Raw genomic sequence first — 57087 nt, forward strand, 5'->3', positions numbered from 1 at the left:
GGGGCGTGGTGCGTGCGATCGCAAGGCGCCGAGAGGCCCTCGTAGCGGAGCTACTAGGGCCTCTCGGCAACGCCGCGAGCGTGCGTGCCACGCCCCGCGAGCCCAGATCACAACCCCACACAGGCCCTAGGCGTACGTCCTGATGTCGCCGATCAGCGAGAACCCGAGCCCGTAGGCGCTCATCCCGCGTCCGTACGCGCCCAGATGGACCTCACCCGCCGCCGAGCCCGCCAGCACCCAGCCGAACTCGGACTCGCGGTAGTGGAACGGGGTCGGCACCCCGTCGACGGGCAGCGAGAGCGCCGACCAGGCCGACCCGGTCAGATCGTCGGCCAGCTCGAAGGCTGCCTCCGTCTGCTGCTCCAGCCAGTCGTCGCGCAGCGCGTGGTCCAGCAGCGCGGGCCAGGTGGCGGCGAGCAGGCCGGACCCGGCCAGCCAGGCCGCCGAGGAGGCCGTGGTGGCGTCGAGCTGCCCCGTACCGTCGTCGGCCCGGTGGACCGGCCCGGCTCCCACCGTGACGACGACCGCGAACCGTCCCTTGTCCTCGGCCGACGCGTCCGGTCTTATCGACGGCGCCTCGCCGTGGCCCGTCGCACCGTGCCGCACCACGCCGTCGGAGGTGGCGCCGACCTGCATGAGCCAGCGTGGTCCGGTGAACGCCTCGTCCAGTCCGTACCAGGCGAAGGGCGCGCGCAGATAGCCGTCGACCGTGCGGAGCGCCGCGGAACCTCCTTCGGCGTTCGCCGGCCCGGCCGCGTCCCGCGCACCTTCCCGACTCGTCGTCTCCACTGCCGGCGCCTCCTCGATCTCGTACGTCCGCAGCGGCTCGCCCCCTACGGGCGCCTCACTGCCGGACAGATGGAGGATAGCCACCCGGTACCGGCTCGTAGGGATTGGTCGTGCTCAGGTGGCGTCTGCGTCGAAGGGCGGACGTTCGACCGGATCGGGCTTTTCGCGCTTCTTCAACAGGTCGGGAGTGGCCGTGGAGCCCGTCGTGACGGCCCCGTTCGAAGCGGCGGGGGTGAGGGACTTGACAGCGGGATCCGGTGTGTCCGACACGGCGGATCCACTCTCATGGCCCTTGACCGCGTCAACCACGTCGTTCATCTCCTTGCGGAGATCGAAGCTGCTGCGGATCTCCTTCAGCCCCAGGTCGTCGTTCTCCATGAGCTGCTTGCGGACGAACGTCTTGGGGTTGAGGTCCTCGAACTCGAAGTCCTTGAACTCGGGACCCAGCTCCGAGCGGATGTCCTGCTTGGCGTTCTCGGAGAACTCCCGGATCTTCCGTATGAACCGGGAGACGTCCTGGATGACCTTGGGGAGCTTGTCGGGTCCGAAGACGAGCACGGCGATCACCACGATCGTGACCACCTCAAGGGCGCCAATGTCACTGAACACTCTGCTGCTCCTCGTGTTCTCCAGGCCCGAGGGTCGGGAGGCGGATCGGGGTCCGGGCCGCTCCACGGTACCTTCCGGACCTGTGCGGACGGTACCTTCCTGCTGTGGTCAGCTGCCGTCCGCGGAGCCCAGTGCCATCTTCATCGTCCGCTCCTTGCCCTCGCGCAGCAGAGTCAGCTCCAGCTGGTCGCCGGGGCGGTGCGCGCGGATCTTGACGATCAGCTCCTCGCCGCTGTGCACCCGCTGCCCGTTCACCCGCGTGATGATGTCCCCCGGCCGGATGCCCGCCTTGGCGCCGGGGCCGCCGGCGGTGACGGCCGGGCCGCCGTCCGCGGCCTTGGCGCCGACCTTGGCGCCGTCGCCCGCGTACTGCATGTCGAGGCTGACCCCGATCACGGGGTGGGTCGCCCTGCCGGTGTTGATCAGCTCCTCGGCGACGCGCTTGGCCTGGTTGATCGGTATGGCGAAGCCCAGGCCGATCGATCCCGACTGGCCGCCGGCCGGGCCGGATCCGCTGTCGGCGGCGCGGATGGCACTGTTGATCCCGATGACCCGGGCCCGGCCGTCGACCAGCGGGCCGCCCGAGTTGCCGGGGTTGATCGGGGCGTCGGTCTGGAGCGCGTCCACATAGCTGATGTCGCTGCCGTCGCCCTTCTCGCCGCCCGCGGTGATGGGGCGCTCCTTGGCGCTGATGATCCCCGACGTGACCGTGTTGGAGAGGTCGAAGGGCGCGCCGATGGCCACGACCGGGTCGCCGACGCGGACGTTGTCGGAGTTGCCCAGCGGGAGCGGCTTGAGTCCGGAGACCCCGGTGACCTTGACGACGGCGAGGTCGTATCCGGTGTCCTTGCCGACGAGCTTGGCGCTGGCGGTCTGGCCGCCGCTGAACGTGACCGATATCTCGCCGGACGATCCCGCGGGCTGGACGACGTGGTTGTTCGTCAGGATGTGGCCGCGCTGGTCGAGGACGAAGCCGGTGCCGGTGCCCTGCTCGCTGCCGCCGCGGACGTGCAGCGTGACGACGCCGGGCAGCGCGCTGGCGGCGATGCCCGCGACGCTCTCGGGGGCGCGGTCGGCGCTCTCGGGTCCTGCCTGCGGGAGTTCGACCGTGGTGAAGCCGCCGTTGCGCTCGACGTACGCGCCGACGACCCCGCCGAGCACACACCCGGCGAAGGCGAGCAGTACGAGCGCGGCGGTGCCCGCGCGCCGCCGCCGGCCGCCGGGCTCGCGGTACTGCTCCCCGTACTGGGTGAGCGGCTGGCTCGGCACCGGGCTGTTCCAGGGGTCGTACTGGAACGACCGGGCGAACGGATCCTGCCCGGGGGGCGGGGGCGGCGGCGCCGGGTGGGCGTACGGGACGTGCGGGGCCGGTGCGCCCTGGGCTCCGTGCGGCGTCCCGTACGCCGGCGGCAGCGCGGTGCCATGCGCCGGGGTGGGCAGCTGCACGGGCGGCGCGAGCGCCCAGGGGCCGGGGCCGCCGTAGGGCGGGGTGCTGTACTCGTCGGGCTCGTGCAGCGGCCGGGGCCGCTCCGGCGGCGCGGCGGCGTCCGGAACGGAGGCACCGGGCTCGGCGGCGGGATTGGTCACCGCGCCAGGCTCGGCGGCGGGACCCGTGTCCGGTCGCGGTCCGTCGCCGTCGGCGGCGGCACGGTCCGACGGGCTGTCAGCCGCGGCGGGCACGGCATCGGCCGGCACGGCGTCCGTGGATACGGCGTCGGCGGACGCTGAGCCCCCGGGCTCAGCGGCGGCGAGTGGCGGCGCCGTCGCCCCGCCGTCGCGCGCCGGCGGCACCTCGGGCTCGGCCGGTGTGCCCTCTACCGCCTTGGGACGGCTCCACCAGCTCGCCTTCGGTCCGCTGGGCTTCCCGTCGTCCATGTTCTCCCCGCACTGCCGTTCCGCGCCGTCAAGGGGCAATCCCCGCAAGGGATTCAACCAGGTTTACGCGAATCCCCGCAGGGAGCGGGTTCAGCGGTTGGCCGAAAGGGGCGCGGTGGGCAGCGTCGGGGCCGCGAGCCGGGTGGGCCGGGGCGTGGTCGTCGGGCCCACCTCGCCGGTGCCGTCGATCTGGAGGGCCGAGCCCGTGGGCCGTATCCACAGCGCCGCCGAGGAACCGCCCGTCTCGCCCGGCACGTACACCTGCTCGGAGAGCGTCTCCACCCCGGTCGTGCCGGGGGGCGCGGCCGGGGTGGCCCGGGAGACGGGCTGCGGGGCCGTACCGCTCCCGCTTCCGCTTCCGCCGCCCTGGCGCCGGGGGCTCTCGCCGCCGACGGGTGCCGGGGACGTGGTGCCGGGGGCCCGCATGGGGGTCACACTGTTGCCCGCGCCGCGCGGCAGTACATCGGCGGCGGTGCCCAGCGGCAGTGTCCCGCCGAGGGCCATCGCGGCGAAGGACACCGCGCTGGCGGCGGCGAAGGCGAAGCGCCGGCCGCGCCACGGCGAGCGCTCGGCGTCCTGGCGTCCGACCTCGTGGATACGGAACCCGGAGCCGCCGGGCAGCGCCACGGCGTGCGCGCCCGCCGGGGCGTAGCCGAAGCCGTCCGTCCGTACCCCGAAGACGCCCTCACCGAAGCGTCCCCCGTCGAACAGCCCTTTTCCGTTGTCGTCGTCTCCGGCCCCGGGGCCCTGCCCCGGCAGCCCGTGCAGCCGGGCCAGCAGGCCGGCGGACGGCAGCGGCGGGGCGGTCTGCGCGAAGACGCTCTTGAGTCTGCGCTGCGCGTCGGCCTCCGCCTTGCATTTGGCACAGGTGGCGAGATGGGCCAGCACGCGCTCGCGCGCGTCATGGTCCAGCTCTCCGTCCACCAGCGCCGCGAGTCGGTCCCCCAGATGCTGCTCGGCGGGACTCTGGCTGGCACCGCTCACGCCGGTCCGCCCTCTCCCGCCAGAAGAGGACCGGTCGCGCCGGGACCGGCCACGCCCGCGAACGCGCGCTGCTCCGCCCTGGCCTCGGGGGAACGGTGCTTCAGCGCCTTGCGCAGATGCGAGCGGCCACGGTGGATCCTGCTGCGTACGGTGCCGAGCTTCACGCCGAGCGTGGCCGCGATCTCCTCGTACGAGAGCCCCTCGATGTCGCAGAGCACCACCGCCGCCCGGAATTCGGGCGCGAGGGTGTCCAGCGCCTGCTGGACGTCCGCGTCGAAGTGCGTGTCGTGGAAGACCTGCTGGGGCGACGGCTCGCGGCTCGGCAGCCGCTCCGCGGCGTCGTCGCCGAGCGCGTCGAACCGGATCCGCTGCTTGCGGCGGACCATGTCGAGGAAGAGATTGGTGGTGATGCGGTGCAGCCAGCCCTCGAAGGTGCCGGGGGTGTAGGTCGACAGCGAGCGGAAGACCCGGACGAACACTTCCTGGGTCAGGTCCTCGGCGTCGTGCTGATTGCCCGTGAGGCGGTAGGCGAGGCGGTAGACGCGTCCGCTGTGGGTGCTGACGATCTCCTCCCAGCTGGGAGGCGTCCACGCCTGCGATTCCGCATCCGATGCGAAGGTCGCGGTCACTGCGGAGTCGTTGGAGCGAGAACGGTCAGCAGACTTGGTCACGGATTTCGGCTCACCGGCCGACCTGAGAAGACGCCTGAGCACTCCTCCCCGGTCCACAGGCGCAGCCGCACCTCCCCTATCGGCTCTGGTGGTGTCCAGTGGAGCCCCTACCATAGCCACTCCGCCCGTTAGCTCCGGATAAGAATCTTTACGCGAATTTGGGTCCGGCCCCCGCCCCTGGCGACGGCCTTGATCCCGGATTCCCCGCTGTGCTTCCCGCTCTTCTCAACGCCCGGTCCCATCTGCGGGTTCCCGGGTGCAGCGGATACAGTCACCGTTGCGCCGCCAACGGGACAAGGAGAGGGTCATTACCGCCAACCGGCAGACGAGCTGGGCGTTCGCCGACGCCTTTGTCGCCGAGGACGAAGCACTGCACTGGGCCCGGGACCGGGCCCGCGAGTCAGGGCTCCGCTCGGTGTCACCAGGCACTGGCGCCGCGCTGCGTCTGCTCGCTGCCACGCTGGACGCGAAGTCCGTGGCGGAGATCGGGACGGGCACCGGTGTCTCGGGGACGTATCTGCTCCAGGGCATGCGGCCTGACGGCGTGCTGACCACGGTCGACACCGAACCGGACCGCCAGCAGTTCGCCCGGCAGGCGTTCCGCGCCGCCGGATTCGCCGGGAACCGCGCGCGGTTCATCCCCGGCGGCGCGCTGGACGTGCTGCCGCGGCTCGCGGACGGCGGGTACGACCTCGTGTTCTGCGACGGGGACCGGCTGGAGTCGCTGGAGTACCTCGCCGAATCGCTTCGGCTGCTGCGGCCCGGCGGACTCGTCTGCTTCGAGGGGGTCTTCTCCAACGGCCGGACGGTCGACTCGGGGGCGCAGCCCGCGGAGGTGCTGCGGGTGCGCGAGCTGCTGCGTGCCGTACGGGAGAGCCAGGATCTTCAGTCCACGCTGCTGCCGGTGGGCGACGGGCTGCTCTGCGCCGTACGCCGCTGAGGCCGCCGGCACCGCCCCACGAACGGGCCGCGCGAACGCCCCACGCACGGAAACAGACCTCTGCCCCGGCACGGACGGATCCGTAGCCGGGGCAGAGGTCTGTCTGTCGCGGTGCCCTGGAGGGGCACCAGGGGCGATCGATACGCCCCGAAGACCCGCTAAACCGTTCCGCTCAGCCGACGACCTTCTTCAGCGCGTCGCCGAGCGCCTCCGCCTCGTCCGGAGTCAGCTCGACGACAAGCCGACCGCCGCCTTCGAGCGGAACGCGCATGACGATGCCCCGCCCCTCCTTGGTCACCTCGAGCGGGCCGTCGCCCGTTCGCGGCTTCATGGCCGCCATGCTCGTTCCCCTTCCTGAAACCAGCTCATCGCAGCCGGCGGCCCCATAACAGGCGCTGTGTCACCGGCATCGAACACATTGCTTCCAGCTCATTATCCCGCATGGCGGGACCCGATGACCAACATCGGTTCGCATCGCTTACGCAACGCGCTCTCGCAAAACCACTCAATTCGGCGATCCGACTGCGATACTTCGCCGCCGCGCGCTCCGCCGGCACCCCACTTTCTTAGACGCAGGTCACATGCCCGTGGCCGAAGATCTCCGCCATGCTGGGGCCGGACAGGACCTGCCCGAGCCGCGAAGGGACCCGATCATGGCCGACACCGTGCTCTACGACGTGAGTGACGGACTCGCGACGATCACGATCAACCGCCCCGATGCCATGAACGCGATGAACACGGCGGCCAAGACCGCCCTGCGGGACGCGCTGACCACCGCGGGCGCCGACTCCGCCGTACGGGGTGTTCTGCTCACCGCGGCCGGGGACCGGGCCTTCTGCGTCGGCCAGGACCTCAAGGAGCACACGGCGCTGCTCGAAGCGGACCGGCGGGACGGCTCGGGGGCGACGATGAGCACCGTGCGCGAGCACTACAACCCGATCCTGCGGGCGATCACCGAAATGCCCAAGCCGGTGGTGGCCGGGGTCAACGGCGTCGCGGCGGGCGCGGGCATGGGCTTCGCGCTGGCGGCCGACTACCGGGTCGTGGCGGACACCGCCGCGTTCAACACGTCCTTCGCCGGGGTCGCCCTCACGGCGGACTCCGGGGTCTCCTGGACGCTGCCCCGCCTCGTCGGCCACGGCCGCGCCACCGATCTGCTGCTCTTCCCGCGCTCGGTGCCGGCGGCCGAGGCGTACGCCTGGGGCATGGCCGACAGGCTGGTCCCGGCGGCGGACCTGGCGGCCGAGGCGTACGCCGTGGCCCGCGCGCTCGCCTCGGGGCCCACGGCGGCCTACGCGGCGATCAAGGAGTCCCTGGCGTACGGGGCCGACCACTCACTGGCCGAGACGCTGGCGAAGGAGGACGAGCTCCAGACCCGGGCCGGCGCGTCCGAGGACCACGTCATCGCCGTGCGGTCGTTCCTGGCGAAGGAGAAACCGCGCTACGTGGGCCGCTAGTGCCGTGACCGGCAATGTTTGCCCCGAAAGGAGCGTCGTCCGGTGCGTGCGATCGCAAGGCGGCCGGGAGTCCTGGTAGCGGAGCTACCTGGGCTTTTGGCCAACGCGGCGAGCGTGCGTGCTGGGCGGCGCGACGGGGCAAAGCTTGCCGGGAGGGGCGCTGGAGCGTCAGACGGGGCGCAGGGCCCCGGTCCGGGCCGCGCAGTCGGCCAGGTGGTCGTTGACCAGGCCGCACGCCTGCATCAGGGCGTACGCCGTCGTCGGGCCCACGAACCGTACGCCGCGCTTCTTGAGCGCCTTCGACAGGGCCTTGGACCCGTCGGTGACCGCCGGTACGTCGGCGGTCGTACGGGGCGCGGGGAGCGGCGTGTCCGGGGCGTGGGACCAGATCAGCTCGTCCAGTTCACCGGCGGACCAGTCCGCGAGGAGCCGGGCGTTGGCGAGGGTCGCGTCGACCTTGGCGCGGTTGCGGATGATGCCCGGGTCGGCGAGCAGCCGCTCGCGGTCCGCGTCGGTGAACTCCGCCACGGCCGCGATCCGGAACGACGCGAAGGCCGTACGGAAGGTCTCGCGCCGGCGCAGGATCGTGATCCAGGACAGCCCGGACTGGAAGGCCTCCAGGCAGAGCCGTTCGAAGAGGGCGTCGTCGCCGTGGACCGGCCGGCCCCACTCCTCGTCGTGGTACGCGAGGTAGTCCTCGGTCGACAGGCCCCACGGGCAGCGCGGCCGTCCGTCGGGGCCGGCCACGGCCGCGCCGTCGCTCATCGGCCGCTCTCCTCTCCGGGCTTCTTGAACAGGTCGGGCGAGGAGACGGCCGTGGCCTGCGCCCCCGCCAGCTCCGCCGACAGCTCGGCGATCCGCGCGTCCCGCTCGGCCAGCTCCGCGCCGAGCCGGCCGAGGACCTCGTCGACGTCCGCCATCCGGTAGCCGCGCACGGCGACCGGCAGCCGCAGCGCCTCGATGTCCGCGCGGCCGACCGGCCGCGTCACGGGCAGCGGATCCACCAGCCGCTCCGGCGGCACATCCGTCAGGACCTCGCTGTCGCCGCCGCCGACGACCGCGAGCGTGACCGCGGCGACGACGATGACCATCGCGATGAGCAAGAACAAGAACACGAGCTTCTCCCCGGGCAGGCAACGTCCGATCAGGAAACGGAAACGTCCGGTGCCGATCGTGCCACGATCCACCGGCGAGGGGCGCGGCCCCGGTCCCCCGACCCGTTCAACTAAGGTCGTGGCCATGGATCAGGGGATGGACGGGACGCTGCGGCTCGGGCGCCGGGAATTCGACGCGCACGAGCCGGTGATCATGGCGATCGTCAACCGGACCCCGGACTCCTTCTACGACCGGGGTGCCACCTTCCGCGACGAGCCCGCGCTCGAACGCGTCGAGTGCGCGGTGGCCGAGGGCGCCGCCATCATCGACATCGGCGGGGTGAAGGCCGGGCCCGGCGAGGAGGTCACCGCCGCGGAGGAGGCCCGCCGTACGGTCGGCTTCGTGGCGGAGGTACGGCGGCGCCACCCGGATGTGGTGATCAGCGTCGACACCTGGCGGCACGATGTGGGCGAGGCGGTCTGCGAGGCCGGCGCCGACCTGCTGAACGACGCGTGGGGCGGGGTGGACCCGAAGCTCGCCGAGGTCGCCGCGCGGTACGGCGCGGGGCTGGTCTGCACGCACGCGGGCGGCGCCGAGCCCAGGACCCGGCCGCACCGGGTCGCGTACGACGATGTGATGGCCGACATCCTGGGGGTGACCCTCGCGCTGGCCGAGCGCGCGGTCGCGCTGGGGGTGCGGCGGGACGGGATCATGATCGACCCCGGCCACGACTTCGGGAAGAACACCCGGCACTCGCTGGAGGCGACGCGCCGGCTGGGCGAGATGGCGGAGACTGGCTGGCCGGTGCTGGTCTCCCTCTCCAACAAGGACTTCGTCGGCGAGACGCTGGACAGGCCCGTCAAGGAGCGGCTGATCGGCACGCTCGCGACGACCGCGGTGTCGGCGTGGCTCGGGGCCCGTGTCTACCGCGTCCACGAGGTCGCGGAGACCCGGCAGGTGCTCGACATGGTGGCGTCGATCGCGGGACACCGCCCCCCGGCGGTCGCCAGCCGCGGCCTGGCCTGACCGGGCACCGGGCCCGACCGGCGGCGGGTTCGTCCCCCTGCCGTCGGCCCGGCCCCCGGGCCATCGCTACCGCTACCGCTACCGCTACCGGATCACCGGATCCGGATCAGTGGCCGGTCTCCTTCGTGACCAGTCCGACCGCCTCCTCCACGTCGTCCGTGACGTGGAAGAGCATCAGATCCTTCTCCGACGCCTTGCCCTGCGCCACGACCGTGTTCCGCAGCCAGTCGACCAGCCCGCCCCAGTACTCCGTACCGAACAGGACGATCGGGAAGCGTGTGACCTTGCGCGTCTGGACCAGCGTGAGCGCCTCGAACAGCTCGTCCAGTGTGCCGAGACCGCCCGGCAGCACCACGAAGCCCTGCGCGTACTTGACGAACATCGTCTTCCGGACGAAGAAGTAACGGAAGTTGACCCCGATGTCGACGTGCGCGTTGAGCCCCTGCTCGAAGGGCAGCTCGATACCGAGGCCGACGGAGATGCCCGAGGCCTCCCGCGCGCCCTTGTTCGCCGCCTCCATCGCGCCGGGACCGCCGCCGGTGATCACCGCGAACCCGGCGTCCACCAGCGCGCCGCCGAGCCGGACGCCCGCCTCGTACTCCGGCGTGCCGGCCGCCGTGCGCGCGGAGCCGAAGACGGCGATGGCGGGCGGCAGTTCGGCGAGCGCGCCGAAGCCCTCCACGAACTCCGACTGGATGCGCATCACCCGCCAGGGGTCGGTGTGCACCCACGCCGAGTCACCCTCGGTGTCCAGCAGCCGCTGATCGGTCGTACCGGGCTGGATCTGCTCCCGTCGGCGGATCACCGGACCGAGCCGCTGTTCCTCCGGCCCCCGCGTTCCGTCGGGCATGCCCATGAGCCGCTCCTTCCGCTGCTGTGCGTCGTTCTGGGCAAGAGTAGATCGACACGCGTGACAAACGGCGAAATTCCGGCAGTCGATCAGGCAGCGACCGCGCTCCGGACAGCGGCCGGGGAGAACGGTCGTTACGCGACCGGTCCGGTGAGCCAGCCGCGCAGCCGCTCCTCGCAGTGGGTGATCCGCTCGACGGCCACCCGCTCGTCCCGCTTGTGCGCGAGCAGCGGGTCACCGGGCCCGTAGTTGACGGCGGGCACCCCGAGGCCGCCGAAGCGCGCGACATCGGTCCAGCCGAACTTGGGCCGCGCGGTCCCGCCCACGGCCGCCATGAACGCGGCTGCGGCCGGGTGCGAGAGTCCGGGCAGGGCGGCGCCGGAGTGGTCGTCCACGGTGAACGCGGAGACTCCGCAGTCCGCGAAGACCTCGTGGACATGGGCGAGGGCCTCCGCCTCGCTGCGGTCCGGGGCGTACCGGTAGTTCACGACGACGGTGCAGGCGTCGGGGATGACGTTGTTGGCGACGCCCCCCTCGATCCGTACGGCGTTGAGGCCCTCGCGGTACTCCAGACCGTCGATGACCGGCCGGCGCGGCTCGTACGCGGCGAGCCGGGCCAGGATCGGCGCGGCGGCGTGGATGGCGTTGGAGCCCATCCAGCCGCGCGCGGAGTGGGCGCGCTCACCCTCGGTGTGCAGGAAGACCCGCAGCGTGCCCTGGCAGCCGCCCTCGACCTCGCCCTCGGTCCCTTCGAGCAGGATGGCGAAGTCGCCCGCCAGCCAGTCGGGATGGGCCTCGGCGACATGGCCGAGGCCGTTGAGGTGCGCGGCGACCTCCTCGTTATCGTAGAAGACGAAGGTGAGATCGCGGTTGGGCTCGGGGACCGTCGCCGCGATCCGCAGCTGTACGGCGACCCCGGACTTCATGTCGCTGGTGCCGCAGCCCCACAGCATCCCGTCGTCGTCCAGCCGTGAGGGGACGTTGTCGGCGATCGGGACGGTGTCGATGTGCCCGGCGAGGATGACCCGCTCGCCGCGCCCCAGCCGGGTACGGGCCACCACGTTGTTGCCGTACCGGTCGACGGTGAGGTGCGGCAGGGCGCGCAGCGCCTGTTCGACGGCGTCGGCGAGCGGCTTCTCCGTGCCGCTGACGGACGGGAAGTCGACGAGGCGCGCGGTGAGCGTGGGACCGTCGAGTGTGAGGTCGAGCACCGTCTCGGGCAGGGTCTCGGGCGTGGTGCGGTTCATGCTCCGACCCTAATACGGTACGGAGGGACCGGCCGGAGCGGCCGGTCCGCGGCCGGGTCGCCGCCCGGTCGCCGCCGGGTCATGAGGGGCCTCGGACTCCAGTACGGTGGGCGCGTGCCCGAGACCGTCTCCCCCTCCCGTCGCGGACGCCCCTTGCGTTTCGTCGCCGCGTTCACCGTGCTGCTAGCCCTCGCCGGATATGTGGTGGTGCAGTACATGTCCAGCCGCAGCAGCGGCCCGCGGTGCGTGGTGCGGGCCACGGCTCCGGACTCCTCGAACGCGTCGGACTCCTCGGACGACAGCAGTCCCTCGTACTCGATGACGCCCGCGATGGCCGTCAACGCGGCGACGATCTCGGCCGTCGGCACCAGCCGCGGGCTGCCCGAACGCGCCGTCACCATCGCGCTGGCCACCGCGCTCCAGGAGTCGGCGCTGCGCAACCTCGACCACGGGGACCGCGATTCGCTCGGGCTCTTCCAGCAGCGTCCGTCGAAGGGCTGGGGCACCGAGGCGCAGATCCAGGATCCGGTCTACTCGGCGGGCCAGTTCTACGACCATCTCGTCAAGGTGCCCGGCTACTCACGGCTGCCGCTCACCGAGGCGGCGCAGCGCGTCCAGCGCAGCGGCTTCCCGCAGGCGTACGCGAAGCACGAGCCGGACGCCGCGCTGCTGGCCGCCGCCTTCACCGGCAGGGCCGCCGCGTCGCTGACCTGCACGGCGCCGGCCGGCGGGGTGGTGGGCGATCCGAAGAAGGTACGGACGGAGCTGGTACGGGACTTCGGCTCCGGCGTGCTGCCGGGCACGACCGGCAAGGGCGGCGCGAGCGACGCCGAGACCCCGGCGGAGGCCGGGAACGCCTCGGAGGATTCCGCGAAGGCCGCCGAGGACGCCAAGACCACGGAGGCCGACGAGCTGACCGTGCCGGTGTCGGCCGGGAGCACGGCCGCCGGCCGGCGCGGCAACTCCGCTGAACGGCGAGCCTCGTCGCAGCGCGGCTGGGAGCTGGCGCACTGGGCGGTGGCCCGCTCCACGTCCCTGGGCATCACCGAGGTCGGGTACGCGGGCCGGGTGTGGAGCGCGAAGGACGCGGCCAAGGGCTGGCGTACGACGGACGATTCGGCCGTCGCGAACGCGAGCGAGGTCCGGATCCGCACCGCGCGGTAGTACGGCCTGTCACCCGGACGGGCGAGTCCGCCACCCCTGGCCCCCGTCCCGGGAAGGCCCGCCGAACGTCGGTCGAACATCCTGCACAGGGCCTGGATCAACGCTTCGCCGCCCGCGCGACACCGGGAGCGTTTGCCCGCTTTTATCCATAACAGATCATGCGACACGTTACGGATTCTTTACCCGCGCCCACCGCATCCTCGGGCGCCCTTCGAGGAGTTGTCACCACGTCCGATCGACGGACGCACGACACACCGTCACCTCCCCGAAGGAGCATCATGTCCGCGAACCTCCCCCTCGCCCGCCGCATCGCCCGTACCGCGCTGATCGTCGCGGCGGGCGCGGCCCCGGTGATCGGTGCGGCCGGCTCCGCGAGCGCGGCGGCCCTGCCGGGGGCACCCGACCTGGGCTCGGTGAGCGCGCTGGACGGCGCCGCCGTGGGCGGCACCCTCGACGGCGGCGCCCAGAAGGCCACCAAGACGGTCGGCGACGCGGGCGGCGCCGCCGTCAAGAAGGGCGTCCCGGCGGCGGGCAAGGTCGTCGGCAAGGCCGCCAAGACCGCCACCCCGGCCGTGCAGAAGGCCGCCGGCGACACCGCGGGCGGCGCGGGCAAGCTGCTCGGCGAGACCGCCGCGACGGCGGCCGAGGGCGCTCGGACCACCCAGCAGGCCGCCCCGGCAGCTCCGGCCGCCCCGGCCAAGGCACCTGCCCCGGCCAAGGCGCCCGCCGCCGTCGGCGGTCTGCTCGGGGGCCTGCCGCTCGGCGGCTGATCCCGTACGCTCCCGTACGCGCGGGAGGGGCCGGGGAGCGCACATCGCGCGCTGCCCGTACCCTCCCGTATCCCGTACGCCTCTGTACCGCCCTCAGGCGAGCCGCTTGACCGCCGCCTCGACCCGCTCGTCGGTGGCCGTCAGCGCCACCCGTACGTGCCGGGCCCCCGCCTCGCCGTAGAAGTCGCCGGGCGCGACCAGGATCCCCAGCCCCGCGAGGTGCGCCACCGTGTCCCAGCACGGTTCGTCCCGCGTCGACCACAGGTACAGGCTCGCCTCGCTGTGGTCGATCCGGAAGCCGTGCGCCTCCAGCGCCGTCCGCAGGGCGGTGCGGCGGGCCGCGTACCGCTCCCGCTGCTCCCGTACGTGCGTGTCGTCCCCCAGCGCGGCGACCGTGGCCGCCTGTACCGGCGCGGGGGTCATCATCCCGCCGTGCTTGCGGACCGCGAGCAGCTCGCCCAGCACGTCCGCGTCGCCCGCGAGGAACGCCGCGCGGTATCCGGCCAGGTTGGAGCGCTTGGAGAGCGAGTGGACGGCCACCACGCCCTCGTGCGTACCTCCGCAGACGTCCGGGTGCAGTACGGAGACGGGCTCGGCCTCCCAGCCCAGCTCCAGGTAGCACTCGTCGCTGAACACCAGCACGTCGTGCGCGCGCGCCCAGGCGACGATCCGCGCCAGCTCGGCCGCAGGCAGCACCTCACCGGTCGGGTTCGACGGCGAGTTCAGCCAGAGGAGCTTCAGCCCGGCGGGGTCCAGCTCGGTCGGGTCGGTGTACGGAACGGGCTCGGCCCCGCAGAGCCGCGCGCCCACCTCGTACGTCGGGTAGGCCAGGCGCGGGAACGCGACCCGGTCGCCGGCGCCCAGTCCGAGCTGGGTCGGCAGCCAGGCCACCAGCTCCTTGGAGCCGACCACCGGCAGCACGTTCCTGTGCGTCACCCCGCGCGCGCCGAGCCGCCGCTCCACCCAGCCGGTCAGCGCGTCCCGCAGCTCGGGCGTGCCCCACACCGTCGGGTAGCCGGGCGAGTCCGCGGCCCCGGCGAGGGCCCGCCGGATCAGCTCGGGCACCGGGTCGACGGGCGTGCCGATGGACAGGTCCACGATCCCGTCCGGGTGGGCCGCGGCCGTCGCTTTGTACGGCTCCAGCCGGTCCCAGGGGAAGACGGGGAGGCGCGAGGAGACTCGCGGGGATGCTGCGGACACGTGCTCACTCTCTCTCGTACGCGTGGGCGTCAACGCACACGACGCGGAAAACCGCGGTCCCGTACGGCGGCGAGCCGTACGGGACCGGGGACGCGGGGCGCTGTCAGCCGTTCTGGGGCGGCAGCGCGGCGACGAAGGGGTGGTCGCGCTCGATCAGGCCGAGCTTGGAAGCACCACCGGGCGAGCCCAGCTCGTCGAAGAACTCGACGTTCGCCTTGTAGTAGTCCTTCCACTCGTCCGGGGTGTCGTCCTCGTAGAAGATCGCCTCGACCGGGCACACCGGCTCGCAGGCTCCACAGTCGACGCATTCGTCCGGGTGGATGTACAAGGACCGCGAGCCCTCGTAGATGCAGTCGACCGGGCACTCCTCGATGCACGCCTTGTCCTTGACGTCGACACAAGGCTGCGCGATGACGTAGGTCACGCTGTCGTTCCTCCTCGATAGGGCGCGGCGGGCCGATCTGCGGCTCCGTCCACGGGCGCGCGGGAGCGCGGCGTCGTCGATGCCCACATCTAGTATCTCCGTTCTTGGGCACGATCCGAACAAGTGGGGTGGACGGAGCTGTGGAATTCACTGCCGGCGGACGGCTTGAGGTCCGATTGAGCGCCGCTGACGTGGGCAAACGTGTATCGGTCAGACAGTTGACCGGGGGTGGGCCGGGAACGGAGAAGTTCACCGACACGGTAGGCGTTCTCACATCCTGGGACAATGGCGTGCTGCTGATCACACGGCGGACCGGCGAGAGCGTGAGCGTCCCCGAGAAAGCCCTGGTCGCGGGCAAGGTGGTGCCGTCGGCGCCCGCGCGGCGCCGGGGCCCGGCGGCCACCTTCGAGGAGCTGGCGCGGGCGTACGCGCGCGCGTGGCAGCCGGTGGAGAGCGAGCCGCTGGGCGAGTGGACGCTGCGGGCCGCGTCGGGGTTCACGCGCCGCGCCAACTCGGCGCTGCCCCTGGGCGATCCGGGGATGGAGCTGGACGAGGCGCTGGCGCGCACGCGCGCGTGGTACGAGCGGCGCGGGCTGCCCGCGTACGTACAGACCGCGACCGGCGCGGCCGGCACGCAGGAGGCGCTCTGCGCGGAGCTGGAGCGGCACGGCTGGCGCTCCGAGGTGACGGCGGAGGTACGGACGGGGGCGCTGGCGCCGCTCGCGGACCGGGCGGCGGAGGACGGCCGCGTACGGCTGGGCCGCACGGTCGACGAGAACTGGCTGCGCCGCTACCACCGCGCGGGGACGCCGGGGCCGCATGTGCTCCACGTACTGAACGCCGGCCCTTCGGTGTGGTTCGCCACCGTGCCGGGCACGGCGGACGAGGTCCCCGCGGCGATCGGCCGGTGCGTGGTCGACGGGCGCTGGGCGGGGTTCATGGCCGTCGAGGTGGGTCCCGCGTACCGCCGCCAGGGGCTGGCGACCACGGTGATGGCGGCGCTCGCCCGGCGCGCCCTCGACGAGGGCGCGTCCGCCGCGTGGCTCCAGGTCGAGGCGGACAACGATCCGGCGATCGCCCTGTACGAGGGGATGGGATTCACCGTCCACCACCGTTACCACCACTACCGGCCGCGCTGAGCGCGGTCGGAAACGGAGACGGGGACCGAAACGGGGACCGAAAGGGGTACGCGGAGACCATGCGTCCGGAACCGGGACCGGAACACGCCGAACGGCGCCGCCAGTTCGCCGAGGAGGCCCGCGCCGAGAAACCCGATCTGGCGACGCTCTGCCTGCTCGTGGGCGCGGAGGGGGAGGCTGCGCCGGTCGGGGCGGGCCTCGACGCGGCCCAGGCGGAGCTGGACCGGCTGGCCGGGCTGCTGCCGTACGGACTGAGCGGCACGCGCGCGTGGGCGGCGGCCCTGGCCGAACTGCTCGGCGCCCGCTGCGGCTTCCACGGCACGCCGGTCGACTACGAGCGGCTGGAGTCCTCCCTGCTGCCCGCCGTCCTGCGCCGCCGGCGCGGGCTGCCGATCCTGCTCTCGGTGGTCTGGATCGAGGTGGCCAGACGGGCGGGCGCGCGGGTGTACGGGGTGGCGCTGCCGGGCCATTTCGTCGTCGGCTTCGGCGACCCGGGGACGGCGGGCGAGCAGGTGCTCGCGGATCCGTTCGCGGCGGGCCGGATCCTCACCCGCGAGGAGACGGACCGGCTGCCGGCGGACCGTACGGGCCCGTCGGCGGGGCAGGCGCCGGGGCTGCTGCCGGCCGCCGCTCCCGCCGCCCCGCTCGACATCGTCCAGCGCGTCCTGAACAACATCCGCGCCTGGGCGGCGGCCCGCCCCGAACGCACGGATGTCGCCCTCTGGGCGGTCGAACTCTCCCTCCTGCTCCCGGCCCATCCGGCCCGGCTGCGCTACGACCGGGCCCAGCTGCTGGTCCAGCGCGGGGAGTTCCTGCGGGGAGCGGCCGAGATGGAGGAGTACGCGCGGGTGGTCGCCGCCGTGGAACCGGCGACGGCGGAGGCCATCCAGCGCCGCGCCAGAGCGGCTCGCGCCCGGCTGAACTGAGAGCGCGACCCGCGGTGTCCGCCGGGCATGACAGAGCCCCCGCCGGTGGGGGCGGGGGCTCTGCCGGGTGCGTCAGCTCTGCCGGGTTGTCAGCTCGGGTCGAGCGCGATCGTCTGCGTACGTTCCGCTTCCGTCTTGCCGCGCAGCGCCTTCTGCATGGCCTGCTCCACGTCGGCGGACGAGACGGGGTACTGCTGGCCGCCCTTGGTGATCGTGATGCCGTCGAAGACGCCTTCGAGGAGCTGGTCGATGGCGTTCCTGTCGTAGACCTCCACGAGCTTCCCGTCGACGGGCTTCATGGAGAGGATCTTCGGCAGGGAGATGGCCGGGCCGAACTGGATCTGCTTGCCGCCCGCCCTGATGGTGACCAGGTTGGACATGGCGGGCTCGGCGAACTCCTTCATCGCCCGGTCCAGTTCCGCCTGGTCGACCGTCGGCTGGCGGGTGACGACCGGCAGTTGGACCGGGTTCGTCTTCCCCGTCTGGACCTGGGTGCGGTACGCGTCCCGGGTCGAGATGATCGAGTGGTTGACGTCCAGCGCCTTGCCTGCCTTGCCGGGGACGGCGACGGCCTTGTTCGGCTCGAACTTGATCGTGCCGTCGACGGCGGAGCCCGAGGTGCCCGCCAGGTCCGTCAGGGCGGCGGTGAGTTTCTCCTCGTCGACGGGGATCACCGGCTCGGCGATCCGGGCGACGCCGAAGAGCGAGCCGATGACCGTGACGGGGTTGTAGTCGTTGCCCGCCGCGCCCCGGACGGTGGCCTGGCTGTCGAAGCTGAGGCCGGCCTTGTCCGGGGTGAGGTTCTCCGACTTGCCGCCGATGTCGAGCCGCAGCGGCTGGGCGGCGCGCTTGCCGAGGGTGGCGTCGAGCTTGGCGACGGCCTCCTCGCGCGTGCCGCCGCCGATGTCGACGCCGAGGACGGTGGTGCCCTTGGGCACCTCGGAGTGGTTGACGAGCAGGCCTGCACCGTAGGCGCCGCCGGCGATGACGACGACGGCCACGCCGAGGAGGGTCAGCTTGGAGCGGCCCTTCTTCTTGGCGGGGGCCGCGGGGGCCGCCGCGCCCGGCGCCGGTTTCGGGGCCGGGGCGCCCTGGGCGGAGCCGACCGCGCCGGGGAAGTCCGGCGCGGAGAAGCCGTGGTCCTGCCCGCCGCGCGGCGGACCGCCCCGCGGTCCCGGGCCGGCGAAGGCCCCGTGCTCCGGCGGTACGACGGGGATGCCGGTGGTGAGCGCCTCGGCGCCCGCCGGCGCCGGGGCGTGCGGCTGGGGGGTCAGTACGGCGGTGTCGTCGGACAGCCGCGGACCGGCGCCCTGACCGGCCGGGCCCGGCGGGGTGCCCAGGGAGGCCGGCGGGGTGCCGAGGGAGGCGGTGCCGGTGACCGGCCCGGCGGTCGGACCGCTGGGTCCGCCGTCGGCGCCGGGCGGCCGGACGCCGAACGGCGGGGTGGTCCCGCCGGGGGCGAAGGCGTTGACGGCGGCCTCGGAGGGACCCGTCCCGGGGGTGTACGCCTCGGGGGCGTACGGCTCCGGGGTGTAGGACTCGGGCGTGTACGACTCCGGTGCGTACGGCTCCGGGGAGTACTGCTCGAACGGCGACTTCGCGCCACCGGCGCCGCCCGGCGCGGATCCGCCCGAAGGGGCCCCGCCCGCGACGGCCGTGGCGCCCGCGCTCATCCCGGCGGCGGTACCGCCGCCGGTCACGGCGCCCGCGCCGGTGTCCGTACCGTCGGCGCCCGCGGTACTGACGCCGGCTCCGTTGGTCGTGCCCGAGGACGGCTTGCGCGGCGCGAACCAGTCGCTGGCCGGCGGGGTCTTCTCCTCGGTCCGCTGCTCCGGCGCGGGCTCGGACTCGCGGGTCTCCGCGCTCTCCTTGGGCACCTCGGGCCTGGGCATGCTCACCGTGCGCTCGGCGGCGGCCGGGAGGCCCCGGCCGTTGGTGCTGTCGCTGTCGCCCATGGGTGTGCGCATCACGACCGGTGGAATCGGCCGCGAGCCCGGGATGTTGATCCGGATGCGCGTGGTCAGTGTGGTCTCGGTCTTGGGCTCGTCCGGCTGTGGGGCGGACGCGGCTTCCTTCTCCTCCGGGGCGTCCTGCTGGGGATGCAGCGACGGGTACTGGCGGGAGCCGTAGGGCGGTGTCCCGGAGGGGTACGCCGCGGCTCCGCCGCGCCCCTGGGGCCCGGAGGACGAACTGTCAGTTTCACGACTCAAAGCAGGTTCTCCCGGTTGGCTCCGCCGCCCGTTCTTACTGGCTACTCAGCTGTTCAGGTCCCCCACTGCCGGAGGCGAGGGGAAGGCCCGGAGCGCGCACCACCATACTGGCCTCCGCCGGAGGAGACCGGACGAGCACGGCAAGCGGGATGCTTGCCGACCGTCCGGCCGAGGTCAATTCGGCGGGGGCCTGGCGCGTCACTTCCCCATACGTGCGGACTGAGTGCCCGGTTGCGGCAACCGCGACATCGTGGCACACATCACAGCCACCACCATCCCGCCGAACAGGAAGATCAGCGGTCCGAGGCCCGCGGCGAAGGCCGCGTCGCCCTCCGCCCGGCCGACGCTCAGCCAGATCGTGGCGATGAGCCAGCCCGCGGCGGGCGCGCCGACGCCGAGTTGGGTGCCGGTGGCGCGCAGCCCGCCGTAGAAGAGCCCGGCGGTGGCCAGCAGCGCGAGGACCAAGCCGCCGGGGAACCAGCCGCCTTGGGCGACCGCCCCGGCGATGCCGACGAGCACGCCGAGGACGCCGAGCGCGAAGTACCCGGCGATACGGCCCGGTCTGAGCCGGACAGGGCGCGCGAGGAACCCGCCCGGCTGCTGCCCGCTCACGCGCTCGTCCCCGGAGCCCCCGCGTTCCCCGGCTCCTCGGCGGCACCGGGAACCCCGGCGACTCCCGCGAAGAGATCGGTCTCCCACTCCCCCGCGGGCGCGCCGGACGCGCCGTGCACCAGCTGGTAGTACTCGGCGGCGAAGATCGGCTGGCCGAGGTCGTTGGAGAGCGCGAAGAACGGTCCGTCCACGGCGATCTGCGTGGCGTGGGCGCGCATGGCGGCGGACTTGCGGTCCCGGTAGGGCGCGCCGTCGATCGCCGCGGTGATGTCCGCGTCGGGGACCACGCCCGGGAGGTCGTCGACGTCGGCGATGCCGAAGAAGCTGCTGTCCGTCGCGCGCATCCGGGCGAAGCCCTCCTCGGCGACGGAGCGCGGGATCCGGTTCCAGTAGATCTTGTCGAGGGCGTGCGGGGCGCCGAGACCGGGCTCGAAACCGCTGTCGGCGGCCAGTTCCGCGGCGCGCATGGCGACGCGGTGGGCCTGGATGTGGTCGGGGTGGCCGTAGCCGCCGTTCGGGTCGTACGCGACCAGCACCTGCGGGCGGAGCTCGCGGATCACCGCCACGAGATGGCCGGCGGCCTCGTCGAGGTCCGCCTGCCAGAAGGCGTTGGCGCGGTCGTTCTGCGCGAGGCCCATCATCCCGGAGTCCCGGTACCTGCCGGGCCCGCCGAGGAAGCGGTGATCGGTGACGCCCAGTTCGCGCATCGCGTCGGCGAGTTCACCGATGCGGTGCTCGCCGAGGCGGTCGTCGCGGTCGGCCGCCAGGTGGGCGAGTCCGGCCGGGATGACCTCGCCCTCCTCGCCGAGGGTGCAGGTCACCAGGGTGACGAGGGCGCCGTCGGCCGCGTACCTGGCCATGGTGGCGCCGTTGTTGATCGTCTCGTCGTCGGGGTGTGCGTGGACGAGCAGCAGACGGCGGGCGGGGAGATCGGTCATGGGGACAGCCTACGAGGCATGACAAACCGGCCCCTCGGCCAGTGGGCGGTGGTGTCGGCCGAGGGAGCGGTGGGTGGCGCCGGTACCGGGGAGGGCGGGCCTTCCGAAGGGCGCTTCCAGTGCCGCGAGGGGCACTAGAACTTGAGGCCGCCGATCATCCCCGCCACGTTCGTGGTGAGTTCGCTGATGGTGGGGGCGATGGAGGAACTGGCCATGTAGAACCCGAGCAGCATGCAGACCACCGCGTGCCCCGCTTTCAGCCCGGACTTCCGGACCAGCAGGAAGACGACGATCGCCAGCAGCACCACCACGGAAATCGAGAGTGCCACGGCGGTTCACCTCCATAGATATTCAGTCGGGAAGACGCAGCATGCATGTGCCCGGCAGATTCATACCCAGCTATCGCTAGGGATCATAACTATCCGTGGATACGCATCGATCGGTGCACAGCAGCACACGGGGGCGCACGGGCTGGCGCGCGCTCGGCGAGGTGGGTCGCACGGATTCGGGCCGGTTGGTTTCGTCCCACGTCAGGGCTCCGGAACGGATTATTCCGCCCACCGCCGCGACGCGTCGCCCACGCAGGATTTTGCCCGCTCGGGAGCCAGAAAAGATCTTGAAAAAGAGGGGCCCCGGGAGACACCGGAGCCGCCGCGGACGCCCACCGGCCCGCGCACCCGCCACGCCCGCGGGCACGCGTGCAACCGGCCGGGACTCCTGGAAGTCCCGGCCGGTTTACGGCACCCGCACGGCCGTACGTCATTCAGACTGACGGGTCCGTATATCGGAGAGGCGTCGGCGAAGTTGCCTGCGTGTTAACGAAATTGATGTGCTTTATTACGTTTCGTCCGTCTCAGGTGGTGTCGGTACGGTCTGCCGCTCCGCCGCGAAATGGCACGCCGACGGATGCGCCGCGGGCCCCTCCCGGTCGCGGAAGACCGCCGGGACCGCCAGCTCGGGCACCTCCACCACGCACCGGTCCCGCGCCTTCCAGCAGCGGGTGCGGAAGCGGCAGCCGGACGGGGGATTCGCCGGTGAGGGAACATCACCCGAAAGAATGATCCGGTCGCGGTGTTCGCGGGCCGTGGGGTCGGGCAGTGGTACCGCCGAGAGCAGCGCCTGGGTGTACGGGTGCGTCGGATGGTCGTAGATCGCCGCGTCCGGGCCGATCTCGGCGAGCCGGCCCAGATACATCACCCCGACCCGGTCCGAGATGTGGCGGACGATCGACAGGTCGTGCGCGATGAAGAGGTACGCGAGGCCGAACTCGGCCTGGAGCCGCTCCATCAGGTTGATCACCTGCGCCTGGACGGAGACGTCGAGCGCCGAGACCGGCTCGTCCGCGACGATGATCTCCGGCCGCAGCGCGAGCCCCCGGGCGATCCCGATGCGCTGGCGCTGGCCGCCGGAGAACTGGTGCGGATAGCGGTTGATGTACTCCGGGTTGAGCCCGACCACGTCCAGCAGCTCCCGCACCCGGCGCCGCCGGTCCCCCCTCGGCGCCACCTCGGGATGGATCTCGTACGGCTCCCCGATGATGTCGCCCACGGTCATCCGGGGGTTGAGCGAGGTGTACGGGTCCTGGAACACCATCTGGATGTTCCTGCGGACCGCCTTCAGCGCCCGCCCGGACAGCTTGGTGATGTCCTCGCCCTTGTAGCGGATCGCCCCGGACGTGGGCCGTTCCAGGTTCACCAGCGTCTTCGCCACGGTCGACTTGCCGCAGCCGGACTCCCCCACGATGCCGAGGGTCTCGCCGGGCGCCAGGTCGAACGAGACGCCGTCCACCGCCCGGACGGCGCCGATCTGCTTCCGGCGGAGGACGCCCCGGGTCAGCGGATAGTGCTTGACCAGGTCCCTGACCTCCAGGATGGGCTCGGCCGCGGGCTCAGCCATCGAGGGTCTCCTTCCAGAAGAAGCAGGCGCTGCGCCTGCCGCCGCCGGCGTCGAAGAGCGGGGGCACCTCCGTACGGCAGATGTCCTGGGCCATCGGGCAGCGCGGGTTGAACGCGCAGCCGGGCGGGATGTGCAGCAGGTTCGGCGGCAGGCCCTTGATCGCGTACAGCTCCCGGCCCTTCTGGTCCAGGCGCGGGATCGACTCCAGCAGCCCGCGGGTGTACGGATGGGCGGGCGCCCGGTAGATGTCGTGGACGGGGGCCGTCTCGACGATCCGGCCCGCGTACATGACGGCGATCCGGTCGGCGACGTCGGCGACCACCCCCAGATCGTGGGTGATGAGGATGAGCCCCATGTCCAGCTCCCGCCGCAGCTCCGCCAGGAGATCCATGACCTGGGCCTGGACGGTCACATCGAGCGCGGTGGTGGGCTCGTCGGCGATGATCAGGGCGGGCTCCAGCGCGAGCGCCATCGCGATCATGATGCGCTGGCGCATCCCGCCGGAGAACTGGTGCGGATAGTCGTTGACCCGCTCCTTCGCCGCCGGAATGCGCACCCGGTCCATCAGCTCGACGGCCCGCGCCTTCGCCGCTCTGCGGTTCAGCCCCCGGTGGACGGTGAACATCTCACCGAGCTGGGCGCCCACGGTGAGCACGGGGTTGAGCGAGGACAGCGCGTCCTGGAAGATCATCGCCAGTTCGGCGCCCCGTACCCGCCGCCGCTGCTCCTCCTTGAGCTTCAGCAGGTCCCGGCCCTGGAAGAGCACCTCACCGCCGGTGATCCGGCCGGGCGGCGAGTCGAGGATGCCCATGATCGCCTGCGCGGTGACGGACTTGCCGGAGCCCGACTCCCCCAGCACGGCGAGCGTCTCGCCCGCCCCGACCGCGTACGTCACGCCGTTGACGGCCCTGGCGACGCCGTCGCGGGTGCGGAACTCGACCTGGAGGTCGCGTACTTCGAGCAGCATGTGCGGGGCTCCTCAGCGCAGCTTGGGGTCGAGGGCGTCGCGCACCGCGTCGCCGAGCATGATGAACGCGAGTACGGTCACGGCCAGCGCGCCGGCGGGCCAGAGCAGCATGTGCGGGGCGTTGCGGATGTACGGCGAGGCGTCGGAGATGTCGATCCCCCAGGACACGGTGGGCGGTTTGAGCCCGACGCCGAGGTAGGAGAGGGTCGCCTCCAGCGCGATGAACGTGCCCAGCGCGATGGTCGCCACGACGATCACCGGGGCGATCGCGTTGGGCAGGACGTGCCGCAGCAGCATCCGCGTGTTGGACGCGCCGAGCGCCCGCGCCGCCTGGACGAAGTCGTTCTGTTTGACGGTGATGACGGAGCCCCGGGCGATCCGCGAGATCTGCGGCCAGCCGAGCAGCACCATGAAGCCGATCACCGGCCAGACGGTGGCGCTGGTGACCACGGAGAGCAGCACCAGACCGCCGAGGACCACCGGGATGCCGAAGAAGATGTCGGTGAGCCGGGAGAGGACCGCGTCCCAGGGGCCGCCGAAGAAGCCCGCGAGACCGCCGAGGACGGAGCCCGCGACGGCGACGCCCAGGCTGGCGAGAACGCCGACGACCACCGAGGTACGGGCGCCGTGGACGGTACGCGTATAGACGTCGCAGCCCTGCCCGTCGAAGCCGAACGGGTGGCCGGGCCGGGATCCCTCCTGTGCCCTGGCGAGATCGCAGGAGAGCGGGTTGCCACTGGCGATCAGCGACGGCCAGATCGAGATGATCACCAGAAAGAGGATGATCAGCCCGGAGACGAGGAAGACGGGACTGCGACGCAGATCGCGCCAGGCGTCCGACCAGAGGCTGCGCGGCCTGCTCTCGGGCCCGCCGCCCGGCCCGCCGTCAGGTCCGCCCGCTCCCCGCTCCAGGGTGCCGCCCTCGCTGGTGGCGAGGTCCATGGCGGCGCCCGCGCCGGTGGCCGCGATCGCTCCGTGATCGTCCGGGTGGCTGGAACGCTGCGGCTCAGGCATACCGGATCCTCGGGTCGAGAACGGCGTACAACAGGTCGACCAGCAGATTCGCCACGAGGAAGACGATGACGAGCACGGTCACGAAGCCGACGACGGTCTGCGTGTTCTGGCGCAGGATGCCCTGGTAGAGCTGGAAGCCGACCCCGTGGATGTTGAAGATCCGCTCGGTGACGATCGCGCCGCCCATCAGCGCGCCGATGTCCGTACCGATGAAGGTGACCACCGGGATCAGCGAGTTGCGCAGCAGATGCCGGGTGATCACCCGGTGCCGGGGCAGCCCTTTGGCGACGGCCGTACGGACGTAGTCGGAGCGGACGTTCTCGGCGATCGAGGAACGGGTCAGCCGGGTGACGTAGGCCAGCGAGACCGAGGCGAGCACCAGCCCCGGCAGGATCAGCTCGCCGAGCGGCGCCGAGGCGGAGACCGACGGCTCGACGATCCGCCACTTCACGCCGAACAGCAGCTGTGCCAGCAGGCCGGTGACGAAGGTCGGTACGGCGATGACCACCAGGGTCAGCATCAGTACGGAGGTGTCCACCGGGCGGCCCCGGCGCAGCCCGGTGAGCACTCCGAGGACGATCCCGAAGACGATCTCGAAGGCGATGGCGACGAGCGTCAGCCGGAGGGTGATCGGGAAGGCGGTGGCCATCAGGTCGATGACCTTCTGTCCGTTGAAGGCCGTGCCGAAGTCCCCGGTGAAGACATGGCCCATATAGGTCAGGTACTGCCGCCAGACGGGCTTGTCGAGGCCGAAGTCCCGGCGGAGTTGGGCCTCGGTGGCCGGATCGCAGGTCCGGTCGCCGCAGAGGCCCGCGATGGGGTCGCCCATCACATTGACCATCAGGAAGATCAGCAGGGTGGCGCCGATGAAGACGGGGATCATCTGCAGCAGGCGCCGGATCACATAGCGTCCCATGACGGCTCCTGTCCTGTGTGCGGCGGAGGTCGGCCGGCCTTGTTCCCGTCAGGTCAGCCGACCTTGATCTCGTCAGGTCAGCCGACCTTGATCTCGTTGTAGACGGGGACGCTGAAGGGGTTCAGCTCGACGTGGGAGAGGCGCTCGGCGTATCCGGCGCTGCCGTTCTGGTACCAGAGCGGGATGGCCGCCATCTGGTCCCTGACGACCTCCTCGGCCTGCTGGAACTTGCTGATGGCGGCCTTCTTGTCGGTCTCGGCGTTGGCCTCGTTGACCAGCTTGTCGAACCGGGGGTCGCTCCACTTGCCGTCGTTGGACGAGGCGTTGGTGTAGTAGAGCGGCTGGAGGAAGTTCTGGATGAGCGGGTAGTCCATCTGCCAGCCCGCCCGGAACGGGCCCCTGAGCTTCTTCTGGGCGATCTGGTTGCGGTAGTCGGCGAAGGTGCCCACCGGACTGCCCACGCACGCCTTGTCGTTGCCCAGCGCGTTGTTGATGCTGTTGCAGACGGCGTCGACCCACGCCTTGTGGGAGCCGGTGTCGGCGTTGTACGTGATCTTGAGCCGGCCGCCGGGGATGCCGCCGCCCTCCTGGACGAGCTTCTTGGCGGCGGCCGGGTCGTACTCGCACGCCGAGCCGCAGAGCCCCGCCTTGTAGCCGCCGTCGGCGCCGAGCACCGGGGAGGTCCAGTCGGTCGCCGGGGTGCGGGTCTTCTGGAAGATGGTCTCGGTGATCTGCTTCCGGTTGATGGCCCGGGAGAGCCCGGTGCGGACCTTGGCGGCCTTCGGGGTGTTCCACGCCTTGTTGTAGTACGGGAAGGCCAGGGTCTGGATGATGCCGGCCGGGGTGTTGATGTAGCGGCCGTTCAGGTCGGCCTTGGCGTTCTTCAGCTGGGCGGCCGGGACGTCGTCGACGAGGTCGAGGTTGCCGGCGACCAGATCGGTGTAGGCGGTGTTGTTGTCGGTGTAGACCTTCAGGTCCACGCCGCCGTTGACGGCCTTGTCGGGGCCCGGGTAGCCCTTCCAGGTCCGCAGTGACATCTCGGAGCCCCTGGTGTAGTTCCGCACCGCGTACGGGCCGTTGCCGACGGGCTTGGCGAGCCAGGCCGCGTGGTCGTCGTAGAACGCCCGGGGCAGCGGCGCGAACGCCGCGTACCCGAGGGTGTCGGGCCAGGTGGAGAAGCGCTGCGACAGTTTGACGGTGAAGGTGCGCGGCCCGGTGACCTTCAGTCCGGAGAGCGTCCGGGCGGTGGGCGTTCCCGTCTCCGGGTGGACCTTGTCGTATCCGTCGATGTACTGGAAGAAGTAGGCGTTCTTCTGGTTGTTCCTGAGGTCGGCGCCGTAGTTCCAGGCGTCCACGAAGGACTTCGCGGTGACCTTCTCCCCGTTGCTGAAGGTCCAGCCGTCCTTGACGGTGACGGCGAAGTCGGTCGAGTCCTTGGTCTCGATCTTCTCCGCGACCGCGTTCTCCGCCTTGCCGGTCTTCGGGTTGTACCGGACGAGACCCCGGAAGATCATGTCGAGGACCTTGCCGCCCTGGACCTCGTTGGTGTTCGCCGGCTCCAGCGGATTCTGCGGATCGCCCCACGAGGAGCGCACCACGCCGTCGGCGCCCCCGCCGCTGCCGCCGCCACTGCCCCCGCCGCCGCAGCCCGCCGCGGTGAGCGCGACACCGAGCACACCGGCGGCCCATCTGGTACGTGCAACTGCCCGCATGAAGTGGCTCCTCAGATGTGCTGCCGATCCGTAGGAGCCAATATCGGACGGCGGAACACCCTTCGCGCGGGAGATACCCCCATCCAGGGGAGAAATCATCCGAATGTATGCACATCACGGCGGGCAACACGGCGGACAGACGAGTGCGGGCGGTGTCCGTCACCTCCCGGTTCCGGACACCGCCCGCGTTCGTGTCGCTGTCAGGCCGTCATGCCGCGTGGACGACGTCCTTCTCCTCCGCGAAGTGGCACGCCGACTCGTGCGCGGCCTCGCTGTCCGAGCCCTTGAAGCGCTCGGGAATCGCCAGCAGCGGCACCTCCGTGGAGCACTTGTCCTGCGCCTTCCAGCAGCGGGTGCGGAAGCGGCAGCCGGACGGCGGATTCGCCGGCGACGGGACATCGCCGCTCAGGATGATCCGCTCGCGGCCCTCGCGGGCCTCCGGGTCGGGCACCGGGACCGCCGACAGCAGCGCCTGGGTGTAGGGGTGCGTCGGGTGGTCGTAGATCTGGGTGTCCGTACCGATCTCGGCCATCTTGCCCAGGTACATCACGCCGACCCGGTCGGAGATGTGCCGGACGATCGACAGGTCGTGCGCGATGAAGAGGTACGAGAGGTTGAACTCGTCCTGGAGCTTCGCCATCAGGTTGATCACCTGGGCCTGCACGGAGACGTCCAGCGCCGAGACCGGCTCGTCGCAGATGATGATCTCGGGGTTGAGCGCGAGTCCGCGCGCGATCCCGATGCGCTGGCGCTGGCCGCCGGAGAACTGGTGCGGATAGCGGTTGATGTACTCCGGGTTGAGCCCGACGACATCCAGCAGCTCCTGGACCCGGCGCCGGCGGTCGCCCTTGGGCGCCACGTCCGGATGGATGTCGAAGGTCTCGCCGATGATGTCGCCGACGGTCATCCGGGGGTTGAGCGAGGTGTACGGGTCCTGGAACACCATCTGGATGTTCCTGCGGACCGCCTTCAGCGCGCGCCCGGACAGCTTGGTGATGTCCTGGCCCTTGAAGAAGACCTCGCCGGCGGTCGCCGTCTCCAGCATCATCAGCAGCTTGGCGACCGTGGACTTGCCGCAGCCGGACTCGCCGACGATACCGAGGGTCTCCCCCTGGTAGAGGTCGAACGAGATCCCGTCCACGGCCTTGACCGCGCCGACCTGTTTCTTGAACAGGATGCCCTGGGTCAGCGGGAAGTGTTTGACGAGGTTACGGACCTGGAGGATCGGTTCGCCCCGCTCCACCGGCGCCTCGACGGCGGCGATGGCGGCGTCCTCGGTGGCCGCGTCGACCACGTCCACCTCGGTCACGTTCGGGGTGGCGTCCACGGCCTCGCCACGCTCCTTCGGCTCAGCCATGAATCGTCTCCTTCCAGAAGTGGCACGCGCTGCCGCGGCCCGTCAGCTCGGCCCCGTCCGCCTCGGTGACCTGGTGCAGCACCGGGATGTCCGTACGGCAGATGTCCTGGGCCGCGGGACAGCGCGGGTTGAAGGCGCAACCGGCGGGAATCCGCGTGAGGTTGGGCGGCAGACCCTTGATCGCGTACAGCTCCTGGCCCTTCTGGTCCAGGCGCGGGATCGAGTCGAGCAGCCCCCGCGTGTACGGGTGCGCGGGGCGCTTGTACAGCTCGCGCACCGGGGCGGTCTCGACGATCCGGCCGCCGTACATCACCGCGATCTTGTCCGCGACATCGGCGACGACGCCGAGGTCGTGGGTGATCAGGATCAGGCCCATGTTGTACTCGCGCTGGAGCTCCGCGAGCAGATCCATGACCTGGGCCTGGACCGTCACGTCGAGCGCGGTGGTCGGCTCGTCCGCGATGATCAGGTCGGGCTCCAGGGCCAGCGCCATGGCGATCATGATGCGCTGGCGCATACCGCCAGAGAACTGGTGCGGGTAGTCGTTGACCCGCTCCTTCGCCGCCGGGATGCGCACCCGGTCCATCAGCTCGATGGACTTGGCCCTGGCCTCCTTCTTGGAGAGGCCCTGGTGCACCCGGAACATCTCGCCGAGCTGGTAGCCGACGGAGAGCACGGGGTTGAGCGAGGAGAGCGCGTCCTGGAAGATCATGGCGATCTTCCGGCCGCGGATCAGCCGGCGCTCCTCGTTGCTCATCTTGAGCATGTCCTGCCCGCGGAAGAGGATCTCTCCCTTGGGGATACGGCCCGGCGGCATGTCCAGGATGCCCATGATCGCCTGTGCGGTCACGGACTTGCCGGAGCCCGACTCGCCGAGCACGGCGAGCGTCTCACCGGCGGCGACGCTGTAGTTGACGCCGTTGACCGCCTTGGCCACACCGTCCCGGGTGTGGAACTCCACGTGCAGGTCACGGACTTCGAGCAGCGTGTCGCCGTTCTTGTTCGCGCCGCGCGGGGAGGGGGCGTCCGCCGTCATGTCGGTGATGGTCATATGTGCCTCCCTCAGCGCAGTTTGGGATCGAGGGCGTTGCGTACCGCATCGCCGAGCATGATGAACGCGAGAACAGTGATCGACACCATGACCGACGGAATGATCAGTACGAACGCGGCGTTGCGCAGCTGTTCCTGGCCGGAGGAGATGTCGACGCCCCACGAGACCGCCGGTTCGGCGAGGCCGATGCCCAGGAAGGACAGGGTGGCCTCGGAGCCGATGTAGCCGCCGAGCGAGATGGTCGCGACGACGATCACCGGCGCGATCGCGTTGGGCAGGATGTGGCGGAGCAGGATCCGGCTGGTCGAGGCGCCGAGCGCCTTGGCCGCCATCACGTAGTCCGCCTGCTTGATGGTGAGCACCGAACCGCGGGCGACACGGGCGATCTGCGTCCAGCCGAGGAAGGCCAGCGACAGGATCACGACCCAGACCGAGCGCTCCTCGAAGGAGGTCAGGACGACCATCGCGCCGAGGGTGAACGGAACGGCGAAGAAGATGTCCGTGACCCGCGAGAGCAGTGTGTCGGCCAGGCCGCCGAAGTAGCCGGCGAGCATCCCGACGGTGGTGCCGAGCACGGTGACGAGCGCGGTGACGACGACAGCGACCAGGATCGAGTTACGGGCGCCATAAATGACGCGCGCGTAGATCGACCGGCCCTGTACGTTGTAGCCGAACCAGTCCTCCTTGAAGAAATGCGTCCAGTTGGGCTTCTGGAGGTAGTGGTTGGCGAGGTCGGCGTAGCGCGGGTCCGCGCTGGTGAAGAGCTGCGGGAAGGCCGCCATCACCGCCAGGATCGCAATCAGGAGGGCGGAGGCGACGAAGAGCGGGTTGCGCCGCAGATCGTGCCAGGCGTCCGACCAGAGGCTGCGGGGCTTCTCGGCCTTCGCGTTCGCCACGGCGGGCGCGGTGAGCGCGTCGGCCGTGGCTTCCGTCGTGGCGCCTTTGGCCGCCTCGGTGTCCTTCAAGGTCTCAGGCATAACGGATCCTCGGGTCCAGGACCGCGTAGAGCAGGTCGACGAGAAGGCTGGCGACGAGATAGACGATCACGATCAGGGTGACGATTCCGACCACCGTGGCGCCCTCGCGCTGCTTGAGCGCGCCGAACACACTCCAGCCGACGCCCTTGACGTTGAAGATGCCTTCGGTGACCACCGCGCCGCCCATCAGGGCGCCGAGGTCCGTACCGAGGAAGGTCACCACGGGGATCATGGAGTTGCGCAGCAGGTGGACGCCGATGATCCGGCGGCGTGGCAGGCCCTTGGCTACGGCGGTGCGCATGTAGTCGGAGCGCAGGTTCTCCGCGACCGAGGTACGCGTCAGCCGCGCGACATACGCCAGGGAGAGCGAGCCGAGGACGACGGCGGGCAGGATCAGTTCGTCCCAGCTGGGGTCGCCGCTCACGTTGGGGGCCACCCAGCCGAGTTCGAAGGCGAAGAGGTACCGGCCGAGGAAGGCGAGCACGAAGGACGGGACCGAGATCAGCAGGAGCGTCAGCATGAGCAGCGCGCGGTCCCGCAGCGAGTCGGCCTTCAGTCCCGCGAAGACCCCCATGGAAATGCCCACGACCACCGTGAAGGCGAAGGCGAAAATCGTCAGCCGGGCCGTGATCGGGAACGCGTCGGCGATGATGTCGGCGACGGGCTGGCCGCTGGCGATCTGGGTGCCGAAGTCGCCCTGGAGCAGGCCGGTCAGATAGTTCCAGTACTGATGCCAGAGCGGCAGGTCGAGACCGAGGTCCTTCTTCATCGCCGCGATCTGCGCCGGGTCGACGGCCTGCTCCCCCGCGAGCGCGCGCACTGGGTCGCCGGGCAGCGCGTACATCATGGAGAAGACCAGCAGGGTTGACCCGATGAAGACCGGGATCATCTGGAGCAGTCGCCTCGCGACATAACGCCCCATGTGTGCCTCCGATTGAACTACAGAGCCCGGGGCCGCTCCCCTTGGTGCGGGAAGCGGCCCCGGGGTCTACCGCCCCGTCGGGGGCGGCTGATGACCGAGTGGGGGATGGCCCGGAGGCCGGCTACTTGACCGTGACGTCGGTGAGGACGTAGTCACCGTGGAAGTCGATCGCCACATTGTCGACCGACTTGGAGTAGCCACCGTTGGTCTTGTACTCCCACAGCGGGATCGACGGCATCTTCTCCAGGAGGAGCTTCTCGGCCTCCTGGTAACCCTTGACCGACGCGTCCAGGGACTCGGCGTTGTCGCCCTTCTTGAAGGCGGCGTCAACCTCCTTGTCCGAGAAGAAGCCGGTGTTGGCCTCGGCGCCGGTGGCGAACAGCTCCTTCATGAAGTTGACGTTCACCGGGTAGTCGGCGACCCAGCCACCGCGGTACGCGGACTTGACCTGCTTGGCGTCACGCGCCTCCAGGTCGGTCTGGAAGTCCGGCTTGGCGTCCGGGATGCAGTCCACCCCGGTGGAGTTGCGGATCGACTCGCAGACCGCGGTCACCCACTCCTTGTGGCCGCCGTCGGCGTTGTACTGGATCCACATCTTGTTGCCCGGGATGCCACCGTTGTCGGCGACGAGCTTCTTCGCCTTCGCGGGGTCGAACGTGAAGACGTCGGTGTCCAGCTCCTGGTGACCGGCAACCCCCGGCGGAGTGAAGCTGGTGGCCGGCTTGCGGGTGCCGTTGAGGACCTTGTCGGTGATCGTCTTGCGGTCGATCGCCATCGACAGGCCCTGAACGACCTTGGGGTCGACGCCCTTGAAGGTCTTCGAGTAGAACACCGGCGTAAGGAACTGGAGGCCGGCCCACGCCTCGTCGATGACCCGGTCACCGAGGTCCGACTTGTACTTCGGCAGGTCCTGCGGGCCGACCTGCTTGACCAGGTCCAGGTTGCCGGACAGGAGGTCCTGGTACGCGGCCTCGATGGTCGCGTAGTTCTTGAAGAGGATGCCCTTATTCTTGGCCTTGTTCGGACCCTGGTAGTCAGGGTTCGCCTTGACCTGGATGAGCTTCTTGTGGTCCCACTTCTCGAAGATGTAGGGGCCGTTGCCGATCGGGGACTGGCCGAACGCCTTGGGGTCCTTGTAGAAGGCCTCGGGCAGCGGGGCGAAGGTCTGGTAGCCGAGCTTGTACTCGAAGTACGGGACCGGACCGGTCAGCTCGATGGTGAAGGTCGTGTCGTCGACGACCTTCAGGCCCTTCATCGTCTCGGTCTTCGCGGCGCCCTTGTCCGGGTGGACGTCGGAGTAGCCGGCGATGTCGGAGAACCAGAAGGAGTTCTGCATCTTGTTGTCGACGTTGGAGTACCAGTTCCACGCCTTGACGTAGGACTCGGCGGTCACCGGGGTGCCGTCGTGGAACTTCCAGCCCGGCTTGAGCTTGACCGTCCAGGTCTTGGAGTCCTTGGACGTCACCGACTCGGCGTTCGTGTAGACGATCCCGCCGTCCTTGTCGAACTCAAGGAGCTGGGTGAACAGCGACCGGATGACGTTGGAGCCAACCGACTCGTTGGTGTCGGCCGGGATCAACGGCTTCTGCGGCTCTCCGTTGTCCATGGAGATGTAGCCGGCAGGCTTGCCCTTCTCCTTCGAAGCCGAGTTGCTGCTGTCGTCATCCTTGCTACCGCCACCACAGGCAGTCGCCGACAGAGCCACAACAATCGCACCGACTACCCACTTGGCGCTCTTGCCACCACGCATGGGTTCCTCCTCATGAGTCCACTAGTCACATCAAGAGGGGCATATCTACGCGCGCAGACACCCCTGCCTGCAGCCGCTTCGAGTAGCCCCGAGTGTGCTCGTGAGTCGGTGCGCGCCCCACAGCGCATGACTCATTGACCCGAGCTCAATGGCCAACTATTAAGTACGGCAGGGCCGTAAACCACAGTTAAATAGTCTCGTTTTGACAACATGCCACGCCGCGCCCGCCCGAAATACGGACAAAGGGAGCACAGACAGACACCCGCGAAACGGACTGTTAACACGCGCTCCGGAGATAACGGTTCGCTATGCGAACGCCGGGCGGGCGAACAAGTATCGCACCAAACCATAGAAAACGGACACCCCGGCCGCGCCCGCGCAGGAACGCGAGGCGGCCGGGGTATGGAGCGCATCAACCAGAAGTCAGCAGTACTTCTTCTTCGCCGTCGCCGCCAACGACGTCTTGGGCACGGAGTCACCGCAGCGGAGGCCACCCTCGACGTCACTCGTCCACGACTTCACCTTGCCGTACCTCTCCGTCTTGACCCACTTGGTACCCCTGTCGCAGCGGTACTGAGTGTAGTAACCGGACGCCTTCTTCGTGCCGTGGAAGAACACGTAGGTGCCCTTCTTCGACAGCTCGTACTTCACCGTCTCTTCCTTGGTGCTGGTCCGCTTACCCTCGGCCTTGAGCTCAAGACCCACGTTCGCCTCAAGGCTGGCAATCGCGACCTTCCCGCTCACCTTGGTACCCGCCGTCGCCGTCACGGACGCCGTTACCTCATTGACCTTCTTCGTACTAAAGGTCTTCGTCACGACGCCGCCGGTGTAATTCTCCAACACCTTCCGATGCGTCACGACCCACGACTTGCTCACCGACGTCCACGTCAGCTTGGTGGCCCCGGGGTTGCACATAGGGTCGTTGGCCATCGGCGCAGCTACGGCCGGAGTGGCCATGGCGAAAGACACCGCCGCCCCCGCGAGCGAGAGAGCGATCAACTTGCGCATCACTTACCCCTTTTGCTAGACAAATATGAAAATCAGAGACATAAAGTCCCACCCACCCCAACCTGGTGGGGAAACGATTATTCACCACCTCGTAACCAAGCTCCACTCATTTGAGGTTTACATGAGGTGACCACGTCAATGCTTCACAAATCGCACTCCGGTCTCCGCATAGGAACGGCCCGGTTACTCCAACCGTGGAGTAACCGGGCCCGTCAAAAAAACCGAGTCAGCCGTGCTTGGCGCGCGAGGCCGCGCGACCGCGCAGCTTCTGGTCGAGGACGACCTTGCGGATACGGACGGTCTCCGGGGTCACCTCGATGCACTCGTCGTCGCGGCAGAACTCCAGGGACTGCTCCAGCGACAGCTTCCTGGCCGGCACCACGTTCTCCGTGGTGTCCGCGGAGGCGGCACGCATGTTGGTGAGCTTCTTCTCCTTGGTGATGTTCACGTCCATGTCGTCGGCGCGCGAGTTCTCGCCGATGATCATGCCCTCGTAGACCTCGGTGCCGGCCTCGGTGAAGATGACACCGCGCTCCTGGAGGTTGACCATCGCGAACGGCGTCACCGTGCCCGAACGGTCCGCCACCAGCGAGCCGTTGTGACGGGTGCGCAGCTCGCCGAACCACGGCTCGTGGCCCTCGAAGATGGAGTGCGCGATGCCGGTGCCGCGGGTCTGGGTCAGGAACTCCGTACGGAAGCCGATCAGCCCGCGTGAAGGAACGATCCACTCCATGCGGATCCAGCCGGAGCCGTGGTTGGTCATCGTCTCCATGCGGCCCTTGCGGGTCGCCATCAGCTGGGTGATCGGGCCGAGGTGCTCCTCGGGGGAGTCGATGGTCATGCGCTCGATCGGCTCGTGCGTCTTGCCGTCGATCTGCTTGGTGACGACCTCCGGCTTGCCGACGGTCAGCTCGAAGCCCTCACGCCGCATCTGCTCGACCAGGATGGCCAGCGCCAGCTCACCGCGGCCCTGCACCTCCCAGGCGTCGGGGCGCTCGGTGTCCAGCACGCGCAGCGAGACGTTACCGATCAGCTCGCGGTCGAGGCGGTCCTTGACCTGGCGGGCGGTGACCTTGTGGCCCTTGCCGCCCTTGCCGACCAGCGGCGAGGTGTTGGCGCCGATGGTCATCGAGATGGCCGGCTCGTCCACCGTGATCAGCGGCAGCGCGATCGGGTTCTCCGGGTCGGCCAGGGTCTCGCCGATCATGATGTCCGGGATACCGGCGATGGCGCAGATGTCGCCCGGGCCCGCCTTCTCGGCCGGCTTGCGGGTGAGCGCCTCGGTCATCAGCAGCTCGGTGATACGGACGTTGGACTTCGTGCCGTCACGCTTGATCCAGGTGACGGTCTGCCCCTTCTTCAGCTCGCCCTGCTCGACGCGGCACAGCGCGATACGGCCGAGGAAGTTGTCCGCGTCCAGGTTGGTGACATGGGCCTGGAGGGGCGCCTCTTCGTCGTACTCCGGAGCCGGGACGTGCGACAGGATCGTGTTGAAGAACGGCTCCAGGTTCTCGCTGTCCCCCGGGACGGTGCCGTCCTCGGGCTTGGTCAGCGAGGCGATGCCGTCCCGCGCGCAGGCGTAGACGATCGGGAACTCGATCTGCTCCTCGGTCGCGTCCAGGTCCAGGAAGAGGTCGTACGTCTCGTCGACGACCTCGGCGATCCGGGAGTCCGGGCGGTCCGTCTTGTTGATGCAGAGGATGACCGGCATCTTCGCCTGGAGCGCCTTGCGGAGCACGAAGCGGGTCTGCGGCAGCGGGCCCTCGGAGGCGTCGACGAGGAGCACGACGGCGTCGACCATCGACAGACCGCGCTCGACCTCGCCGCCGAAGTCGGCGTGGCCGGGGGTGTCGATGATGTTGATCGTGATCGGGTCGCCACCGGTCTTCGGGTGGTACTTCACGGCCGTGTTCTTGGCCAGGATCGTGATGCCCTTCTCACGCTCCAGGTCGTTCGAGTCCATCATCCGGTCGTCGAGGTGCTCGGCGGCGTGCGCGGCGAAGGCACCGGCCTGCTTCAGCATGGCGTCGACCAGAGTGGTCTTGCCATGGTCGACGTGGGCGACGATGGCGACGTTACGGATGTCATGGCGCGTGGGCATGCTGGCTTGCGCTTCTCTCGATCGTGGGTGCGGCGTTGTTTTTCCTCGTACGCCCGCCGGGCGCGGACACGCCATGGCCAGTCCCATGGTACGGGCCTGAGGCGTCGGGGGCTTCCCGGCCCGATCGGAGAGACCTGAGTCACGGTGGGACGGTGGGGTGGGGGTGGGGGGTGAAGGGGTGGAGCTGCCCGGGTCAAGGACGGGTACGAGCTTGCCCGCCGGACGGGCCGGCGGGCAAGTGAATTGATCGGTTTCTGAGCTTGGGAAGCGGCTCTGACCTGCTTTTCTTCTCCGGGCCCGGTCCTCGTTCCGCTCCCGTCGCCTTCTTTTCGCCCGGTCTTCTTCCGCTACGCCGCGCCGGCCGTCACTTCTTCTTCTTGTCCGTGAGGTCGGGGCCCATGGCGCCGGCCTTCTTGTAGCCGATGTCCTGGTAGCGGGGCGCCTCGAAGCCGAAGGCGCCCGCGTTCCGCAGTCCCGGCTTGGCGGCCACCAGCTGCGGACGCTGGTAGAGGGGGATGGATCCCGCGGCGGCCCAGATCCGGGCGTCGGCCTGCCTGACCAGGTCGCGGGAGGTCTTCTCGTTCAGCTCGGAGGCCGCCCGGTCGAAGAGCTGGTCGATGTGGTCCGTACCGACGCGGGTGTAGTTCTGCTCGACCAGCAGCGAGCCGTCGCTGGCGGGGATGGGCTTGGCGTAGATCGGCCGGCCGTCGGTCGCCGGGTAGGCGCTGGCGGGCCAGGAGTAGAGGGCCAGGTCGTAGTCGCCGGACGCGATGTGGTCCTTGAAGTAGCCGGCGTCGGCGACCTTGGTGATCTCCGTACCGATGCCGATCCGGTCCAGCATCCGCGAGATGCGCTCCCCGACGCTGCGGAGCGCGTCACCGCTCTCCCCGGCCGGCAGGACGAAGCGGAGGGTGAGCGGCTTGCCGTCCTTGCCGAGCGGGCCGCTCTGCGCGAGCGCCTCGGAGGAGCCGGGGGACGGGGCGGGGGCGGCGGTGCCACGCGGGGCGTAGGCGCCCGCCATGCCGCCCGGCTTCTTGTCGTGGGAGTCCTGCGCGGCGTTCACCGTCTGCTGCCGGGGCTCCGAGTCGTCCGCGCGGGCCGCCTGGTGGCGCAGCGCGACGCCCTGGACGGCGGCGGCCGGGGCCGGGGCGAGGATGTAGACGGCGGACTCGGGGCGGGGGGCGGCGTTGCCCGGCTTGTCGTCGCCGATGATGTAGAGGCCCTCGTCGGAGGCGGCGTCACCGGCGGCGGGCGCGTCCTTGGCACCCGCCTTGGTGCCGGTGGCTCCGCCCTTGTCCTCCGACGACTCGTCGTCCTTCTTCCGCTCGTCCGCCGTCCCCTCCCCCTCGCTGCCCGCCTTCGTGCCGGCCGGCTTCTTCTTCGCCCCGCCCGGCGTCCAGCCCGCGTCGGCCAGCAGCGCCTGCGCCTCGTGCGTGTCCTGCTTGCCGAGCGCCCGGCTGCTGTCCGCGTACGCCTGCTGTCCGGCCAGCGCCAGATGGCTGCCCGGCGGCTTGGCCTTGAGGCCGAGCGGCTTGAGTACGAGGTCGGCCAGCTCCTGGCGGTCGAGGGCGCGGGCCACGGCGCGCCGTACCCGCTCGTCGGAGAGCGGGCCGGACTCGCCGTTCATCGCGAGCTGCGTGTAGGCGGGCTCCAGGGACTTCCGTACCTCGAAGCCCGCCAGCCCCTTCTGTTCCTTGGCGTACGTGTCGACGGCCTCGGCGGTGCGCTGGCGGGTCTCCTGGGCCTCCTCGGCCTTCTCGTCGTCAGAGCCGTAGGCCTCGGCCCACGACCGGAGGGCGGACGCCGGGGTGATCGCGGCGCCGGGGCCGTGGGTGAGCTGCTCGGCGCCGTGCGATCCCTTGTCCCTGACCGCCAGGGCGATACGTTTCGCCGCGCCGGTGTCGATCTCCGCGACATCGAGCCGGCCGGCCGCGAGGGCCGCCGCGCGCTTGTTGCGGGGGACGGCGCTCAGCACGATCGAGTCGAGCTTGGCCGGCTGGCCCCACCAGCGGGGGTTGCGGACGAGCGTGGTCTCCTTGCCGCTCCGGTCCACCTTCTGGACCTTGAAGGGGCCCGCGGTGATCTTCAGCTCCTTGCGCGCCCCGTCGTTGAAGGCGTTGGGCGTCCCCATCACGTCCTTGGGATAGAGGGGGCTGAAGAGCGACTTCCAGTCGGCGTAAGGCTTCTGGAACGTGACGCGGACCTCCAGGTCGTTCGCGCCGCGCTCGATCTTCTCGATCCGCTCGTACCCGGCGTTGCGGGCCGTCCAGTACGCGGAGTCCTTGCCGCGCAGGGCGCGCCACTGGGCGACGAAGTCCGGCGCCCCGAGCTCGCGGCCGTCGCTCCACACCGCCTGCTGGTTGAGCTTGTAGAGCACGACCTGCTTGGGCTCGCGCTCGACGATCTTGGCGGACTCCAGATAGTCCGGGTTGAGCTGCGGCCGGCCGCCCCGGTCGAGGGTGAAGAGCGAGGGCAGTACGGCCTCGGCGATCCGGCCGGTGGTGGCGTCCGCGTCGGCCTGGAAGGCGTTGAACGTCGCGGGCACGGAGTCGACCGCCCAGCGGACGGTGCCGCCCTGTTCGACCCACTTCCGTGCGGCGGGGGCGACATCGGGCGTCGCGGCGGACGTGGTGTCGCTCTCGTCCGGCTCCGAGGTGCACGCGGACAGGACGGGCAGGGCGAGAACGCCGCTGGTCAGGAGCGCGACGGAGCGGAGCGTACGGGAGCATGTCCTCCCGCGTGGGCCGACGTGGGACATGGCTTGTACCTCTTCGTCCTGTTTGTGGAATTTAGAGATGATCACACCTATTGCCCACTCACTGAAGGGGACGGCACGGCGACAATGGCGCAGACACGACGTTTTACCGACAAACACCACTCAGGTGGCCCAACCGCGCCCCGGGCGCGGCTCCGCGCACCCTTCCCAAGCGAGGTGTGACGCGCGACACTCGCAGTCATGTCCGCGCGCCGTCCGCGACCGTGGAAATGAGGGCCACTCATGTCTCTGCAGGACGAGCTGACGGCGGTCAGGCGCCGCCTCGACGACCTGATCCGCACGGTGGAGCGCCTGGAGCGGAGCGCCGGCACCGCCCGTACGGAAGCGGGCGAGCCACGCACCGCCGGCCCCGACGACCTCGTCCCCGTCCCTGACACCCCGTACGACAGCACGCTGTGGACGGACTCGGACGACGAGGGCCTGGGCGTACGGAACCGCCGCGCGCCGTAGCACTTCCCTCCAGGGCAATCCAGGAAAATCCAGGACAGTCGAGGACCCAGGAGACGTCTTTGGCCACCGGAACCGACCCCTCGCCCTTACCCCCCACCGGCGTGCACAGCGCCTCCCGCGCCGCCATCGCCGCCCGCCATCTGCGCACCGACCGCTGGTGGCTCGCGCCCGCCGGGACCGCCGCCGGGCTCCTCGCCTTCATCGTCTACTCGACCTGGCGCGCCTTCGCGAACAGCCACTACTACGCGGCGCCCTACGTCTCCCCGTTCTACTCGCCCTGTCTGGCGGAGAGCTGTGTCCCCATGCGGCACGGCCCCAACGCGGAGCTGTTCGGCGGCTGGTGGGGCCTCTCCCCCGCGCTGCTGATCCTGGTCTTCCCGCTGGGCTTCCGGCTGACCTGCTACTACTACCGCAAGGCGTACTACCGGGGCTTCTGGGCCTCGCCGCCCGCCTGCGCCGTCGCCGAGCCGCACCGGAAGTACACCGGCGAGACCCGCTTCCCGCTGATCCTCCAGAACGTCCACCGGTACTTCTTCTACGCGGCGCTGCTGGTCGCCTGCGTGCTGACGTACGACACGGCGCTGACGTTCCGGAACGCCGAGTACGCCTGGGGCCACGCGGGTCTCGGCTCGCTGATCTTCCTCGTCAACATCGCCCTGATCTGGGCGTACACCGTCTCCTGCCACTCCTGCCGGCATGTCCTGGGCGGCCGGCTGCGGCACTTCTCGAAACATCCGGTGCGCTACCGGCTCTGGGGCTGGGCCGGAAAGCTCAACCACCGCCACGCGCAGCTGGCCTGGGCCTCGCTGGTCAGCGTCGCCGCGTGCGACCTCTACGTCTATCTGCTCGCCACCGGGGCCTTCGCCGATCCGCGCCTCTTCTGACACCAGTGCCTCCGAACACCAGGGAGATCCGTCCGACATGACGCAACTGGAACGCCGGCCCTGGGACGTCGTCGTGGTGGGTGCCGGGGGCGCCGGGCTCCGGGCCGCCATCGAGGCGCGCGAGCGGGGCGCCCGTACCGCCGTCATCTGCAAGTCCCTCTTCGGCAAGGCCCATACGGTGATGGCCGAGGGCGGCATCGCCGCCTCCATGGGCAATGTGAACTCCGGCGACAACTGGCAGGTCCACTTCCGCGACACCCTGCGCGGCGGGAAGTTCCTCAACCAGTGGCGGATGGCCGAGCTGCACGCGCGCGAGGCGCCCGACCGGGTCTGGGAGCTGGAGACCTGGGGCGCGCTCTTCGACCGTACGCCCGACGGCCGGATCTCCCAGCGCAACTTCGGCGGCCACGAGTACCCGCGCCTCGCCCACGTCGGCGACCGCACGGGCCTGGAGCTGATCCGTACCCTCCAGCAGAAGATCGTCTCGCTCCAGCAGGAGGACTTCCGGGAGTACGGCGACCACGAGGCGCGGCTGAAGGTCTACCAGGAGTGCACGGTCACCCGGCTGCTGAAGGACGGCGACCGGATCGCGGGGACCTTCTGCTACGAACGGGAGTCCGGCCGCTTCTTCGTCCTGGAGGCACCGGCCGTGGTGCTCGCCACCGGCGGCATCGGCAAGTCCTTCAAGGTGACGTCCAACTCCTGGGAGTACACGGGCGACGGCCACGCGCTGGCGCTGCTCGCGGGCGCGCCCCTGCTGAACATGGAGTTCGTGCAGTTCCATCCGACCGGCATGGTCTGGCCGCCCTCGGTCAAGGGCATCCTCGTCACCGAATCGGTGCGCGGCGACGGCGGAGTGCTCCGCAACTCCGAGGGCCGGCGGTTCATGTTCGACTACATCCCCGACGTCTTCAAGGAGAAGTACGCGGAGACCGAGGCCGAGGGCGACCGCTGGTACGAGGACCCCGACCGCAACCGCCGCCCGCCCGAGCTGCTCCCCCGCGACGAGGTGGCCCGCGCCATCAACTCCGAGGTGAAGGCGGGCCGCGGCTCGCCGCACGGCGGTGTCTTCCTCGACGTCTCGACACGGATGCCGGCGGAGGTGGTCAAGCGCCGGCTGCCGTCGATGTACCACCAGTTCAAGGAGCTGGCCGATGTCGACATCACGGCGGAGCCGATGGAGGTCGGCCCGACCTGCCACTACGTGATGGGCGGCATCGCCGTCGACTCGGAGACCGCCGCCGCGCCGGGCGTACCCGGTCTGTACGCGGCGGGCGAGGTCGCGGGCGGGATGCACGGCTCCAACCGGCTCGGCGGGAACTCCCTCTCCGACCTGCTGGTCTTCGGCCGGCGGGCCGGGCTGCACGCGGCGGGGTACGCGGCCGGGCTCGGCGGCGTACACCCCGCGCCGGACGAGGCGGGGATCGACGCGGCGGCCCGGGAGGCGCTGCGCCCGTTCGGCGCGGGTACGGAAGCCCCGGTCGGCGCGGGTACGGAAGCCCCGTTCGGCAGCGGGCCCGGAGCCGCTGCCGAGAATCCGTACACCGTCCACCAGGAGCTTCAGCAGACGATGCACGACCTGGTCGGCATCATCCGGCGCGAGGCCGAGATCGCGCGGGCGCTTGAGACACTCGCCGAGCTGCGCGAGAGGGCCGGCCGCGTCGTGGTCGAGGGCCACAGGCAGTTCAACCCGGGCTGGCACCTCGCCCTCGATCTCCGCAACATGCTGCTGGTCAGCGAGTGCGTGGCACGGGCGGCCCTGGAGCGTACGGAGAGCCGGGGCGGCCACACCCGCGAGGACTGGCCGGGGATGGCGCGCGACTGGCGCCGGATCAATCTGTACTGCGCGATCGAGGGCCACCGGATCGCGCTCACGCGCCGGACCACCGAGGCCATCCGTCCCGACCTGCTCGCGCTGTTCGACAAGGAAGAGCTGGTCAAGTACCTCGCCGAAGAGGAGCTCCAAGCATGAGCGCGCCCGCGTCCCCGCCCTCCTCCTCGTCCTCGTCCTCGTCCTCGTCCTACGAAGCGAAGTTCCGGGTCTGGCGCGGCGACGCGGCGGGCGGGGAGCTGACCGACTTCGCCGTCGAGGTCAATGACGGGGAGGTCGTCCTCAACATCATCCACCGCATCCAGGCGACCGCCGCCCCGGATCTCGCCGTGCGCTGGAACTGCAAGGCGGGCAAGTGCGGTTCGTGCAGCGCGGAGGTCAACGGGCGGCCCCGGCTGCTGTGCATGACCCGGATGTCGGTCTTCACACGCGAGGAGACGGTCACGGTCACGCCGCTGCGCGCATTCCCGGTGATCCGCGATCTGGTGACGGATGTGTCGTTCAACTACGCGAAGGCGCGCGAGATCCCGGCGTTCGTACCGCCGCCCGGGGTCGCGGCGGGCGAGTACCGGATGCGGCAGATCGATGTGGAGCGCTCGCAGGAGTTCCGCAAGTGCATCGAGTGCTTCCTGTGCCAGGACACCTGCCATGTGGTGCGGGACCACGAGGAGAACAAGCCGGCGTTCGCCGGTCCGCGCTTCCTGATGCGGGTGGCCGAGCTGGACATGCATCCGCTGGACGCCGCCGGGGAGTCGGGGCTCGACCGGGCGAGGAGCGCGCAGGACGAGCACGGACTCGGCTTCTGCAACATCACCAAGTGCTGTACGGAGGTGTGCCCCGAGGGCATCCGGATCACGGACAACGCGCTGATCCCGCTGAAGGAACGGGCGGTGGACCGCAAGTACGACCCGCTGGTGTGGCTGGGGAACAGGATCGGCCGCAGACGGGAGTGACCGGAGGGGGCGCCCGCCGGAGGGGGCGCCCACCAGAGGAGTCACCCACCGGACGGATCACCCACCAGAGGAGTCACCCACCGGACGGGTCACCCGTCGGCGCAGGTCACCCGCCGGAGCAGGCGTCCGGCCCCGCCACGCAGCCCCAGCCCTCCCTGTACGCGGTCCAGTTCTGCTCCGTCGCCGCGAAGTCGACGTAGATCGCGACCCCGAACCGCTCCCGCGCCCGGTCCGTCCGTCCCAGCCCCAGCCGGACGCCGCGTACCGCCGCCGGGACGGTCTCCGCGTGGCCGTGGTGGCTCAGGTCGTCCTCGTAGTAGAAGGGCAGCCCCATCAGCAGATCGGTGTCCGCCGGGGTGACTTCGAGGGCGAGCGCGGTCTGCTGGGCGACATAGCCGCCGTACAGGCCCTCCAGCGGCATCGCCGTGTCGTACGACATGACGGCGACCTGGTCGACGCGCCGGGCGACCTGCGCGAAGTACGCCTGCGACCACCACTTGTGGTGCCCGGCGACAGCGCCCGCGACCGAGTGCAGCGCGGGCAGCGGATCGATCTGGTGGGTGGCGACGGAGAGCGGCACCTGCCGGGCGCGGGTGAGCGCGCGCAGATCGTCCAGCAGGGAGAGGTAGTCGCGGTTTCCGGAGTGCAGCGGCTCCAGGTCGAAGTGGACGCCGTCGAAGCCCGCGTCCAGGATCTGCCCGGCCGAGCGCACCACGGCCGCGCGGGACGCGGCGCGCTCCAGCCGCAGCCCCTCGGGGGTCTCGCTCGCCAGTATGTCGCCCAGCCAGGCGTGTACGCGGACGCCCGGTAGCGCGCGGTGCACGGCGCCGATCAGCCACTCCGCGCGCGGATAGGCGCTCGCGGGCAGCGTGCCGTCGTGCTCCAGGGGCCCGGCGTGCACATACAGGTCGCGGATGCCGGTCCCCTTGATCCGCCGGGCGAAGGCGTCGACGTCGACGTCCTTCTTCCGGCCGTCGACCCAGGCATGGCCCAGCCAGATGGCGTCCCGGCCGCGGGTCCTGGTGCCGTCCTCGACGGCGCCCGCGTAGTTGATCCGCAGGGCGAGCGCGGCGGCGCCGACGGGGACGGTGAGCAGGACCACGAGGAGCAGCGCGATCCGTATGGGCCACCGGGCGCGGGGCGCGTGCCAGACCCCGCGCCAGGCCCGCCCCGGCATCCGGCGTGCTGTCGTGACGCATCCGCTCAGCCGTGCGCGCAAGACCGGCCCCTCCCCCGTTGCCGATAAAGGCGCTCAGAGTACCCGTACAGATGTCCGGTCGCGGGCTTTCCTGTGCGGACATAACCTCCGAATTGTGATGAACTCCGTGCGCCGCGCCCGCCTCCGGAGCCTCTTCGCCACGCTGCTCATAGCCGGGTGGCTGCTGACGGCGCCCGGGGCCGGTGTCGCTGCCGCTGCCGCCCGCGCCGAGCAGCCGGTCCCGCTGGACCGCCAGGGGCAGATCACCGACAAGGTGGGCGCGCTCGGCGGCCGGAAGGCCGAGGTGAGCCGGGCGCTGGACCGGCTCGACAGCGAGCGGCACATCCAGCTGTTCGTCGTGTACGTACGGGACTTCTCCGGGCGCTCCGCGCAGAGCTGGGCCGATGCGACGGCCACCCGCAACGGCCTGGGCCGGGACGATGTGCTGCTCGCGGTGGCCACCCACGACCGGCTCTACGCCTACTCCGCCGACGCCGCCGGGCCCTTCACGGACGCGCGGCTCGCCGAGGTCGCCAGGACCGCCGTCGAGCCCGCGCTGCGGCGGAACGACTGGGCGGGGGCGGCGATCGGCGCGGCGGACGGTTACGCGGCGGTGCTGGCGGGCCGGCCCGTACCGACCCCCGCCCTCACCCCCGGGCCTGCCGATCCGGGCGGCACGGCGGCGGCCGGGGGCGCGGCGACGAATCTGGTGCTGCCCGTCGTCGTGGTGCTCGCCGCGGCCGGGATCGCCGCGTACACCTTCGCCAAGCGCAAGCGGCGGGCGGCGTCCCGTACGACACCGGGCGACGGGCGCCCGGGCGGTGGCTGGGGTACGGGCGGGTCCGGGCCGACGCCGCCCGCCGAGGTCCCGCTGCCCGAGCTGGACGGCCGGGCGCGGCGCGTCCTGGTCGAGACGGACGACGCGCTGCGTACCAGCCAGGAGGAACTGGGCTTCGCCACCGCGCAGTTCGGCGAGGAGGCCGCGGCGCCCTTCACCGACGCGGTGGCCTTCGCGCGGGGCGAGCTGACGGTGGCGTTCCGGCTGCGCCAGGAGCTGGACGACACGTATCCGGAGGACGACGCGACCCGCCGCCGGATGCTGGCGGAGATCATCGCGCGCTGCGCGGAGGCGGACCGGCGGCTGGACGCGGAGTCCGAGGCGTTCGACCGGCTCCGGGCGCTGGAGCGCAACGCGCCGCGGGCGCTCGACACCGTCACGGCGTCCTACCAGGAGCTGACGGGCCGGGTCGCGAGGGCGCGCGAGACCCTGGCGGCCCTGCGCGAGCGGTACGCCGACTCGGCCGCCGCGCCGGTCGCGGACAGCGCCGACCAGGCCGCTGACCGGCTGACCTTCACGGCCACCGCGCTGGCCGAGGCCGGTCGGCTGGTAGCCGCCGGAGACAACGGCAGGGCCGCCGTGCACGTACGGGCCGCGGAGAGCGCCGCCGGGCAGGCGGCCACGCTGGCCGAGGCGGTCGAGCGGCGCGCGCGGGAGCTGGCGGAGGCCGCCGGGCGGCTCCCCGGCGCGCTCACGGAGACGGAGACGGATCTCGCGGACGCGCGCGGCCTGCTGAAGGGCACGGCGGCCGGAGTGCCGACGGCCGATCTCCAGGGCCGGATCGGCCGCGCTGAGGCGGTGGTCCTGGAGGTACGGCGGGAGAGCGGCGCCGGCGGGCGGTACGACCCGATCGACGCCCTGCGCCGGGTCGAGGAGGCGGACGCGGTGCTGGACGAGGCGCTGACCGGGGCGCGCGAGCGCGAGGCGGGCGACCGCCGGGCGGGCACGCTCCTCGATCAGGCGATGCTCACGGCCGGCTCGGCGATCGGCGCCGCGGCCGACTACGTCACCACGCACCGCGGGGCGGTCGGCAGCCAGGCCCGCACCCGGCTGGCGGAGTCGCAGCGCCGGCTGGAGTGGGCGCGGGGGCGGGCGGCGGCGGGCGACGCGCAGTCGGCGCTGGGCGAGGCGCAGCGGGCGGACGCGCTGGCCCGGCAGGCGCAGGAGCTGGCCGAGCGGGACGTGCGCGCGTACGGGAGCCGGTACGGGAGTCCCTACGGCTCCGGCCCGTACGGCGGCGGTGGCGGCGGCATGGGCGGGGCGGTGCTCGGCGGCATCCTCCTGGGCGGCCTGTTCGGCGGACGCGGCGGCGCAGGAGGCGGCGGCGGATACGGCCGGGGCGGGGGCGGGGGGTTCGGCGGCGGAGGCGGCGGTCCCGGCAGCTTCGGCGGGGGCGGTACGCGCGGCCGGATGGGCGGGGGCGGCCGGTTCTGACGTACGACCCGCCACCTCATCAGTTTTTCCTTCCCTTTCCCGCGCGAGGAGCGGAACCATGACGAAGCAGACCATTCTCGGCCGTGTCACCCAGCTGGCGAAGGCCAATATCAACGCCCTCCTCGACCAGGCGGAGGATCCCCAGAAGCTGCTGGACCAGCTGATCCGCGACTACACGAACAACATCGCGGAGGCGGAGGAGGCCGTGGCCGCCACCATCGGCAATCTGCGGCTGCTGGAGCAGGACCACCAGGAGGACACCGAGGCGGCCCGCGAGTGGGGCGTGAAGGCGCTCGCGGCCAGCAGGAAGGCCGACGAACTGCGCGCGGGCGGCGCGGCGGCGGACGCGGACACCTTCGACCGTCTCGCCAGGGTGGCGCTGGAGAGGCAGCTCCAGTCGGAGAAGGAGGCGCGCACGGCGGAGCCGACCATCGCCGCCCAGACGGAGGTCGTGGAGAAGCTCAGGACCGGTCTGGAGCGGATGCGGACCAAGCTGACCGAGCTGCGCGCCAAGCGCGACGAGCTGGTCGCGCGGGCCACGTCGGCGCGGGCGCAGAACCGGATGATGGACGCGGTCAAGAGCATCGACGTCCTCGACCCGACGAGCGAGATCGGTCGCTTCGAGGACAAGGTGCGGCGCGAGGAGGCGCGGGCGGCGGGCAAGCAGGAGCTGGCCGCGTCGTCGCTGGACGCGCAGTTCGAGCGGCTGGACAGCCTCGGGGACAGCGCGGAGGTCGAGGCGCGGCTGGCGGCGCTGAAGTCCGCCTGACGGAGCGGGCCGGCGGCCTCCCCTTGCCCCGGGGAGGTCAACACGCCGGCCCGGCGTACATGCCGTCAGTACATGCTCAGCAGCTGCTCCACGGTCGGCTCCGCGGGCACCGAACCGCCGTCGGGCAGCGCGAGTTCGAACCAGACCGACTTGCCGCGCGGCGTACGGCGCGAGCCCCACGCGGCGCTCAGCAGCCCGACCAGTTGCAGCCCCCGGCCGCCCTCGTCGGTGTCGCGGGCCCGGCGCCGACGCGGCTGTACGAGCCCGCCGTCCCAGACCTCGCAGACGAGCGTACGGTCCCGCAGCAGCCGCAGCCGGATCTCGCCCTCGCCGTACCGCAGGGCGTTCGTCACCAGCTCGCTGACCAGCAGCTCCACGGTGTCGACCAGCGGTTCGAGATCCCAGGCGAGGAGCTGCGCGCGGGAGAGCTCCCGGGCGCGGCCCACCGAGCGCGGCTCGCGCGGCAGTTGCCAGTCGCCCACGGCGTCGGTCGGCAGCCCCTGGATCCGGGCCATGAGCAGCGCGACGTCGTCCTCGCCGTGCCCGGTGTTGAGGGTGCTCAGCACGTGGTCGCAGACGTCCTCCAGCGGCCGTCCCGCGTTGGCGAGGGCGGCGCGCAGCGCGGTCAGCCCCTCGTCCAGCGGCTGGTCCCTGGACTCCACGAGCCCGTCCGTGTAGAGCGCGAGGAGCGCGCCCTCCGGCAGGTCCACCTCGACCTGTTCGAAGGGCTCGCCGCCCACGCCGAGCGGCATCCCCGGCGGTACGTCGAGCATCAGCGCCTTCTCGCCCGGTTCGACGAGGGCGGGCGGGAGATGGCCGGCGTTGGCGAAGGTGCAGCGCCGGGTGACCGGGTCGTAGACCGCGTAGACGCAGGTGGCGAGGTAGACCTCGGAGAGGTCCGCGTCCCGTGACTTGTGCGCGACCCTGGACGCCTGCTGGGCGCCGCTGGGGGTGCCGAGTCCGCGCGCGATCTCGTCGAGCGCGGAGAGCACCTCGGCGGGCTCCAGGTCGAGCAGCGCCAGGGTCCTCACGGCCGTACGCAGCTCCCCCATGGCGACGGCGGCCCGCAGTCCGCGCCCCATGACGTCACCGACGACGAGCGCGGTTCTGTGGCCGGGGAGTTCGATGACGTCGAACCAGTCGCCGCCGACCTCCGTGGCCGTGTTGCCGGGCAGATAGCGGCAGGCGATGTCCAGCCCTGCGGCCTCGGGGTCGCCGGGCGGCAGCAGGCTGCGCTGGAGGATCAGCGCGCGCTCGTGCTCCCGGCGGTAGAGGCGGGCGTTGTCGATACAGACGGCGGCGCGCGCGGCCAGCTCCACGGCGAGGGCGCGGTCCCGCTCGCCGAACGGTTCGCTGCCCTTCGTACGGGAGAAGGAGACGAGTCCGATGACGGTGTCGTGCGCGACCATCGGGACGGCGAAGCTGGACTGGACGAGGCTGCCGGGCTCGCCAGGGATGGCCCGTACCTGACCGCTGCGCAGGGCGCTCGCGCTGAGCGAGCTGAACGGGAAGCGGTGGACCGCGCCGACCTCCGGCGGTACGTACTCCTCGTCGTCGGTGCCGACGGGCGCGGTCAGCGGGCCGTCCGAGACGGCGCTCGCGAAGGCGACCCGCCGCAGCCGGGCGCTGCCGCCGCCGGATTCGGCCCCCGAGGACTCCCAGCGGCCCGGCGGTGCCTCCTCGCCGGTGAGCAGCGACTGGTAGAGGTCGACGGAGGCGAGGTCGCAGAAGCCGGGCACGGCGACGTCGAGCAGCTCGCGCGCGGTGGTCTCCAGATCGAGCGAGCTGCCGATACGGGCGCTCGCCTCGTTGAGGAGCGCGAGGTTGCGGCGGGCGCTGGCGGCCTCGCGGGCGGCGGCGTGACGGTGTGTGACATCCGTGCCGACGCCGGCGATGCCGAGCGCGCGTCCGGATCCGTTGTGGACGCGGTAGAGGTTCATCGACCAGTTGCGGCGCTCCTGGTCCGACGGCCTGACGCCGACGATCTGGAGATCCGTGACGGGCTGTCCGGTCTCCAGCACCCGGGTGAGCGCGGCGGTCAGCCGGTCGGCCTCGGCGCGGGAGAGATAGTCGTACGCCGTACGTCCCCGGTGGTCGGTGACCCCGCCGCCGAAGACGGTGGCGAACCGCTCGTTGGCGCGCCGGACCTTGAGGTCCGTTCCGAACAGCAGAAAAGCAAAGGGAGATTGGCCGAAAATGGCCTGCGACGACGCCAGGTCCGTTTCGATCCGGCGCAGTGCGTGGACGTCCACGACGATGCAGAGCGCGGCCCGTTCACCGCTCTCCGTCTCACTCGGCATCACATAGACCTCGGCGAGCCCCTGAGGCCCTCTCCCGCCGACCGCGCGGAACGGGACGAGCCCGGTCCACTCCTTGCCGTCGAGGATCTCCTTGACCTTCCGGCGGCCTCGTGGGCGCAGCTCGGAAGGCATGAGCACCTCCACCGGGTCCCTGCCCCTGACCTGGTGCGGACCCATGCCGAACAGCTCGGCGGCCCGCTCGCTCCACTGATCGATCAGGCCGTCGGGGCCGATCGAGAAGGAAGCGGCTCTGATGTAGTCATAGATAGAGCCGGGCGGACTGCTCTGCCATACGACGTCGCCCGCCGCCCCAGATATCTCGCTCACGCGACCGTCCCCTCCAGCTCACGCACCGGACCGGCCTTGCCCGCAGTATTCAGCACTACGGCCCCGGCCGGCACGCCGTTCACGATCACAGCACACTCTCGCTTCTTTTGAGCCGAGTCCGGGCGTGATCGTTGTCCCTTCACACTTCTAACCAGAGAGGGGCAGCTCGAACCACACGGTCTTACCCGTCTTCCCGCGCCGGGTCCCCCAACGGCGCGCGGAACCGGCCACCAGCCGCAGCCCCCGGCCCCCTTCGTCGTCGGGACCGGCAGGACGTTCGACGGGGGGATCCGGCAGCGGATCGGAGACTTCCACGAGGAGCGCGGGCCGTCCGGCGACGACCGGGCCGCCGGCGGCGAGCCGTACGCCGATCGGTCCGGAGGCGTAGCGCAGGGAGTTGGTGACCAGCTCGCTCACGAGCAGGACCGCCGTCTCGGCCACCGCGACGGGCAGGCTCCAGTCACGGAGCGTGTCGCGCACGGCATGGCGGGCGGTGCGTACGGCGTCGGGTTCGGCGGCGAAGGTCCACTCGGCGCGCGCGCCGTCCTCGGTGTCGAGCAAGCCGACCACATCCCACGACCGACGGCGGACCACTGTCCCGACCGGGTCTGTCCGGGCAGGCAAAGAGGGATATACCCGATAATCGCGACAACTACCCCGAAGGCGCGCTCATACCGGGCGGACTCACACCAGGCACGCTCACCCGGGGCGCACTCACGCCGGGCGTGGCCGCAGCCGGGCGGCGGCCTCGGCCACGGCCGGGCGGTCCTGGTCGAGCCAGTCCACGGTATGGATCTCGTCCGGGCCGAGCCAGCGCAGCTCGTCGTGGTCCTCCAGCGGCCGGGGCGTGCCGGAGACCAGTGCGGCCGTCCACACCTGGAGGACGAGGCCGGGCTTCAGCGGCCAGGCGCCGGGGATCCGCTCCACCGGCCGGGCCTCCACGCCGAGTTCCTCGCGCAGCTCACGTACGAGGGCCTCCTCGGGCAGCTCCCCCGGCTCCACCTTGCCGCCGGGCAGCTCCCAGCGGCCGGCCAGCTCGGGCGGCGCGCTCCGGCGCGCGGCCAGCAGCCGCCCCCGGTCGCACACGGCGCCCGCCACCACCACACGATCAGTCATGCACCGAGGCTACCGAGGCCAGGGGCCTGCCCCTGGCCTCGGTAGCCTCGGTCCCGGCCCCTGCCCGTGCGGGCAGGGGCTAAGGAGTCGTCTGACCGACCCGCTCCACCGAGTACAACTGCTTGTGCCCACGCCCGTCCAGGCTGTCGGCTATCTTCTGCGCCTCGTCCTGCGTCGCATACCGGCCGATGCGGTAGCGCGCACCGTTGTCGTCCTGCCGTATCACCAGCCAGGGGAGCGCGGATCCGCCGTCGTTCATCGCGCTCCTCCCGCCGCCGACCTGCATCTCTCCGCTGATCTCCAGGAAACCGCAATCTGCATATGCCTGAGCGTACGCCTGACCTTTACTGAGCGGATACGTGTTTTCACCAAGAGATACGCATCCGGCCAACAAAGCGCCGAAAACCAGGGGGCGGAAACGCCCTGTTCACGCCCCCCACCCCCGGCGCACCCCCGTCACGGCCGCCCCGTACGCCCCGTCAAGTCCGTACGAGCGGCGCCAAAACAGACATCCCGCGCCGGTCCGGGAACCGGCGCGGGGTCACATGGGCGGACAACAACGTCCGATACCAGTCACTTGACAGAGAGGTGATACGCGAGCCGGTACCGGTCGGCGGGGATGACGACGTCCGCCGTCTCCACTGCCCGTCCGGACGCGAAGTACGTCCGCTCCAGAACCATCACCACATGTCCTGGCACCCCCCCGAGCGTCATCAGCTCCTCCGCGAGCCCCGGGCGCGCGCCGACCTCCTCCACCACGTTGTCCACGACGATATCGATGGCCGCCATCCGCTCGACCACCCCGCAGCCCCCGAGGGGCCCCTCCTCGGGCAGCATCACCGGGGTGCGCCCGGTGACCGTGAGGGGCTCCCAGGACGTCGAGAGCATCATCGGCTCACCGCCGTCCCGGAAGACGTAGCGCGTACGCATCACGCGCTCCCCCGGCTCGATCCCCAGCCGCTCGGCGATCTCCGGGGGCGCCCCCCGCTGCTCGCTCCTGGACTCCCAGGTCCCCCGCGCCCCCGCACCGGCCTCCGACTGCTCCTGCCGGAACGGACTGGAGCCGGCCGGCGGCCGGTAGCCGGAGCGGGCGATCCGGCGCGGCACCGGCCGCTCCCTGACGTACGTACCCGACCCGGAGCGGCCCTCGACCAGCCCCTCGGCCATCAGCACCTTGCGTGCTTCCAGCGCGACCGTGTCCGAGACCCCGTACTCCTGACGGATACGGGCCTGTGACGGCAGCCGGGTGTGCGGCGGCAGATCACCGTTGACGATCTTCTCGCGCAATTCGCTCGCAACGCGCAGATAGGCGGGCTGCTCACCGAAGGCCACGGGCCACTCCCATCAGCTTGACAGACAGCAACAGAGTGGCAACCCTCGGTTGTTGACCGCAAGCATGGGCCAGGGTTTCACCGGAAGTGATGAGCCGAGGTTTACACCCGGACTCATCTGTAAGGATGGCTTTCCGGCGGCCCATGTGACGCCTGTACAGATCCGCGGAATCGTCATCAGCGGGACCGCCGGAACCGTACGGTCGCCCCTGGCGGCAGCTGCCCCGCCAGCGGCAGATCCGCCGCGTGCACCACCCCGATGACCGGATAGCCGCCGGTGACCGGATGGTCGGCGAGGAACAGGATCGGCTGCCCGTTGGGCGGCACCTGAAGCGCGCCGCGCACCATGCCCTCGGCGGGCAGTTCACCCGCCCGGGCCCGGCCGAGGACCGGTCCGTCGAGCCGCACCCCCACCCGGTTGGAGCGGCTGGTCGCCGTCCAGGGCTCCCCGTACAGCGCCGCGACGGCCGCCGCGTCGAACCACTCGTCCCTGGGCCCGGGGACGACCCTCAGGACGAAGTCCCCGGGCCCGGACCCGGACCCGCTCCTGGGCCCGGGCAGCGCGGCACGCGGGGCGAGGTCCACTCCCGGCAGCGCGCCGCCGGGCGGGGCCAGCGGCAGGATGTCCCCGGCCGCCAGCGGCGCGGGGCCGAGCCCCGAGAGCAGATCGGTGGAGCGCGAGCCGAGGGTGGCGGGCACGTCAGGGCCGCCGCGCAGCGCGAGGTACGTACGCAGCCCGGCCGTGGGCGCGCCGAGTCCGAGCACCTGCCCGTCGGCCACCGCGAAGGGCGCGTCCATCCCGACCGGCCGGCCGTCCAGGACCGCCGGGCAGGGCGCCCCGGTGAGCGCCGCCCAGACGACGCCGGGCGCGCTGCCGGACCCGCCGCCGGGCGCGGCTCCGGGCGCGCGCGCGTCAGCCCGCCGCGCGTCGACCTGCCACGCGCCGATCCGCACCCGCAGCCCGCCGTACGTGGTCTCCAGCGCGGCCGTGTTCTCCGGGTTGCCGACCAGGCGGTTGGCCAGCGCCAGGGACGGGAGGTCGGCGGCGCCCGAGGCCGTCACCCCGAGATGGGCCCAGCCGGGGCGGCCGAGGTCCTGAAGGGTGGTCAGCGGGCCGGGATCGAGGACCTCCAGGGCCCACACGCGCCGTACCCGTACGTTCCGTACGGCCGGCGGCGCGCTCATCGCGGCACCTCCCGCAGCCGTACGGTCCTGCCCGGCACCAGCAGCGCCGGCGGATCGCGCCGCTCGTCCCAGAGCGGGAGCGCGGTCGTCCCGAGGAGCTGCCAGCCGCCCGGGGAGGAGCGCGGGTAGATCCCGGTGAACCCGCCCGCCACCGCGACGGCCCCGGCTGGCACCTCCGTACGCGGCTCGGCGCGCCGGGGCAGCCGCAGGACCGGGTCCGTACCGGTCAGATAGCCGAATCCCGGGGCGAAACCGGCGAAGGCCACGGTGTAGTCCGGCGCGGTGTGCCGGGCGATCACCTGAGCCGACGTCAGCCCGGTCAGTCCGGCGACCTCCGCGAGATCGGGGCCGTCGTACCGTACGGGAACGGTCAGCGGCGCGAGACCGGCCCCCGCCGTCCCGGGAACCTCACGTGTCACGCCGCCCGTCGCGTCGCCCGCCGCGTCGGCCGCGCGGCGCGTCACCTCGGCGGCCAGCGCCTCGTGCCCGGTGACCGCCGGGTCGTAGGTGACCAGCAGAGTACGGGCAGCGGCGATCAACTCCCGTACCCCACGCGGAGTTTCGCGTTCCAGGGCGGCCCGCAGGGCAAGCACCTCGGCGGTCCCGGCGAGATCGACGATCAGCGCCTCGCTGCCCACGGCACGCACCGGCGGCGCCCCCTGCGCCGTCATCGGCCGGTGAACGGCCGGGGGCCGTGGCCCGCGCGGGTGAGTTCGGCGCGCAGCAGCCGGGCGATCGCCACCGCGCCCGGGGTGTCGCCGTGCACGCACAGGGAGTCGGCCTCGACCGGGACCTCGGTGCCGTCGACGGCCACGATCACGCCCTCGCCGACCAGCCGCAGGCAGCGGGCGACGATCTCGTCCGGATCGTGCAGGACCGCGCCGGGCTCACGGCGCGGCACCAGGGTGCCGCTCGGGGTGTAGGCGCGGTCGGCGAACGCCTCCCGCACACACCGGAGTCCGGCGTTCCCGGCCTGCCGCAGCCACGCGCTGCCGGGCAGTCCGAGCACCGGCAGGGCCGGGTCGTACAGCCGTACGGCGTCCACCACGGCGGCGGCCTGCTCCTCGTGGTGGACGATCGCGTTGTAGAGCGCGCCGTGCGGTTTGACGTACGCGACCCGCGCCCCGGCGACCCGGGCGAAGCCGTCGAGAGCGGCGATCTGGTAGAGGACGTCGTTGACGAGTTCCGCCGGGTCCATGTCGATGAAGCGCCTGCCGAAGCCGGCCAGATCGCGGTAGCCGACCTGGGCCCCGATCGCGACCCCGCGCCGGGCGGCGTTCTCGCACACGTTCCGCATCACGGTCGGGTCGCCCGCGTGGAAGCCGCAGGCGACGTTGGCGCTGGTCACGACGGAGAGCAGGGCGTCGTCGTCCCCCAGCCGCCACTGGCCGAAGCCTTCACCGAGGTCGCTGTTCATATCAATCCGGGTCATGCCGAGCAGACTGCCGTACGCGGCCGGTACGAGGGGGACCATCCGAATCAGCCGTTCGGCGCGCGTGCCCCGGCCCGGCCCGGGTACGCCGGTTCGTACGGTCGGTGCCGTGACCTCCGCGCGTACGCCCCTGCTCGCCTGTCTCCTCGTCGGCGCGCTGGCCGCGGCCGTACCGCCACAGGCGAACGCCGCCCCTTCCCCACCCCCCACCCCCGCCTGCGGCGAGGAATCAGCCGACTGGTCCCCGGCCGCGACCCGGATCGACCCCGCCGACAGCAACCACGCGTACACCGGCAACGGCTATCTCGGCACGCGCGTGCCGCCCCTCGGCGCCGGCTACGCCGAGAGCGGTACGGCGACGGGGTGGCCGCTCTTCACCCCCCGCTACGACGGCGCCTTCGTCGCCGGGCTCTACGCCCACGAGCCCGCCACCACCGCCGACCGCCAGGTCATCGCCGCGCTGCCCACCTGGACGACCCTGGACATCAGGGTGGGCGACGAGACGCTGAGCGCGAGCAGCGAGATCTCGGATTACCGCCAGAGCCTGCTGCAACGCTGCGGGGTCGTCGTCACCAGCCTGCGCTGGACCACCGCCGACGGCCGCGTGACGGACGTGACGTACGAGGTGCTCACCGACCGCTCCGACCCGCACACCGGCGCCGTACGGCTGCGCCTCACCCCGCACTGGAGCGGCACGGCGACCGTCACCGGCGGCGTCGACTGGCGCGGCGCGCGGCGGCTGACCCGTACCGGGGAGTCGGACGGCGTGGCGACGTTCCGTACGAACGGCACGGCGACGCCGGGAGCGGTGGCCACAAGGCTGGGCGGAACACCACCCGCCCATCAAGAAGTCCCCCTGAAGCTCAACGAGAACCGCACCCGCGCCATCGAGAAGTACGTGGGCGTCGACACCGCCCTCACCTCGCCCGATCCGCGCGCGGCGGCGCTCGACGCGGCGCGCCGGGCGGCGGGACGCGGCTGGCAGGCGCTGTACGCGGCCAACGCGGCGGCGTGGCGGCCCCTGTGGGACGCGGACGTGGAGGTGGCCGGCGAGCTCCCGGCGCAGCGGAACCTCCAGGCGTGGCTGCGCGCGGCGCGGTACGGCCTGCTGACGGCCGTGCGCCCGGGCTCCGCCGAGAGCCCGGCACCGACCGGGCTCAGCAGTGACAACTACGCGGGGCTGGTGTTCTGGGACGCCGAGATGTTCATGTTCCCGGGGCTGCTGGCGGGCGGGCCCGAACTGGCGCGGCCGGTCGTCGAGTACCGCCACCGCACCCGGGCGGCGGCGGCCGAGAACGCCGCGAAGCTCGGCTTCAAGGGCCTGTTCCACCCGTGGACGAGCGGAAGCGAAGGCTCCGTCTGGTCGGAGTGCCAGAGCTGGTACCCGCCGCACTGCGTCACCCAGAACCACCTTCAGAGCGATATCTCGCTCGCCGCCTGGCAGTACTACCTGGCGACCGGCGACCGCGACTGGCTGCGCGAGCGCGGCTGGCCGCTGATGCGCGGGATCGCGGAGTTCTGGGCGTCGCGGGTGACCGCGAACGGCGACGGCAGCTACTCGGTGAAGGAGGTGGCGGGCCCGGACGAGTACAGCAACGGCGTGACGGACGCGGTCTTCACGAACGCGGGCGCGGCGACGGCGCTGCGGAACGCGGTCCGCGCGGCG

The 57087-nt window shown here is 71.4% G+C and carries 52 protein-coding genes (1 of these 52 only partly in view); 14 read left to right on the forward strand and 38 right to left on the reverse strand.

The window, feature by feature from the left end; genetic code table 11:
- Positions 1-126: 126 nt before the first annotated feature.
- From AB0389_RS31010 to sigE, 5 genes are all read right to left on the reverse strand, one after another.
- Positions 127-789: a hypothetical protein gene (locus tag AB0389_RS31010; protein WP_366398897.1), complete on the reverse strand. Its 663-nt coding sequence runs from the start codon at positions 787-789 to the stop codon at positions 127-129.
- A gap of 114 nt (positions 790-903) precedes the next feature.
- Positions 904-1398 (reverse strand): sec-independent translocase, encoded by a 495-nt coding sequence (locus AB0389_RS31015; RefSeq protein ID WP_366398846.1) that lies wholly within the window; start codon positions 1396-1398, stop codon positions 904-906.
- 108 nt (positions 1399-1506) lie between these two features.
- The gene (locus AB0389_RS31020) at positions 1507-3273 is read right to left on the reverse strand and encodes a trypsin-like peptidase domain-containing protein (RefSeq protein ID WP_366398847.1); all 1767 of its coding nucleotides are present in this window, start codon (positions 3271-3273) and stop codon (positions 1507-1509) included.
- 90 nt (positions 3274-3363) lie between these two features.
- Positions 3364-4257 carry a zf-HC2 domain-containing protein gene (locus tag AB0389_RS31025; RefSeq protein WP_366398848.1) on the reverse strand — a complete coding sequence of 298 codons (894 nt, stop codon included), beginning with the start codon at positions 4255-4257 and terminating at the stop codon, positions 3364-3366.
- Positions 4254-5042, reverse strand: a complete 789-nt coding sequence (sigE, locus tag AB0389_RS31030; protein WP_366398849.1) for an RNA polymerase sigma factor SigE — start codon at positions 5040-5042, stop codon at positions 4254-4256. Before sigE ends, AB0389_RS31025 begins: the two co-directional genes overlap by 4 nt.
- A gap of 163 nt (positions 5043-5205) precedes the next feature.
- Between sigE and AB0389_RS31035 the strand changes: the two genes are divergently transcribed.
- Positions 5206-5868 carry an O-methyltransferase gene (locus tag AB0389_RS31035; RefSeq protein WP_114661417.1) on the forward strand — a complete coding sequence of 221 codons (663 nt, stop codon included), beginning with the start codon at positions 5206-5208 and terminating at the stop codon, positions 5866-5868.
- Positions 5869-6040: 172 nt separating this feature from the next.
- Here the strand turns inward: AB0389_RS31035 and AB0389_RS31040 are convergent, their stop codons facing one another.
- On the reverse strand, positions 6041-6208 hold the full coding sequence (locus AB0389_RS31040) for a DUF3117 domain-containing protein (protein WP_009997451.1): 168 nt from the start codon (positions 6206-6208) through the stop codon (positions 6041-6043).
- Between the two features lie 313 nt (positions 6209-6521).
- On the opposite strand from AB0389_RS31040, the gene AB0389_RS31045 reads away from it, so the two are divergent.
- Entirely contained in the window at positions 6522-7325 is an 804-nt protein-coding gene (locus AB0389_RS31045) for an enoyl-CoA hydratase-related protein (RefSeq protein ID WP_366398850.1), read from the forward strand.
- A gap of 168 nt (positions 7326-7493) precedes the next feature.
- On the opposite strand, the gene AB0389_RS31050 is transcribed toward AB0389_RS31045, so the two are convergent.
- Positions 7494-8090 carry a DNA-3-methyladenine glycosylase I gene (locus AB0389_RS31050; RefSeq protein ID WP_366398851.1) on the reverse strand — a complete coding sequence of 199 codons (597 nt, stop codon included), beginning with the start codon at positions 8088-8090 and terminating at the stop codon, positions 7494-7496.
- Positions 8087-8440: a DivIVA domain-containing protein gene (locus AB0389_RS31055; RefSeq protein ID WP_366398852.1), complete on the reverse strand. Its 354-nt coding sequence runs from the start codon at positions 8438-8440 to the stop codon at positions 8087-8089. Before AB0389_RS31055 ends, AB0389_RS31050 begins: the two co-directional genes overlap by 4 nt.
- Before the next feature lie 124 nt (positions 8441-8564).
- Here AB0389_RS31055 and folP point away from each other — a divergent pair, with 124 nt between their 5' ends.
- Positions 8565-9446, forward strand: a complete 882-nt coding sequence (folP, locus tag AB0389_RS31060; protein ID WP_366398853.1) for a dihydropteroate synthase — start codon at positions 8565-8567, stop codon at positions 9444-9446.
- Positions 9447-9552: 106 nt separating this feature from the next.
- Here folP and AB0389_RS31065 read toward each other — a convergent pair whose 3' ends face one another.
- Both AB0389_RS31065 and dapE read right to left on the reverse strand, forming a co-directional pair.
- Positions 9553-10302, reverse strand: a complete 750-nt coding sequence (locus AB0389_RS31065; protein ID WP_366398854.1) for a TIGR00730 family Rossman fold protein — start codon at positions 10300-10302, stop codon at positions 9553-9555.
- 128 nt (positions 10303-10430) lie between these two features.
- Positions 10431-11519: a succinyl-diaminopimelate desuccinylase gene (gene dapE / locus AB0389_RS31070; RefSeq protein ID WP_366398898.1), complete on the reverse strand. Its 1089-nt coding sequence runs from the start codon at positions 11517-11519 to the stop codon at positions 10431-10433.
- A gap of 138 nt (positions 11520-11657) precedes the next feature.
- Between dapE and AB0389_RS31075 the strand changes: the two genes are divergently transcribed.
- Both AB0389_RS31075 and AB0389_RS31080 read left to right on the forward strand, forming a co-directional pair.
- Positions 11658-12707, forward strand: coding sequence for a hypothetical protein (locus AB0389_RS31075; RefSeq protein ID WP_366398855.1), 1050 nt, complete (start codon positions 11658-11660; stop codon positions 12705-12707).
- Positions 12708-12985: 278 nt separating this feature from the next.
- Complete coding sequence (locus tag AB0389_RS31080) at positions 12986-13477, forward strand: ATP-binding protein (RefSeq protein ID WP_366398856.1); 492 nt, start codon at positions 12986-12988, stop codon at positions 13475-13477.
- 93 nt (positions 13478-13570) lie between these two features.
- Here the strand turns inward: AB0389_RS31080 and dapC are convergent, their stop codons facing one another.
- Together dapC and fdxA are read right to left on the reverse strand one after the other, a co-directional pair.
- Positions 13571-14677 carry a succinyldiaminopimelate transaminase gene (gene dapC, locus AB0389_RS31085; protein ID WP_366398857.1) on the reverse strand — a complete coding sequence of 369 codons (1107 nt, stop codon included), beginning with the start codon at positions 14675-14677 and terminating at the stop codon, positions 13571-13573.
- 103 nt (positions 14678-14780) lie between these two features.
- The gene (gene fdxA / locus AB0389_RS31090) at positions 14781-15101 is read right to left on the reverse strand and encodes a ferredoxin (RefSeq protein WP_105869511.1); all 321 of its coding nucleotides are present in this window, start codon (positions 15099-15101) and stop codon (positions 14781-14783) included.
- A gap of 140 nt (positions 15102-15241) precedes the next feature.
- Between fdxA and AB0389_RS31095 the strand changes: the two genes are divergently transcribed.
- Together AB0389_RS31095 and AB0389_RS31100 are read left to right on the forward strand one after the other, a co-directional pair.
- Positions 15242-16240, forward strand: coding sequence for a GNAT family N-acetyltransferase (locus AB0389_RS31095; RefSeq protein ID WP_366398858.1), 999 nt, complete (start codon positions 15242-15244; stop codon positions 16238-16240).
- Positions 16241-16299: 59 nt separating this feature from the next.
- Positions 16300-17166, forward strand: a complete 867-nt coding sequence (locus AB0389_RS31100) for a transglutaminase-like domain-containing protein (protein ID WP_366398859.1) — start codon at positions 16300-16302, stop codon at positions 17164-17166.
- A gap of 89 nt (positions 17167-17255) precedes the next feature.
- Here AB0389_RS31100 and AB0389_RS31105 read toward each other — a convergent pair whose 3' ends face one another.
- The 17 genes from AB0389_RS31105 to AB0389_RS31185 all read right to left on the reverse strand — a co-directional run bounded on the left by AB0389_RS31105 (position 17256) and on the right by AB0389_RS31185 (position 39355).
- Positions 17256-19376 carry a hypothetical protein gene (locus AB0389_RS31105; RefSeq protein WP_366398860.1) on the reverse strand — a complete coding sequence of 707 codons (2121 nt, stop codon included), beginning with the start codon at positions 19374-19376 and terminating at the stop codon, positions 17256-17258.
- Between the two features lie 198 nt (positions 19377-19574).
- On the reverse strand, positions 19575-19988 hold the full coding sequence (locus AB0389_RS31110; protein ID WP_366398861.1) for a DUF6113 family protein: 414 nt from the start codon (positions 19986-19988) through the stop codon (positions 19575-19577).
- Entirely contained in the window at positions 19985-20926 is a 942-nt protein-coding gene (gene mshB / locus AB0389_RS31115; RefSeq protein WP_366398862.1) for an N-acetyl-1-D-myo-inositol-2-amino-2-deoxy-alpha-D-glucopyranoside deacetylase, read from the reverse strand. The genes AB0389_RS31110 and mshB overlap by 4 nt, the downstream gene beginning before the upstream one ends.
- A gap of 134 nt (positions 20927-21060) precedes the next feature.
- Positions 21061-21255, reverse strand: coding sequence for a DUF2304 family protein (locus tag AB0389_RS31120; protein ID WP_114661404.1), 195 nt, complete (start codon positions 21253-21255; stop codon positions 21061-21063).
- Between the two features lie 508 nt (positions 21256-21763).
- Entirely contained in the window at positions 21764-22822 is a 1059-nt protein-coding gene (locus AB0389_RS31125) for a dipeptide ABC transporter ATP-binding protein (protein WP_366398863.1), read from the reverse strand.
- Positions 22815-23789 (reverse strand): ABC transporter ATP-binding protein, encoded by a 975-nt coding sequence (locus AB0389_RS31130; RefSeq protein ID WP_366398864.1) that lies wholly within the window; start codon positions 23787-23789, stop codon positions 22815-22817. The genes AB0389_RS31125 and AB0389_RS31130 overlap by 8 nt, the downstream gene beginning before the upstream one ends.
- A gap of 12 nt (positions 23790-23801) precedes the next feature.
- A complete protein-coding gene (locus tag AB0389_RS31135; RefSeq protein ID WP_366398865.1) occupies positions 23802-24803 on the reverse strand; it encodes an ABC transporter permease in 1002 nt (333 codons plus the stop codon).
- Positions 24796-25719, reverse strand: coding sequence for an ABC transporter permease (locus tag AB0389_RS31140; RefSeq protein WP_366398866.1), 924 nt, complete (start codon positions 25717-25719; stop codon positions 24796-24798). The genes AB0389_RS31135 and AB0389_RS31140 overlap by 8 nt, the downstream gene beginning before the upstream one ends.
- 77 nt (positions 25720-25796) lie before the next feature.
- Positions 25797-27431: an ABC transporter substrate-binding protein gene (locus AB0389_RS31145; RefSeq protein WP_366398867.1), complete on the reverse strand. Its 1635-nt coding sequence runs from the start codon at positions 27429-27431 to the stop codon at positions 25797-25799.
- Between the two features lie 208 nt (positions 27432-27639).
- Positions 27640-28788, reverse strand: coding sequence for a dipeptide ABC transporter ATP-binding protein (locus AB0389_RS31150; RefSeq protein WP_366398868.1), 1149 nt, complete (start codon positions 28786-28788; stop codon positions 27640-27642).
- Entirely contained in the window at positions 28781-29839 is a 1059-nt protein-coding gene (locus AB0389_RS31155) for an ABC transporter ATP-binding protein (protein WP_366398869.1), read from the reverse strand. Before AB0389_RS31155 ends, AB0389_RS31150 begins: the two co-directional genes overlap by 8 nt.
- An 11-nt stretch (positions 29840-29850) precedes the next feature.
- Complete coding sequence (locus tag AB0389_RS31160) at positions 29851-30816, reverse strand: ABC transporter permease (protein ID WP_366398870.1); 966 nt, start codon at positions 30814-30816, stop codon at positions 29851-29853.
- Positions 30809-31738 (reverse strand): ABC transporter permease, encoded by a 930-nt coding sequence (locus AB0389_RS31165; protein WP_366398871.1) that lies wholly within the window; start codon positions 31736-31738, stop codon positions 30809-30811. Before AB0389_RS31165 ends, AB0389_RS31160 begins: the two co-directional genes overlap by 8 nt.
- A 121-nt stretch (positions 31739-31859) precedes the next feature.
- On the reverse strand, positions 31860-33488 hold the full coding sequence (locus AB0389_RS31170) for an ABC transporter substrate-binding protein (RefSeq protein WP_366398872.1): 1629 nt from the start codon (positions 33486-33488) through the stop codon (positions 31860-31862).
- A gap of 423 nt (positions 33489-33911) precedes the next feature.
- Positions 33912-34496, reverse strand: a complete 585-nt coding sequence (locus AB0389_RS31175; protein WP_366398873.1) for a hypothetical protein — start codon at positions 34494-34496, stop codon at positions 33912-33914.
- A gap of 226 nt (positions 34497-34722) precedes the next feature.
- Positions 34723-36597, reverse strand: coding sequence for a translational GTPase TypA (gene typA, locus AB0389_RS31180; RefSeq protein ID WP_366398874.1), 1875 nt, complete (start codon positions 36595-36597; stop codon positions 34723-34725).
- Positions 36598-36961: 364 nt separating this feature from the next.
- Positions 36962-39355 (reverse strand): ABC transporter family substrate-binding protein, encoded by a 2394-nt coding sequence (locus tag AB0389_RS31185; protein WP_366398875.1) that lies wholly within the window; start codon positions 39353-39355, stop codon positions 36962-36964.
- A 240-nt stretch (positions 39356-39595) separates the two neighbouring features.
- Here AB0389_RS31185 and AB0389_RS31190 point away from each other — a divergent pair, with 240 nt between their 5' ends.
- From AB0389_RS31190 to AB0389_RS31205, 4 genes are read left to right on the forward strand one after another with little or no spacing between them, the layout of a single operon-like run.
- A complete protein-coding gene (locus tag AB0389_RS31190) occupies positions 39596-39823 on the forward strand; it encodes a hypothetical protein (RefSeq protein ID WP_366398876.1) in 228 nt (75 codons plus the stop codon).
- Positions 39824-39882: 59 nt separating this feature from the next.
- Positions 39883-40707: a hypothetical protein gene (locus AB0389_RS31195; protein ID WP_366398877.1), complete on the forward strand. Its 825-nt coding sequence runs from the start codon at positions 39883-39885 to the stop codon at positions 40705-40707.
- A 37-nt stretch (positions 40708-40744) separates the two neighbouring features.
- Positions 40745-42679 (forward strand): fumarate reductase/succinate dehydrogenase flavoprotein subunit, encoded by a 1935-nt coding sequence (locus AB0389_RS31200; RefSeq protein WP_366398878.1) that lies wholly within the window; start codon positions 40745-40747, stop codon positions 42677-42679.
- Entirely contained in the window at positions 42676-43491 is an 816-nt protein-coding gene (locus AB0389_RS31205; RefSeq protein ID WP_366398879.1) for a succinate dehydrogenase/fumarate reductase iron-sulfur subunit, read from the forward strand. Before AB0389_RS31200 ends, AB0389_RS31205 begins: the two co-directional genes overlap by 4 nt.
- Before the next feature lie 106 nt (positions 43492-43597).
- On the opposite strand, the gene AB0389_RS31210 is transcribed toward AB0389_RS31205, so the two are convergent.
- Positions 43598-44668, reverse strand: coding sequence for a glycosyl hydrolase family 18 protein (locus AB0389_RS31210; protein ID WP_366398899.1), 1071 nt, complete (start codon positions 44666-44668; stop codon positions 43598-43600).
- Positions 44669-44807: 139 nt separating this feature from the next.
- Here AB0389_RS31210 and AB0389_RS31215 point away from each other — a divergent pair, with 139 nt between their 5' ends.
- Entirely contained in the window at positions 44808-46961 is a 2154-nt protein-coding gene (locus AB0389_RS31215; protein ID WP_366398880.1) for a TPM domain-containing protein, read from the forward strand.
- A gap of 58 nt (positions 46962-47019) precedes the next feature.
- Positions 47020-47730 carry a PspA/IM30 family protein gene (locus AB0389_RS31220; protein ID WP_366398881.1) on the forward strand — a complete coding sequence of 237 codons (711 nt, stop codon included), beginning with the start codon at positions 47020-47022 and terminating at the stop codon, positions 47728-47730.
- A gap of 65 nt (positions 47731-47795) precedes the next feature.
- On the opposite strand, the gene AB0389_RS31225 is transcribed toward AB0389_RS31220, so the two are convergent.
- The 8 genes from AB0389_RS31225 to AB0389_RS31260 form a co-directional block, all read right to left on the reverse strand.
- The gene (locus AB0389_RS31225; protein WP_366398882.1) at positions 47796-50357 is read right to left on the reverse strand and encodes a SpoIIE family protein phosphatase; all 2562 of its coding nucleotides are present in this window, start codon (positions 50355-50357) and stop codon (positions 47796-47798) included.
- A 147-nt stretch (positions 50358-50504) separates the two neighbouring features.
- The gene (locus AB0389_RS31230; protein ID WP_366398883.1) at positions 50505-50927 is read right to left on the reverse strand and encodes an ATP-binding protein; all 423 of its coding nucleotides are present in this window, start codon (positions 50925-50927) and stop codon (positions 50505-50507) included.
- A gap of 144 nt (positions 50928-51071) precedes the next feature.
- On the reverse strand, positions 51072-51473 hold the full coding sequence (locus AB0389_RS31235) for a (deoxy)nucleoside triphosphate pyrophosphohydrolase (RefSeq protein WP_366398884.1): 402 nt from the start codon (positions 51471-51473) through the stop codon (positions 51072-51074).
- A 79-nt stretch (positions 51474-51552) separates the two neighbouring features.
- Positions 51553-51732: an SPOR domain-containing protein gene (locus AB0389_RS31240; RefSeq protein WP_366398885.1), complete on the reverse strand. Its 180-nt coding sequence runs from the start codon at positions 51730-51732 to the stop codon at positions 51553-51555.
- Between the two features lie 314 nt (positions 51733-52046).
- On the reverse strand, positions 52047-52805 hold the full coding sequence (locus AB0389_RS31245; RefSeq protein ID WP_366398886.1) for a GntR family transcriptional regulator: 759 nt from the start codon (positions 52803-52805) through the stop codon (positions 52047-52049).
- Between the two features lie 176 nt (positions 52806-52981).
- The gene (locus AB0389_RS31250) at positions 52982-53989 is read right to left on the reverse strand and encodes a biotin-dependent carboxyltransferase family protein (protein ID WP_366398887.1); all 1008 of its coding nucleotides are present in this window, start codon (positions 53987-53989) and stop codon (positions 52982-52984) included.
- On the reverse strand, positions 53986-54660 hold the full coding sequence (locus tag AB0389_RS31255) for an allophanate hydrolase subunit 1 (protein ID WP_366398888.1): 675 nt from the start codon (positions 54658-54660) through the stop codon (positions 53986-53988). The genes AB0389_RS31250 and AB0389_RS31255 overlap by 4 nt, the downstream gene beginning before the upstream one ends.
- On the reverse strand, positions 54657-55421 hold the full coding sequence (locus tag AB0389_RS31260; protein WP_366398889.1) for a 5-oxoprolinase subunit PxpA: 765 nt from the start codon (positions 55419-55421) through the stop codon (positions 54657-54659). Before AB0389_RS31260 ends, AB0389_RS31255 begins: the two co-directional genes overlap by 4 nt.
- Before the next feature lie 109 nt (positions 55422-55530).
- On the opposite strand from AB0389_RS31260, the gene AB0389_RS31265 reads away from it, so the two are divergent.
- Positions 55531-57087 carry the 5' portion of a discoidin domain-containing protein gene (locus AB0389_RS31265; protein WP_366398890.1) on the forward strand. 1059 nt of this gene lie beyond the right edge of the window, so only the first 1557 of its 2616 coding nucleotides appear in the window; its start codon is at positions 55531-55533; its stop codon lies beyond the right edge, outside the window.

It is taken from the genome of Streptomyces sp. NPDC093109 (assembly GCF_040701725.1).
Taxonomy (GTDB): domain Bacteria; phylum Actinomycetota; class Actinomycetes; order Streptomycetales; family Streptomycetaceae; genus Streptomyces.

Excerpts from the sequence above, each read along its gene's own strand:
- AB0389_RS31020 (WP_366398847.1), bottom strand. The coding sequence starts at position 3,273 with ATGGACGACGGGAAGCCCAGCGGACCGAAGGCGAGCTGGTGGAGCCGT.
- sigE (WP_366398849.1), bottom strand. The coding sequence starts at position 5,042 with ATGGTAGGGGCTCCACTGGACACCACCAGAGCCGATAGGGGAGGTGCG.
- AB0389_RS31040 (WP_009997451.1), bottom strand. The coding sequence starts at position 6,208 with ATGGCGGCCATGAAGCCGCGAACGGGCGACGGCCCGCTCGAGGTGACC.
- AB0389_RS31045 (WP_366398850.1), top strand. The coding sequence starts at position 6,522 with ATGGCCGACACCGTGCTCTACGACGTGAGTGACGGACTCGCGACGATC.
- AB0389_RS31050 (WP_366398851.1), bottom strand. The coding sequence starts at position 8,090 with ATGAGCGACGGCGCGGCCGTGGCCGGCCCCGACGGACGGCCGCGCTGC.
- folP (WP_366398853.1), top strand. The coding sequence starts at position 8,565 with ATGGATCAGGGGATGGACGGGACGCTGCGGCTCGGGCGCCGGGAATTC.
- AB0389_RS31065 (WP_366398854.1), bottom strand. The coding sequence starts at position 10,302 with ATGGGCATGCCCGACGGAACGCGGGGGCCGGAGGAACAGCGGCTCGGT.
- AB0389_RS31080 (WP_366398856.1), top strand. The coding sequence starts at position 12,986 with ATGTCCGCGAACCTCCCCCTCGCCCGCCGCATCGCCCGTACCGCGCTG.
- AB0389_RS31100 (WP_366398859.1), top strand. The coding sequence starts at position 16,300 with ATGCGTCCGGAACCGGGACCGGAACACGCCGAACGGCGCCGCCAGTTC.
- mshB (WP_366398862.1), bottom strand. The coding sequence starts at position 20,926 with ATGACCGATCTCCCCGCCCGCCGTCTGCTGCTCGTCCACGCACACCCC.
- AB0389_RS31125 (WP_366398863.1), bottom strand. The coding sequence starts at position 22,822 with ATGGCTGAGCCCGCGGCCGAGCCCATCCTGGAGGTCAGGGACCTGGTC.
- AB0389_RS31130 (WP_366398864.1), bottom strand. The coding sequence starts at position 23,789 with ATGCTGCTCGAAGTACGCGACCTCCAGGTCGAGTTCCGCACCCGCGAC.
- AB0389_RS31135 (WP_366398865.1), bottom strand. The coding sequence starts at position 24,803 with ATGCCTGAGCCGCAGCGTTCCAGCCACCCGGACGATCACGGAGCGATC.
- AB0389_RS31140 (WP_366398866.1), bottom strand. The coding sequence starts at position 25,719 with ATGGGACGCTATGTGATCCGGCGCCTGCTGCAGATGATCCCCGTCTTC.
- AB0389_RS31145 (WP_366398867.1), bottom strand. The coding sequence starts at position 27,431 with ATGCGGGCAGTTGCACGTACCAGATGGGCCGCCGGTGTGCTCGGTGTC.
- AB0389_RS31150 (WP_366398868.1), bottom strand. The coding sequence starts at position 28,788 with ATGGCTGAGCCGAAGGAGCGTGGCGAGGCCGTGGACGCCACCCCGAAC.
- AB0389_RS31155 (WP_366398869.1), bottom strand. The coding sequence starts at position 29,839 with ATGACCATCACCGACATGACGGCGGACGCCCCCTCCCCGCGCGGCGCG.
- AB0389_RS31160 (WP_366398870.1), bottom strand. The coding sequence starts at position 30,816 with ATGCCTGAGACCTTGAAGGACACCGAGGCGGCCAAAGGCGCCACGACG.
- AB0389_RS31165 (WP_366398871.1), bottom strand. The coding sequence starts at position 31,738 with ATGGGGCGTTATGTCGCGAGGCGACTGCTCCAGATGATCCCGGTCTTC.
- AB0389_RS31170 (WP_366398872.1), bottom strand. The coding sequence starts at position 33,488 with ATGCGTGGTGGCAAGAGCGCCAAGTGGGTAGTCGGTGCGATTGTTGTG.
- AB0389_RS31175 (WP_366398873.1), bottom strand. The coding sequence starts at position 34,496 with ATGCGCAAGTTGATCGCTCTCTCGCTCGCGGGGGCGGCGGTGTCTTTC.
- typA (WP_366398874.1), bottom strand. The coding sequence starts at position 36,597 with ATGCCCACGCGCCATGACATCCGTAACGTCGCCATCGTCGCCCACGTC.
- AB0389_RS31185 (WP_366398875.1), bottom strand. The coding sequence starts at position 39,355 with ATGTCCCACGTCGGCCCACGCGGGAGGACATGCTCCCGTACGCTCCGC.
- AB0389_RS31190 (WP_366398876.1), top strand. The coding sequence starts at position 39,596 with ATGTCTCTGCAGGACGAGCTGACGGCGGTCAGGCGCCGCCTCGACGAC.
- AB0389_RS31200 (WP_366398878.1), top strand. The coding sequence starts at position 40,745 with ATGACGCAACTGGAACGCCGGCCCTGGGACGTCGTCGTGGTGGGTGCC.
- AB0389_RS31205 (WP_366398879.1), top strand. The coding sequence starts at position 42,676 with ATGAGCGCGCCCGCGTCCCCGCCCTCCTCCTCGTCCTCGTCCTCGTCC.
- AB0389_RS31210 (WP_366398899.1), bottom strand. The coding sequence starts at position 44,668 with ATGCCGGGGCGGGCCTGGCGCGGGGTCTGGCACGCGCCCCGCGCCCGG.
- AB0389_RS31215 (WP_366398880.1), top strand. The coding sequence starts at position 44,808 with ATGAACTCCGTGCGCCGCGCCCGCCTCCGGAGCCTCTTCGCCACGCTG.
- AB0389_RS31220 (WP_366398881.1), top strand. The coding sequence starts at position 47,020 with ATGACGAAGCAGACCATTCTCGGCCGTGTCACCCAGCTGGCGAAGGCC.
- AB0389_RS31235 (WP_366398884.1), bottom strand. The coding sequence starts at position 51,473 with ATGACTGATCGTGTGGTGGTGGCGGGCGCCGTGTGCGACCGGGGGCGG.
- AB0389_RS31240 (WP_366398885.1), bottom strand. The coding sequence starts at position 51,732 with ATGAACGACGGCGGATCCGCGCTCCCCTGGCTGGTGATACGGCAGGAC.
- AB0389_RS31250 (WP_366398887.1), bottom strand. The coding sequence starts at position 53,989 with ATGAGCGCGCCGCCGGCCGTACGGAACGTACGGGTACGGCGCGTGTGG.
- AB0389_RS31255 (WP_366398888.1), bottom strand. The coding sequence starts at position 54,660 with ATGACGGCGCAGGGGGCGCCGCCGGTGCGTGCCGTGGGCAGCGAGGCG.
- AB0389_RS31260 (WP_366398889.1), bottom strand. The coding sequence starts at position 55,421 with ATGACCCGGATTGATATGAACAGCGACCTCGGTGAAGGCTTCGGCCAG.